Source organism: Mycolicibacterium hippocampi, from assembly GCF_010723735.1.
GTDB classification, from domain to species: Bacteria; Actinomycetota; Actinomycetes; order Mycobacteriales; family Mycobacteriaceae; genus Mycobacterium; species Mycobacterium hippocampi.
Genome location: NZ_BLLB01000002.1, coordinates 5813032 through 5869212 on the forward strand (window position 1 = coordinate 5813032; position 56181 = coordinate 5869212).

Annotated in this window: 56 protein-coding genes and 1 pseudogene (2 of these 57 cut by a window edge); 28 read left to right on the forward strand and 29 right to left on the reverse strand. The window is 67.4% G+C overall.

Features of this window, described 5'->3' with window-relative positions:
- Both G6N53_RS28960 and G6N53_RS30490 read right to left on the reverse strand, forming a co-directional pair.
- On the reverse strand, positions 1–130 hold the start of the coding sequence (locus G6N53_RS28960) for a hypothetical protein (protein ID WP_163895046.1). It extends 338 nt beyond the left edge of the window; only the first 130 of its 468 coding nucleotides appear in the window; it begins with the start codon at positions 128–130; its stop codon lies off the left edge, out of view.
- 137 nt (positions 131–267) lie between these two features.
- Entirely contained in the window at positions 268–1560 is a 1293-nt protein-coding gene (locus G6N53_RS30490) for a hypothetical protein (RefSeq protein WP_264064632.1), read from the reverse strand.
- A 508-nt stretch (positions 1561–2068) separates the two neighbouring features.
- On the opposite strand from G6N53_RS30490, the gene G6N53_RS28970 reads away from it, so the two are divergent.
- Positions 2069–2956 (forward strand): MPT63 family protein, encoded by an 888-nt coding sequence (locus tag G6N53_RS28970; RefSeq protein WP_163895050.1) that lies wholly within the window; start codon positions 2069–2071, stop codon positions 2954–2956.
- Between the two features lie 50 nt (positions 2957–3006).
- Here G6N53_RS28970 and G6N53_RS28975 read toward each other — a convergent pair whose 3' ends face one another.
- The 7 genes from G6N53_RS28975 to G6N53_RS29005 form a co-directional block, all read right to left on the reverse strand.
- Entirely contained in the window at positions 3007–3720 is a 714-nt protein-coding gene (locus tag G6N53_RS28975; protein ID WP_163895053.1) for a hypothetical protein, read from the reverse strand.
- A 42-nt stretch (positions 3721–3762) separates the two neighbouring features.
- Positions 3763–4929 carry a 17-hydroxy-3-oxo-4-pregnene-20-carboxyl-CoA lyase gene (gene ltp2, locus G6N53_RS28980; RefSeq protein ID WP_163895054.1) on the reverse strand — a complete coding sequence of 389 codons (1167 nt, stop codon included), beginning with the start codon at positions 4927–4929 and terminating at the stop codon, positions 3763–3765.
- Positions 4926–5330 carry a MaoC family dehydratase gene (locus G6N53_RS28985; RefSeq protein ID WP_163895057.1) on the reverse strand — a complete coding sequence of 135 codons (405 nt, stop codon included), beginning with the start codon at positions 5328–5330 and terminating at the stop codon, positions 4926–4928. The genes ltp2 and G6N53_RS28985 overlap by 4 nt, the downstream gene beginning before the upstream one ends.
- Entirely contained in the window at positions 5327–6298 is a 972-nt protein-coding gene (locus G6N53_RS28990; RefSeq protein ID WP_163895059.1) for a bifunctional MaoC family dehydratase N-terminal/OB-fold nucleic acid binding domain-containing protein, read from the reverse strand. The genes G6N53_RS28985 and G6N53_RS28990 overlap by 4 nt, the downstream gene beginning before the upstream one ends.
- A 63-nt stretch (positions 6299–6361) precedes the next feature.
- Positions 6362–7525: an acyl-CoA dehydrogenase FadE29 gene (gene fadE29, locus G6N53_RS28995; RefSeq protein WP_163895061.1), complete on the reverse strand. Its 1164-nt coding sequence runs from the start codon at positions 7523–7525 to the stop codon at positions 6362–6364.
- Positions 7526–8539: an acyl-CoA dehydrogenase family protein gene (locus G6N53_RS29000; protein WP_163895062.1), complete on the reverse strand. Its 1014-nt coding sequence runs from the start codon at positions 8537–8539 to the stop codon at positions 7526–7528.
- Between the two features lie 35 nt (positions 8540–8574).
- Positions 8575–9837, reverse strand: a complete 1263-nt coding sequence (locus G6N53_RS29005) for a cytochrome P450 (RefSeq protein ID WP_163895064.1) — start codon at positions 9835–9837, stop codon at positions 8575–8577.
- A gap of 121 nt (positions 9838–9958) precedes the next feature.
- Between G6N53_RS29005 and G6N53_RS29010 the strand changes: the two genes are divergently transcribed.
- From G6N53_RS29010 to G6N53_RS29030, 5 genes are read left to right on the forward strand one after another with little or no spacing between them, the layout of a single operon-like run.
- Positions 9959–11122, forward strand: coding sequence for a steroid 3-ketoacyl-CoA thiolase (locus G6N53_RS29010; protein ID WP_163895065.1), 1164 nt, complete (start codon positions 9959–9961; stop codon positions 11120–11122).
- On the forward strand, positions 11122–11517 hold the full coding sequence (locus tag G6N53_RS29015; RefSeq protein ID WP_163895067.1) for a DUF8021 domain-containing protein: 396 nt from the start codon (positions 11122–11124) through the stop codon (positions 11515–11517). The genes G6N53_RS29010 and G6N53_RS29015 overlap by 1 nt, the downstream gene beginning before the upstream one ends.
- A gap of 9 nt (positions 11518–11526) precedes the next feature.
- Positions 11527–12036, forward strand: a complete 510-nt coding sequence (locus tag G6N53_RS29020; RefSeq protein WP_237166671.1) for a nitroreductase family deazaflavin-dependent oxidoreductase — start codon at positions 11527–11529, stop codon at positions 12034–12036.
- 55 nt (positions 12037–12091) lie between these two features.
- Entirely contained in the window at positions 12092–12550 is a 459-nt protein-coding gene (locus tag G6N53_RS29025) for a nitroreductase family deazaflavin-dependent oxidoreductase (RefSeq protein WP_163895069.1), read from the forward strand.
- Positions 12551–12609: 59 nt separating this feature from the next.
- Positions 12610–13281 (forward strand): mycothiol-dependent nitroreductase Rv2466c family protein, encoded by a 672-nt coding sequence (locus G6N53_RS29030; protein ID WP_205390613.1) that lies wholly within the window; start codon positions 12610–12612, stop codon positions 13279–13281.
- Positions 13282–13299: 18 nt separating this feature from the next.
- On the opposite strand, the gene G6N53_RS29035 is transcribed toward G6N53_RS29030, so the two are convergent.
- Together G6N53_RS29035 and G6N53_RS29040 are read right to left on the reverse strand one after the other, a co-directional pair.
- Positions 13300–14205 carry an SDR family oxidoreductase gene (locus tag G6N53_RS29035; RefSeq protein ID WP_163895073.1) on the reverse strand — a complete coding sequence of 302 codons (906 nt, stop codon included), beginning with the start codon at positions 14203–14205 and terminating at the stop codon, positions 13300–13302.
- Positions 14206–14223: 18 nt separating this feature from the next.
- On the reverse strand, positions 14224–15012 hold the full coding sequence (locus G6N53_RS29040) for an SDR family oxidoreductase (RefSeq protein ID WP_237166672.1): 789 nt from the start codon (positions 15010–15012) through the stop codon (positions 14224–14226).
- A 67-nt stretch (positions 15013–15079) separates the two neighbouring features.
- Between G6N53_RS29040 and echA20 the strand changes: the two genes are divergently transcribed.
- From echA20 to G6N53_RS29075, 7 genes are read left to right on the forward strand one after another with little or no spacing between them, the layout of a single operon-like run.
- The gene (echA20, locus tag G6N53_RS29045; protein WP_163895075.1) at positions 15080–15838 is read left to right on the forward strand and encodes a (7aS)-7a-methyl-1,5-dioxo-2,3,5,6,7,7a-hexahydro-1H-indene-carboxyl-CoA hydrolase; all 759 of its coding nucleotides are present in this window, start codon (positions 15080–15082) and stop codon (positions 15836–15838) included.
- Complete coding sequence (gene ipdA, locus G6N53_RS29050) at positions 15839–16708, forward strand: cholesterol ring-cleaving hydrolase subunit IpdA (protein ID WP_163895077.1); 870 nt, start codon at positions 15839–15841, stop codon at positions 16706–16708. It abuts the gene before it with no gap.
- The gene (gene ipdB, locus G6N53_RS29055) at positions 16705–17469 is read left to right on the forward strand and encodes a cholesterol ring-cleaving hydrolase subunit IpdB (protein ID WP_163895079.1); all 765 of its coding nucleotides are present in this window, start codon (positions 16705–16707) and stop codon (positions 17467–17469) included. Before ipdA ends, ipdB begins: the two co-directional genes overlap by 4 nt.
- Positions 17466–18539 (forward strand): (3aS,4S,5R,7aS)-5-hydroxy-7a-methyl-1-oxo-octahydro-1H-indene-4-carboxyl-CoA dehydrogenase, encoded by a 1074-nt coding sequence (gene ipdC / locus G6N53_RS29060; protein ID WP_163895081.1) that lies wholly within the window; start codon positions 17466–17468, stop codon positions 18537–18539. The genes ipdB and ipdC overlap by 4 nt, the downstream gene beginning before the upstream one ends.
- A 46-nt stretch (positions 18540–18585) precedes the next feature.
- A complete protein-coding gene (locus G6N53_RS29065; protein ID WP_163895083.1) occupies positions 18586–19233 on the forward strand; it encodes a SatD family protein in 648 nt (215 codons plus the stop codon).
- Positions 19230–19979: a hypothetical protein gene (locus G6N53_RS29070; protein ID WP_163895085.1), complete on the forward strand. Its 750-nt coding sequence runs from the start codon at positions 19230–19232 to the stop codon at positions 19977–19979. Before G6N53_RS29065 ends, G6N53_RS29070 begins: the two co-directional genes overlap by 4 nt.
- A 56-nt stretch (positions 19980–20035) precedes the next feature.
- Entirely contained in the window at positions 20036–21148 is a 1113-nt protein-coding gene (locus G6N53_RS29075) for an NDMA-dependent alcohol dehydrogenase (protein WP_163895087.1), read from the forward strand.
- Positions 21149–21227: 79 nt separating this feature from the next.
- Here G6N53_RS29075 and fadA6 read toward each other — a convergent pair whose 3' ends face one another.
- From fadA6 to ipdE1, 4 genes are read right to left on the reverse strand one after another with little or no spacing between them, the layout of a single operon-like run.
- Complete coding sequence (gene fadA6 / locus G6N53_RS29080) at positions 21228–22376, reverse strand: steroid 3-ketoacyl-CoA thiolase FadA6 (protein ID WP_163895089.1); 1149 nt, start codon at positions 22374–22376, stop codon at positions 21228–21230.
- A gap of 1 nt (position 22377) precedes the next feature.
- Positions 22378–22986, reverse strand: a complete 609-nt coding sequence (kstR2, locus tag G6N53_RS29085) for a TetR family transcriptional regulator KstR2 (protein ID WP_163895091.1) — start codon at positions 22984–22986, stop codon at positions 22378–22380.
- The gene (ipdF, locus tag G6N53_RS29090; protein ID WP_163895094.1) at positions 22983–23774 is read right to left on the reverse strand and encodes a (5R,7aS)-5-hydroxy-7a-methyl-1-oxo-2,3,5,6,7,7a-hexahydro-1H-indene-carboxyl-CoA reductase; all 792 of its coding nucleotides are present in this window, start codon (positions 23772–23774) and stop codon (positions 22983–22985) included. The genes kstR2 and ipdF overlap by 4 nt, the downstream gene beginning before the upstream one ends.
- Positions 23771–24919, reverse strand: a complete 1149-nt coding sequence (ipdE1, locus tag G6N53_RS29095) for an acyl-CoA dehydrogenase IpdE1 (protein WP_163895096.1) — start codon at positions 24917–24919, stop codon at positions 23771–23773. Before ipdE1 ends, ipdF begins: the two co-directional genes overlap by 4 nt.
- Positions 24920–24979: 60 nt before the next feature.
- Here ipdE1 and fadD3 point away from each other — a divergent pair.
- From fadD3 to G6N53_RS29120, 5 genes and pseudogenes are all read left to right on the forward strand, one after another.
- Positions 24980–26496, forward strand: a pseudogene (gene fadD3, locus G6N53_RS29100) (3-((3aS,4S,7aS)-7a-methyl-1,5-dioxo-octahydro-1H-inden-4-yl)propanoate--CoA ligase FadD3).
- A 1-nt stretch (position 26497) separates the two neighbouring features.
- Entirely contained in the window at positions 26498–27622 is a 1125-nt protein-coding gene (locus tag G6N53_RS29105; protein WP_163896436.1) for an acyl-CoA dehydrogenase family protein, read from the forward strand.
- Between the two features lie 5 nt (positions 27623–27627).
- Positions 27628–28599: an acyl-CoA dehydrogenase family protein gene (locus tag G6N53_RS29110; protein ID WP_163895098.1), complete on the forward strand. Its 972-nt coding sequence runs from the start codon at positions 27628–27630 to the stop codon at positions 28597–28599.
- A gap of 31 nt (positions 28600–28630) precedes the next feature.
- A complete protein-coding gene (gene ipdE2, locus G6N53_RS29115) occupies positions 28631–29572 on the forward strand; it encodes an acyl-CoA dehydrogenase IpdE2 (RefSeq protein WP_163895100.1) in 942 nt (313 codons plus the stop codon).
- A gap of 51 nt (positions 29573–29623) precedes the next feature.
- Entirely contained in the window at positions 29624–30736 is a 1113-nt protein-coding gene (locus G6N53_RS29120; protein WP_276000608.1) for a pyridoxal phosphate-dependent aminotransferase, read from the forward strand.
- An 8-nt stretch (positions 30737–30744) separates the two neighbouring features.
- Here G6N53_RS29120 and G6N53_RS29125 read toward each other — a convergent pair whose 3' ends face one another.
- The 4 genes from G6N53_RS29125 to xylA all read right to left on the reverse strand — a co-directional run bounded on the left by G6N53_RS29125 (position 30745) and on the right by xylA (position 35227).
- A complete protein-coding gene (locus tag G6N53_RS29125; RefSeq protein ID WP_163895104.1) occupies positions 30745–32040 on the reverse strand; it encodes a sugar ABC transporter permease in 1296 nt (431 codons plus the stop codon).
- A gap of 20 nt (positions 32041–32060) precedes the next feature.
- Positions 32061–32846: an ATP-binding cassette domain-containing protein gene (locus G6N53_RS29130; protein ID WP_163895106.1), complete on the reverse strand. Its 786-nt coding sequence runs from the start codon at positions 32844–32846 to the stop codon at positions 32061–32063.
- Between the two features lie 5 nt (positions 32847–32851).
- On the reverse strand, positions 32852–33928 hold the full coding sequence (locus G6N53_RS29135) for a sugar ABC transporter substrate-binding protein (protein ID WP_237166673.1): 1077 nt from the start codon (positions 33926–33928) through the stop codon (positions 32852–32854).
- Positions 33929–34003: 75 nt separating this feature from the next.
- Complete coding sequence (gene xylA / locus G6N53_RS29140) at positions 34004–35227, reverse strand: xylose isomerase (protein WP_163895109.1); 1224 nt, start codon at positions 35225–35227, stop codon at positions 34004–34006.
- 133 nt (positions 35228–35360) lie between these two features.
- Between xylA and G6N53_RS29145 the strand changes: the two genes are divergently transcribed.
- The 3 genes from G6N53_RS29145 to G6N53_RS29155 are packed head-to-tail and all read left to right on the forward strand — an operon-like array spanning position 35361 to position 39248.
- Positions 35361–36533 (forward strand): ROK family transcriptional regulator, encoded by a 1173-nt coding sequence (locus G6N53_RS29145; protein ID WP_237166674.1) that lies wholly within the window; start codon positions 35361–35363, stop codon positions 36531–36533.
- 1 nt (position 36534) lies between these two features.
- Positions 36535–37929, forward strand: a complete 1395-nt coding sequence (gene xylB, locus G6N53_RS29150) for a xylulokinase (RefSeq protein WP_163895112.1) — start codon at positions 36535–36537, stop codon at positions 37927–37929.
- A 35-nt stretch (positions 37930–37964) separates the two neighbouring features.
- On the forward strand, positions 37965–39248 hold the full coding sequence (locus tag G6N53_RS29155) for a DUF222 domain-containing protein (RefSeq protein WP_163895115.1): 1284 nt from the start codon (positions 37965–37967) through the stop codon (positions 39246–39248).
- Here the strand turns inward: G6N53_RS29155 and G6N53_RS29160 are convergent.
- The 3 genes from G6N53_RS29160 to G6N53_RS29170 are packed head-to-tail and all read right to left on the reverse strand — an operon-like array spanning position 39229 to position 43269.
- The gene (locus G6N53_RS29160; RefSeq protein ID WP_163896438.1) at positions 39229–41121 is read right to left on the reverse strand and encodes an acetoacetate--CoA ligase; all 1893 of its coding nucleotides are present in this window, start codon (positions 41119–41121) and stop codon (positions 39229–39231) included. The two genes, G6N53_RS29155 and G6N53_RS29160, sit on opposite strands and share 20 nt — an antisense overlap.
- 34 nt (positions 41122–41155) lie before the next feature.
- A complete protein-coding gene (locus G6N53_RS29165; protein ID WP_163895117.1) occupies positions 41156–41902 on the reverse strand; it encodes a 3-hydroxybutyrate dehydrogenase in 747 nt (248 codons plus the stop codon).
- Complete coding sequence (locus G6N53_RS29170) at positions 41899–43269, reverse strand: MFS transporter (protein WP_163895119.1); 1371 nt, start codon at positions 43267–43269, stop codon at positions 41899–41901. Before G6N53_RS29170 ends, G6N53_RS29165 begins: the two co-directional genes overlap by 4 nt.
- A 68-nt stretch (positions 43270–43337) precedes the next feature.
- Here G6N53_RS29170 and G6N53_RS29175 point away from each other — a divergent pair, with 68 nt between their 5' ends.
- Positions 43338–44354, forward strand: coding sequence for a LysR family transcriptional regulator (locus tag G6N53_RS29175; RefSeq protein ID WP_237166675.1), 1017 nt, complete (start codon positions 43338–43340; stop codon positions 44352–44354).
- Here the strand turns inward: G6N53_RS29175 and G6N53_RS29180 are convergent.
- Complete coding sequence (locus G6N53_RS29180; protein WP_163896439.1) at positions 44295–45134, reverse strand: SDR family oxidoreductase; 840 nt, start codon at positions 45132–45134, stop codon at positions 44295–44297. The two genes, G6N53_RS29175 and G6N53_RS29180, sit on opposite strands and share 60 nt — an antisense overlap.
- A 72-nt stretch (positions 45135–45206) precedes the next feature.
- Between G6N53_RS29180 and G6N53_RS29185 the strand changes: the two genes are divergently transcribed.
- Entirely contained in the window at positions 45207–45974 is a 768-nt protein-coding gene (locus G6N53_RS29185) for an alpha/beta fold hydrolase (protein WP_163895123.1), read from the forward strand.
- Here the strand turns inward: G6N53_RS29185 and hsaB are convergent.
- Genes hsaB through hsaA form a run of 4 tightly spaced genes read right to left on the reverse strand, consistent with a single transcriptional unit; the run spans position 45969 to position 49588 of the window.
- On the reverse strand, positions 45969–46535 hold the full coding sequence (gene hsaB, locus G6N53_RS29190; protein WP_163895125.1) for a 3-hydroxy-9,10-secoandrosta-1,3,5(10)-triene-9,17-dione monooxygenase reductase subunit: 567 nt from the start codon (positions 46533–46535) through the stop codon (positions 45969–45971). The genes G6N53_RS29185 and hsaB overlap by 6 nt on opposite strands.
- Positions 46536–46569: 34 nt before the next feature.
- Positions 46570–47472 (reverse strand): iron-dependent extradiol dioxygenase HsaC, encoded by a 903-nt coding sequence (hsaC, locus tag G6N53_RS29195; protein WP_163895127.1) that lies wholly within the window; start codon positions 47470–47472, stop codon positions 46570–46572.
- A 31-nt stretch (positions 47473–47503) separates the two neighbouring features.
- The gene (gene hsaD, locus G6N53_RS29200; protein WP_163895129.1) at positions 47504–48391 is read right to left on the reverse strand and encodes a 4,5:9,10-diseco-3-hydroxy-5,9,17-trioxoandrosta-1(10),2-diene-4-oate hydrolase; all 888 of its coding nucleotides are present in this window, start codon (positions 48389–48391) and stop codon (positions 47504–47506) included.
- 12 nt (positions 48392–48403) lie between these two features.
- Positions 48404–49588: a 3-hydroxy-9,10-secoandrosta-1,3,5(10)-triene-9,17-dione monooxygenase oxygenase subunit gene (gene hsaA / locus G6N53_RS29205; RefSeq protein WP_163895132.1), complete on the reverse strand. Its 1185-nt coding sequence runs from the start codon at positions 49586–49588 to the stop codon at positions 48404–48406.
- Between the two features lie 178 nt (positions 49589–49766).
- On the opposite strand from hsaA, the gene G6N53_RS29210 reads away from it, so the two are divergent.
- Entirely contained in the window at positions 49767–50825 is a 1059-nt protein-coding gene (locus tag G6N53_RS29210; RefSeq protein ID WP_163895134.1) for a ferredoxin--NADP reductase, read from the forward strand.
- A gap of 76 nt (positions 50826–50901) precedes the next feature.
- The gene (locus G6N53_RS29215; RefSeq protein ID WP_163896440.1) at positions 50902–51420 is read left to right on the forward strand and encodes a hypothetical protein; all 519 of its coding nucleotides are present in this window, start codon (positions 50902–50904) and stop codon (positions 51418–51420) included.
- Positions 51421–51426: 6 nt separating this feature from the next.
- Here the strand turns inward: G6N53_RS29215 and G6N53_RS29220 are convergent, their stop codons facing one another.
- Complete coding sequence (locus G6N53_RS29220) at positions 51427–53610, reverse strand: acyl-CoA dehydrogenase family protein (protein ID WP_163895136.1); 2184 nt, start codon at positions 53608–53610, stop codon at positions 51427–51429.
- A 196-nt stretch (positions 53611–53806) separates the two neighbouring features.
- On the opposite strand from G6N53_RS29220, the gene kstR reads away from it, so the two are divergent.
- The 3 genes from kstR to G6N53_RS29235 are packed head-to-tail and all read left to right on the forward strand — an operon-like array spanning position 53807 to position 55948.
- Complete coding sequence (gene kstR, locus G6N53_RS29225; RefSeq protein ID WP_163895138.1) at positions 53807–54505, forward strand: cholesterol catabolism transcriptional regulator KstR; 699 nt, start codon at positions 53807–53809, stop codon at positions 54503–54505.
- Positions 54506–54508: 3 nt separating this feature from the next.
- Positions 54509–55288 (forward strand): trehalose-phosphatase, encoded by a 780-nt coding sequence (gene otsB / locus G6N53_RS29230; RefSeq protein ID WP_163895141.1) that lies wholly within the window; start codon positions 54509–54511, stop codon positions 55286–55288.
- 24 nt (positions 55289–55312) lie between these two features.
- Entirely contained in the window at positions 55313–55948 is a 636-nt protein-coding gene (locus G6N53_RS29235; RefSeq protein WP_163895143.1) for a class I SAM-dependent methyltransferase, read from the forward strand.
- On the opposite strand, the gene G6N53_RS29240 is transcribed toward G6N53_RS29235, so the two are convergent.
- Positions 55931–56181 carry the 3' end of an Rv3575c family transcriptional regulator gene (locus G6N53_RS29240; RefSeq protein ID WP_163895145.1) on the reverse strand. The gene runs 850 nt beyond the window's last position, so only the last 251 of its 1101 coding nucleotides appear in the window; the start codon falls outside the window, past its right edge; it ends in the stop codon at positions 55931–55933. The two genes, G6N53_RS29235 and G6N53_RS29240, sit on opposite strands and share 18 nt — an antisense overlap.

Genomic DNA, 56181 nt, shown 5'->3' on the forward strand with positions numbered 1-56181 from the left:
AGGGCTCGGCGCTGACCGACGAACCGCCCGACGAGGGCGACCGCACCAGCCCCCACACCGCGAGCGCTACAGCGATCACGGCGAGGACGAGCGCGGCCGGGGCGATCCAGCTGGGTTTGGTGTCAGACATCACGCGATCATAGCCCCGCCGATGCTCGCGATCGAAACCCGGTCCTCCACAAGGAAATTGGCTACTGAAAACCAATGACCGGGTACGGGCGCCCGGTTCGGCGCCCGTACCCGGTCAGTCAGTTGCTGCGACCGTGACTAGTCGGAGTCGCTGTCGGAGTCGCTGTCGCTTTCGTCCGCACTGTTGTCCGTCGCGGTGCCGTCGGCCCCGTCGTCGCCTCGCTTGCCGAGCACGCCGCCCGTACCGCCTGCGCCGCCGCTGCCCGCTGTGGCGCCGTCGGGCTCGACGGAGAGTCCGTCACCGCCGTCACCGCCGTCGCCGCCGTCACCACCGAAGAAGCCGCCACCGCCGCCGGCACCGCCGTCACCGCCGGTGCCCTCGTCGTAGCCGTCGGCCAGGCCGCCGTCGCCGCCGTCGCCGCCGTCGCCGAGTGAGGCGGACGACCCGCCGTCACCGCCCGCACCGCCGGTCCCATCGCCGTACTCGGTGGTGGAGTCGCCACCGTCACCGCCGTCGCCGCTCTGGCCGACCTGCGAGTCGCCACCGGCACCGCCGTCGCCACCGACGCCGTCGGCGTCCTCCCAGGCGTCGCCGAATCCGCCCTCGCCGCCGTTGCCGCCGACTCCGCCGTAGAACTCAGCGGCACCGCCGTCGCCACCGTCGCCGCCGAACGCGGTCTCACCGTCTGCGTAGGCCTCGCCCTCGCCGCCGGCACCACCGTTACCGCCGACACCGATACCGGCGCCACCGCCGCCACCGCCGTTACCACCGACAGCGGATCCGTTCTCCGAGTAGGCGTAGCCGCCACTGCCTCCGAGGCCACCGTTGCCGAGCCAGCCGCTACCGTGCCCTCCGGTGCCGCCGTCGCCGCCGAATGCGTTGTTCTGGTTCGACTCGTCGACGTCTTCGGTCTCCGGATCGTCGGCCACGTCGAGTTCGTTGATGTCCTCGCCGCCGTTGCCGCCGTTGCCGCCCGAGCCGAACAGTGAGCCGTCGCCCCCGTTGCCGCCGTCGCCCGCAAAGGACACCCGCACGCCGTCCTCGTACACCGCGTCCGCGCCGTCAGCGCCGTTGCCACCCGACCCGAACCAGGCGCCGGCGTCGCCGCCGTCGCCGCCGTTGGCACCGTCGCCACCGTCTCCGCCGAAGATGCCGCCGTTGCCGCCGTTGCAGGCATCACCTGTGCAATCCGCGGCGGCGTCGAGGCCGTTGCCGATCAGCCAGCCACCATCGCCGATCATCGGCCGGAACGTCGACGCCTCGGTGGTGGCGGCGGCCCGGTCACCGATCGTCATGCCCCAGAGAACGAACTCCTCTTCGTCGTTGACCAACTGCACCTGGGTGGTACGCGGTTGTTCGGGGGATTCGGTCGCGGTGAGCATCAGCGTCCCGAGTCCCGCCATTGCCGCGCTGGTGACACCAGCGGTCACCCCAGCACTCAGGTAGGTGCGGATCTTGGCCGAACGCGATGTCTTCCGGGAATGTCGAGCCACTGGTGAACCCCCAAATATGTCGTTGCCGAGTAGCGCGCAACTACCCGGGCTGATGGCAATCAGCAGTGAAAAATTTAGGGCCTCTACCGACGCGATGTCATCCATTTGGAAAAACGTGTACGAAACGTCGGCGAAAATCTCTGCAAACACCGCGGTGCCAGTGCCGCGTCACCGAAACGTCGGTAACCGCATCGTGAGTGGCCCCGAGCGCATATCCAGCGAATAGTCGCGCGCAGTGACCGAGTTGGCAATGTGAGATCCGATCGAATCGCAGACTCCGCTGTTTTCGACGAATCTGCACTTCAATGCGCCCTCGTCGATTCCACCGCTATCCGTGCCGTCAGCGCCGCTCCGGCCGGACGACCCACCGCCCGCCTGCACCGATTTGATAATTTGCTCGCCGGGGGAACACCTCGCTGCGCTCTACGACACCAGGAGGCATCACGTGAAGATCAAGCCGGCGTTCGTCGCCACGGCCGCTGCCGCTGCAGCCGCCATCGGCGTCGCGGCCGCACCGTCGGCTTCGGCCGAGAACATCGAGATCCAGAGTCTGGGTGAGCCGGGCGAACTCGTCGACGGCGACGTCATCCAGCACTGGACCGTCACCGGCCTCAAGCCCAGCACAGATGCGATCCCGTATCAGCCGGCAGGCACGTTGTGGGAGGCCACGGCCACCGACGAGGCGGTTTCCGGGTCGGCGATCCCGATCGTGTCCAACTTCAACGCCCGGGCCGAGAACGGCGACACCTACCGCGTGCTGTTCGGTGTCGCCACCCCACAGGGCGTCAACCCGGCGACGCTCGCACCGAGCGAGAAGACAACGGGGAAGGTCTACTTCGACGTCACCGGGGAGAGGCCCGACAGCGTCGTGTACAACGCAGGCGGCCGGGATCTGTTGGTGTGGGTGGAACCCCCACCGGCCCCGGCGTCCGGATCCACTGGAACTACCGGATCCTCGATGCCGGCCCAGACCTACACCGCCCCCTCGGAGTCCTCGGACACCGCCGAGACGACGACTCCGGCCACACCGGCCCCGGAGGCCGGCGCCGCGGAGCAGACACCGGCGCCCACGGCCACGCCGGTGCCGACTGGAAGCGCGGGAACGCCACTGCCCGAAGGGAGTTCTGGCACACCGCTGCCCGAGGGCAGCTCAGGAACGCCGCTCCCCGAGGGCGCCGCACCGGCCCCGGAAGCGGATCCGGCTCCGGCGCCCGCGGCGGTCGCGCCGGAAGGCAGCTCGGGCACACCGCTGCCGGAAGGCAGCGGGGGCACCCCGGCACCCGCGGGCGCGGCACCCACCACGACCGTCGTGGTCCCGGCGCCGCCGGCCTGACGATCCGACACACTGGCCTCCGCCCCTGCCTCGGCCGGCAGGCGCGGAGGTCAGGAGTGGGACGCCCACCAGGTGTACAGCTGCACCATGTTCGGACCCTGCGGACCGGACTGCACCTCGCTCACCATCAGGTTCGCATCGGTGCTCCACGCAACGGTGGGCTTGCTCTGCTCGAACCCGCAGACCAAGATGCCTGCCACCTTGTCCGGTGTCGCATTGCGCCGCCACGGACCCGGCGACTGGATGTTGCCCGGACAGTTCACCACCGACAGCCCACCGACCACGCCATCGAACATCGCCTGCAGTGATTCCTCGTCCCCGGCCAGGGTGTAGGTGGCGCTGAGAGGCCCACCGGGGTTGGTGTTCTGACTGCAACGGACCTGGGCGAGAGCACCTTTCGGCGGGACAACGCCTTCACACGCGGCCGCGGGATAACCGCGCGGCAGCATGCCCATCAGCCGGGCCTCGGCCTCCTCCAGCGATTCGGACTCCGGCTCGGCGGTGGTCGTGATGTCGGATCCCGACGCGCCCGACTCGTCCGCCGACGGCCAGAACAGCCATGCGATGGCGCCGAGACCAACGACTGCGGCCGTCGCCGCGGCGATCAGTACGACGGGTCTGCGATCCCGATGCACCGGCCGCGGATTCACCGACAGCGGCTGGTCGAAACGACGGTCCCGCGGGGCCGCAGTCTGTTCCCGTGCGCTCTCGAGGTGCAGCGGCCCGGTGTCGTCATCGTCGGGTCCTGGCTCGTGGGAGCTCATCTGGCCAAGGGTAGTGCGCGCCGCAGCGCGGACGTGGCAGGCTCACCCCAAAATGAGCCCGGACGTCGGAACGCCCGTTCCCGCGGTGACCAGCACGTGCTCCACATCGGGCACCGGGTTCACCGACGTCCCACGCAGTTGGCGCACCCCTTCGGCGATGCCGTTCATGCCGTGGATGTAGGCCTCACCCAACTGGCCGCCGTGAGTGTTGATCGGCAGCCTGCCGCCGATCTCGATGGCTCCGTCGGCGATGAAGTCCTTGGCCTCCCCCGGCCCACAGAAACCGAGTTCCTCGAGCTGGATCAGCGTGAACGGGGTGAAGTGGTCGTAGAGGATCGCGGTCTGAATGTCTGCCGGTGTCAGCCCGGACTGCGCCCAGAGCTGTCTACCCACCAGACCCATCTCGGGCAGCCCCAACTCCGGCCGGTAATAGCTGACCATCGAGTACTGGTCCGGGCTGGCTCCCTGGGACGCGGCCTCGATAACGGCGGGCCGATGTTTGAGGTCCTTGGCCCGCTCGGGCGTCGTGACGACCAGGGCGACACCGCCGTCGGTCTCCTGGCAGCAGTCCAGCAGCCGGAGCGGCTCGGCGATCCACCGTGAGTTCTGGTGATCCTCGATCGTGATCGGCTTGCCGTAGAAGTAGGCCTTCGGGTTGTTGGCCGCGTGCTTGCGGTCGGCCACCGATACCGCACCGAAGTCCTTGCTCGTCGCCCCGGACAGGTGCATATAGCGCTGCGCGATCATCGCGACCTGCGCTGCGGGCGTGGACAACCCGTGCGGATAGGAGAACGAATTGTCGACACCGGTGGAGTCCGCGTTCTCCACCAGCCGCATCTGCACCTGGCCGAAGCGCATCCCCGAACGCTCGTTGAAGGCGCGGTATGCCACAACACATTCCGCCACCCCGGTCGCCACCGCGATCGCGGCCTGCTGGATGGTCGCGCAGGCTGCGCCGCCGCCGTGGTGGATCTTGGAGAAGAACTTCAACTCCCCGATCCCGGTGGCCCGCGCAACGGCGACCTCGGTGTTGGAATCCATGGTGAAGGTGACCATGCCGTCGACGTCGGCTGGGCTCAGGCCCGCATCGTCGAGTGCGTCGAGCACCGCCTCGGCGGCAAGCCGCAGTTCGCTTCGGCCGGAGTTCTTCGAGAAGTCGGTGGCGCCGATACCGACGATCGCCGCCTTGCCGGACAAACTGTCGGTCATGCGGCACCCCCGAGGACGAGTGTGGCGGTGGCGATCACGTGGTCGCCGAGGCTGTTGCTGCCGGTCACCTTCAGCGTGACGAGGTCACCGTCGACGGCGGTCACCTCACCGGTGAACGTCACGGTGTCGTAGGCGTACCACGGCACCCCGAGTCGCAGACCGATCGACTTGACGATGGCTGTCGGGCCTGCCCAGTCGGTGATGAAGCGCTGCACCAGACCGGTGTCGGTCAGGATGTTGACGAAGATGTCCTTGGACCCCTTGGCCTGCGCCTTGTCCCGGTCGTGATGCACGTCCTGGTAGTCGCGCGTCGCGATCGCCGTCGACACGATGAACGTCGGGTCACCGTAGAGCTTGAGCTCGGGAAGCTTGGTCCCGACCTCGGCCACCGGGGCGCTCATTTCGCAGGCTCCCAGGCATAGAGCGTCCACGCGGGACCCGAATCACCTTCGGGGAAGTCGATGTATGTTGCGCGAACCGGCATTCCGATCTCCACTTCTGCCGGGTCGGCGTTGCGTAGCTCGCCGAGCATCCGAACTCCCTCTTCGAGTTCGACGAGCGCGATGACAAACGGCAACGTGCGGCCCGGGACCTTCGGGGCGTGATGCACGACGAAGCTGAACACCGTGCCGTTCCCACTGGCCACGACGTAGTCGGTCGGCGCTTCTTTATCGGCCCACAGAGCCGGCACCGGCGGGTGTTGCAGGGTGCCGTCGCCGCGCTTCTGGATCCGCAGTTCGTGTGCGCCCACACCGTCCCAGAAGAACTTGGTGTCCTTCGACGACGCGGGCCGCATCATCGAGGCCGCGTCGAGATCCTCGGGCACTGCCGAGGCGGGCGCATCTTGATCTGCCGGCCGGAACTTCATGATCCGCCACATCATCTCGGCCACTGGATTGTCTTCGTCATCGCCACAGTGCCAGGTGATCTTCTGCGTGATGAAGAAGCCCTCGCCCAGCGCGGTGCGCTTGGGACCGATGACGTCGGTCAGCTCGGCGGCGACGCTGACCTCCTCACCCGGACGCAGGTACCTGTGGTAGGTCTGCTCACAGTTGGTGGCGACCACACCGACATAGCCTGCGTCGTCGAACAATTCGAGGATCCTGCCCAGCGGGTCGTCGTCGGGGCGGACACCGCCGAGCCCCATCATCGTCCACACCTGGATCATCGCCGGCGGCGCGACGACACCGGGATGACCGGCTGCCTTGGCCGCCTCGTCGTCGACGTAGATCGGGTTCTTGTCGCCCATCGCGTCGAGCCAGTGCTCGACCATCGGCTGGTTGACCGGGTGCCGACCGGTGCGCGGCTTGCTCTTACCTTCGGCCTTCACCCGCTCGGCGGCGGCCTTGATGTCCTCGACTGCGCCCATTACCGCTGCCGTCTCCTCTTCGCGCAAGCGCTCATCGGTGCCGTCTCCTCTTCGCGCAAGCGCTCATCGGGGAACCCTCGGGACCTTCAGCCCTGCCGCAGCGATCATCTCGCGCATCACCTCGTTGACACCGCCGCCGAATGTGATCACCAGGTTGCGCTTGGTGATCGTGTCCAGCCAGGCGAGCAGCTCACCGGTATCCGGGTCCGCCGGGTTGCCGTACTTGCCGACGATCTCCTCCGCCAGCCGGCCGACATCCTGGATGCGTTCGGTCGAGAAGACTTTGGTGGCTGCGGCATCGGCGACCGCGATGGTCTCACCGGAGGCCGCCACCTGCCAGTTGAGCAGCTCGTTGACCCTCCAGATGGCCTTGATCTGCCCCAGCAGCCGCGCCACGTCGGCGTGCTCGATCGGGGTCACACCGTCCGAGCCCGGCTTGGAGGCCCACTCACGCACCCGGTCGTAGATGCCCGCGACACGCCCTGCCGGGCCGAGCCCGACCCGCTCGTGGTTGAGCTGGGTGGTGATGAGCTTCCAGCCGCCGTTCTCCTCACCGACGAGCATGTCGGCGGGAACCCGGACATCCTGGTAGTACGACGCGTTGGTGTGATGGGCACCGTCGGACAGGATGATGGGGGTCCACGAGAACCCGGGGTCCTTGGTGTCGACGATCAGGATCGAGATGCCCTTGTGCTTTGCGGCTTCGGGGTCGGTGCGGCAGGCGAGCCAGATGTAGTCGGCGTCGTGGGCGCCAGTGGTCCACATCTTCTGACCGTTGACGATGTATTCGTCGCCATGACGCACGGCAGTGGTGCGCAGCGACGCGAGGTCTGTTCCCGCGTCGGGTTCGGAATAACCGATGGCGAAATGGATGTCACCGGACAAGATCCCGGGCAGGAACTTCTTCTTCTGCACGTCGGTGCCGTACACCTGCAGCGTCGGGCCCACCGTCTGCAACGTGACCAGCGGCAACGGGACGTCTGCCCGGTTGGCCTCGTTGACGAAGATCTGCTGCTCGATCGGGCCGAAGCCCAGTCCCCCGAACTCCTTGGGCCAGCCGACACCGAGTTTCCCGTCGGAGCCCATCCGCTTGATCACCGCACGGTAGGCCTCGTTGTGTCGGTTGGACTCCATCGCCTCGGCCTCCTCGGCCGTGATGAGGGTCGAGAAGTACTGCCGCAGTTCAGCTTGCAGCTGCCGTTGCTCGGGCGTCAGTTCGATGTACATTTACGCTCCCACCAGGTCGAGGCGGTGTGAGGGCCCACCCAGGAATCGGGTGAGATCCTTGATCGAGGAGTAGAAGCGGTCCATCGGGTAGGTGATGTCCATACCCATTCCGCCGTGCAGGTGATGACAGATCCGCATCGCGGGCGCCGCTTCCGAGGCCAGCCAGTACCCGAGAACGGCCAGGTCGTCCTCGGCAGCCGGATCGTCTGCCCGCCCTTCGGAGAGCAGCCACACCACCGAGGTGGCCAGCAACGAGATGGTCCGCGAGGCGATGTAGACCTCGGAGAGCTGGGCGGCCACGGTCTGGAACGTCGACAACGGCCGGCCGAACTGCTCGCGGGTGGCGACGTAGTCGGCGGTCAGCCGCAACGCTCCGGCCACCAACCCGGCGGCGAAGGCGCCGACCGCGGCCAACACCAGGTGGTTCACCCGGCGCGGTGTGGCGCCGTCGAGCACGTCGTCCCCGGAGACCGCGACATCGGCGAAGGACACCACGAATTCGTCGGAGCCGTTGGAGGTCGGGGTCTTGGTGACCGTCAGCCCGTCGGCCTTGCCCGGCACCAGCACGACACCGCCATCGGTGCTGACGATGATCCAATCCGCTTGTCCGGCATAGCCGACGGCGACCTTGGTGCCGTTGAGCTTGTTTCCGGCCAGCGACACCGCGGGCCGATCAGGCAACGACGCGCCGGGTTCGTTGAGCGCGAACGCGAGCACCGAACCCTTCGCCACCCCCGCAAGATAACGGTCCTGCTGGGCATCGGACGCCAGATCGAGCAGCACGGCCGTCGCGCCGAGGGTGGCCAGTGCCGGGCTGACGGTGCCGTGCCGACCGATCTCTGTCAGGGCCGTCCCGATCTCCGCGAGGCCGAGACCGTCGCCACCGAGACGTTCGGGTGCCGCGAGAGCAGTTACGCCGCCGGCGACGAGAGCATCCCAGCTGTTGTCGCGGGACAGCACCGACGTCACCACATCAGCGACAGCCTGTTGTCCTTCATCGGGACTGAAATCCACCCGAATCCTCCTTGATCCTGGATGAGTCGACTGCGTCAGTGCGAGACGGGGCAGCCGGTGCCGGTGTAGTCCACCTGCCAGTGCTTGATGCCGTTGAGCCACCCCGACTTCAGCCGTTCGGGCTCGCCGATCGGCTTGAGATCCGGCATGTTGTCGGCGACGGCGTTGAAGATCAGATTGATGGTCATCTTCGCGAGATTGGCGCCGATGCAGTAGTGCGCACCGGTGCCGCCGAAGCCGACATGAGGATTCGGGTTGCGCAGGATGTCGAACGACTCCGGGTCTTCGAACACCTCGTCGTCGAAGTTGGCCGAACGGTAGGACATCACGACCCGCTCGCCCTTCTTGATCTTCACCCCGTTCAGCTCGGTGTCCTCGAGTGCGGTGCGCTGGAAGGCCGAGACCGGAGTGGCCCAGCGCACGATCTCGTCGGCAGCGGTCTCCGGCCGTTCCTTCTTGTACAGCTCCCACTGGTCGGGATGCTGGGAGAAGGCGATCATGCCGTGGGTGATCGAGTTGCGGGTGGTCTCGTTGCCGGCAACCGCGAGCATCACGACGAAGAAGCCGAACTCGTCGTCGGAGAGCTTCTCGCCCTCGATGTCGGCCTCGATCAGCGTGGTGACGATGTCGTCGGTGGGGTTCTTGGCCCGCTCCTCGGCCATCTTCATCGCGTAGGTGATGAGCTCGAACGACGACATAGCCGGATCCACGTCGGCGTACTCCGGATCCTCGCCGGCGGTCATCTCGTTGGACCAGCGGAACAGCTTGTCCCGATCCTCCTGCGGCACCCCGAGCAGCCCGGCGATGGCCTGCAGCGGCAGCTCGCAGGACACCTGCTCGACGAAGTCGCCGGAGCCCTCGGCCGCGGCGGTCTCGGCGATCTTCTGGGCGCGGTTCCTCAGCTCCTCCTCGAGCCGCCCGACTGCCCGCGGGGTGAAACCACGGGAGATGATCTTGCGCAGCCGGGTGTGCTGCGGGGCGTCCATGTTCAGCAGGACGGCCTTCTGCAGATCGATGGCGTCGCGGGTCATGCCCTGCGGCCACGTCGGGATGGCGCCGTCCGGCGAGCTGCCGAAGATGTCGTTGCGCTTGGACACCTCTTTGACGTCGGCGTGCTTGGTCACCAGCCAGTAGCCTTTGTCCCCGAAGCCACCGGTGCCCTGTGGCACGTCGACCCAGTGGATCGGCTCGGACTCGCGCAGCGCGGCGAGTTCAGAGACGGGGAGACGCTCGAGATTCAGGGTCGCGTCGAGGAAATCGAAGTCTGGCGAGATCGGACATGAGTTCGGGCCGGGCATAGGAAAGCTCTCCTCAATTGCAACGTGTTCTAGTGCCAGTAAAACATGCCTCCACCGCAGATCAAAGGTGTGGCTGCATCGCAGCTTGTCAGGCTTATGAAACGTGTTCTAGCCTGACGGAATGGGTAACCCTGTCATCGTCGAAGCCACCCGCAGCCCCATCGGCAAGCGAAAGGGTTGGCTCTCGGGCCTACATGCCACCGAGTTGCTCGGGGCCACACAACGGGCGCTCGTCGAGAAGTCGGGCATCGATCCCGGCCTCGTCGAACAGGTCATCGGTGGTTGCGTCACACAGTACGGCGAGCAGTCCAACAACATCACCCGAGTGAGCTGGCTGGTCGGCGGGCTCCCGGACCACGTCGGCGCGATGACGGTCGACTGCCAGTGCGGCAGCGGTCAGCAGGCCAACGGGTTGATCGCCGGCCTGATCGCCGCCGGTGCCATCGACGTCGGCATCGCCTGCGGCATCGAGGCGATGAGCCGGGTGGGCCTGGGCGCCAACGCGGGGCCGGATCGAAGCATCATCCGCCCGGAATCGTGGGACATCGACCTGCCGGACCAGTTCACCGCCGCCGAGCGGATCGCCAAGCGTCGGGGCATCACCCGCGAGGACATCGACCAGTTCGGCTTCGACTCCCAGCGCAAGGCCAAGCAGGCGTGGGCCGAAGGCCGGTTCGACCGGGAGATCAGCCCCATCGAAGCGCCGGTTCTCGACGAGAACAAGCAGCCAACCTCGGAGCGCGCCTTCGTCACACGCGACCAGGGGCTGCGCGACACCACCCTGGAAGGGCTGGCGTCCCTGAACCCCGTGATGGAAGGCGCCATTCACACAGCGGGCACCTCGTCGCAGATCTCTGACGGTGCGGCCGCGGTGCTGTGGATGGACGAGTCCGTGGCACGCGCGCAAGGCTTCGTTCCCCGGGCGCGCATCGTCAGCCAAGCGCTCGTCGGCGCCGAGCCCTACTACCACCTCGACGGGCCCGTCCAGTCGACCGCGAAGGTGCTGGAGAAGGCCGGGATGAAGATCGGCGACATCGACATCACCGAGATCAACGAGGCCTTCGCATCGGTTGTGCTGTCGTGGGCCAGGGTGCACGAGCCCGACATGGACACCGTCAACGTCAACGGCGGCGCCATCGCGCTGGGACACCCCGTCGGCAGCACCGGCAGCCGGCTCATCACCACCGCGCTGCACGAATTGGAGCGCACCGACAAGACCACGGCGCTGATCACGATGTGCGCCGGCGGTGCGTTGTCCACCGGCACCATCATCGAGCGGATCTAGTGGAGGCCCCACCGGTTCCGGCAGCCGACCGCATCGCCGCGGCCCAGGCCTACATCAGCGCGCTGGCCAGCCATGACGCCGACGCGGTGCCGTTCGCGCCCGGTTGCACCCGCGTCGAGGTCGGCCTCAAGACCGGATTCTCGGGGAATCACCTGCGCCGCAGCCTCAACCGGGGCCTTCAGTACCGCGTGATCCAGTCGGTCACCGACCCGGAGTTCACCGTCGATGGCGACACGGTCCGGGCCCGGTTCGACCTGTCGACCAAGCCGACACTGGCCGGGCGTCGCGTCGGGGCTCACATCGACGAGACGTTCCTGATCCCGGCCGACGACCCCGCCGGTGAGGCGCGGATCCACCACATCCGGGCCAACATCCGCCCGTTTCTGACCCGATAGGATCCCGTCATGGCCACACCCCCGCGGCCCCCACGCCCGCTGACTCCCAAGCAGGTCGAAGGACTCAACTCGAAAGCGGTCGGCGTCGGCATCAAATGGATGTCGAAGCTCAACACGTGGGCGTTCAAGGCCACCGGCGGCCGGCTCGGGTCCAAGTGGCGCGGCGGCTCCAACCGCTTCAGCGCCCCTCCTCCGGTCGGCATCCTGACCACCATCGGCCGCAAGACCGGTGAACCACGTGAGAGCCCCCTGTTGTTCCTGCGCGAGGGCAGCCGTGTGGTGCTGGTCGCCTCACAGGGCGGCCGCGCCACCAACCCGATGTGGTACCTGAACATCCAGGCCAATCCCCGGGTCTCGTTCCAGATCAAGAACGAGGTCCTGGAGCTGACCGCCCGCGACGCCACCGACGCCGAACGGGCCGAGTACTGGCCCAAGCTCGATGCGATCTATCCCGATTTCGCCAACTACCGGACCTACACCGACCGCAAGATCCCGATCATCATCTGCGATCCCGTCTGAGGTTCGGGCACTCGGCACAGGTGGGGTGGCCGGGTCGTCGGATTAGGATTCGGCCATGGCCAACTCCCGCCCCAAGTACATGGACACCGCCGTCGGCGACTTCCTCGTGAAGTGGGTATCGCGGCTGAACACGTTCTTCTACCGGCGAGGCAACGGAAAAGGACTTGGAACCACCATCGGTGGCATCCCGGTCGCGTTGCTGATCACCACCGGCCGCAAGACCGGCCAGCCGCGGACCAGCCCGCTGTACTTCCTCAGAGACGGGGACACGGTGGTCTTCGCGGCCTCCAAGGGCGGCAGCGACAAGCACCCCATGTGGTACCTCAACCTCAAAGCCGAGCCGAAGGTGAAGGTCCAGATCAAGGACGAGACGCTCGACCTCGTCGCGCGTGAGGCCACCGATGACGAACGGAACCACTACTGGCCCGAACTCGTTGCGATGTATCCGAGCTATGACGAATACCAATCCTGGACCGAGCGCAAGATCCCACTCGTGATCTGCGAGCCGGCGTGACCGCCACGGCGCCGTCGGATCTGCACTTCTACTTCGACCCCGTCTGCCCCTTCGCCTGGATGACCAGCAAGTGGGTACGCATGGTCGCCGGACAACGCGACTATCAGGTGGACTGGCGGTTCATCTCGTTGCGAATCCTCAACGCCCACATCGACTATGCCTCACATTTCCCGCCCGAGTACGAGGCCGGCCACTCCGCTGGACTCCGACTGCTGCGAGTGGCCGCCCGGGTACGCGCCGAACACGGCCGCGACGCCGTCGGCCCACTGTACGAGGCGATCGGCACGCGCCTCTTCGACACCACCCGCGCGGTGGACCCGCTCTCGGCATCCGACCAGGGCGCCCGCAAGGTTCTGGAACCGCTGCTCACCTCGGTCGGCCTCGCGCCCGACTTGGCCGATGCACTGGACAACGAGTCGTTCGACGAACTCATCCGGGCCGAGACCGAGGAGGCGCTCGCCTTGACCGGACGCGACGTCGGCACCCCGATCCTGCACTTTCGGCCGCCGGACGGCACCGCGTTCTTCGGCCCCGTGATCAGCAGGCTGCCCGGTGAAGCCGACGCCGTCGCCTTGTGGGACCACGTCGTCGGGCTCGCCTCGTTCCCGGGGTTCGCCGAGCTCAAGCGGTCGCTGCGGGAACGCCCGCAGCTGCCTGGGTTCGGCGTCGATCCCGCCGAGGTGGGCAAGGAGGAGGACTGGCACGGCGGCAGCCGTCGCACCAAGAAGTAGGCCCGCTGCAGCGGGAGCTCAGGCCCCGTACACCGGGACCGGCGGGCGCGCCTTGGCCAGCAGGTCGGTCACAACCGGTCCCAGTTCGGCGGGATCCCATTTGGCTCCCTTGTCGATCTCCGGACCGTGCGCCCAGCCCTCGGCGACGCGGATCTTGCCGCCCTCGACCTCGAACACCTTGCCGGTGACATCGCGGGACTCCACGCTGCCGAGCCACACCACCAGCGGCGAGATGTTCTCCGGGGCCATCGCGTCGAATTCGGCGTCCTGGGTGGCCATCATGTCCGCGAAGACGGTCTCGGTCATCCGGGTGCGTGCCGACGGCGCGATCGCGTTGACGGCCACGCCGTAGCGGGCCATCTCGGCGGAGGCGACGAGCGTCAGCGCGGCGATGCCGGCCTTCGACGCGCTGTAGTTCGCCTGCCCCACACTGCCTTGCAGCCCGGCTCCGGAACTGGTGTTGATGATCCGGGCATCAACGCTCTCGCCGGCCTTGGACTTGGCGCGCCAGTACGCGGCGGCGTGCTTCATGGTGGCGAAGTGCCCCTTGAGATGCACGGCGGTGACCGCGTCGAACTCTTCCTCGCTGGTGTTGGCGAACATCCGGTCCCGCACGATGCCTGCGTTGTTCACCAGGACGTCGAGCCCGCCGAACGAGTCCACCGCGGTCTGGATGAGGCCCTCGGCCTGGGCCCAGTCGGCGACGTTGGCGCCGCTGGTGACGGCTTCGCCACCGGCAGCGACGATCTCGTCGACGACACCCTGTGCGGCGCTGCCGCCACCGGCGGGTGAACCGTCCAGACCCACCCCGATGTCGTTCACCACCACGCGGGCACCTTCGGCGGCGAACGCCAGGGCGTGCGCCCGGCCGATTCCGCCGCCCGCACCTGTCACGATGACCACGCGGCCGTCGAGCAATCCCATACGAGTTGTCTCCTTCAACTATTTGATGTCGGCGGTAGTGGTCGACAAGTAGTGCGGCGGCTCTCCACCGCCATGCACCTCGAGCGACGCCCCGCTGATGTAGGACGCGGCTTCTGAGGCCAGAAATGCTGTTGCCCAACCGATGTCAGTTGGCTTTGCCAGTCTGCCGAGCGGCACGTTCTTCGAGATCGCGGCAATCGAGTCGGCGTCGCCGTAGAACAGTTCGGACTGTTCGGTCTCGACCATTCCGACCACCACGGAGTTCACCCGCACCTTCGGCGCCCACTCCACCGCCAACGTGGCCGTCATGTTCTCCATGCCCGCCTTCGCCGCACCGTAGGCCACGGTCCCGGGCGTGGCCCGCCTGCCGCTGACACTGGTGATGTTCACGATGGACCCGCCGGAAGCCTGGTTCTGCATCACCGTGTTCGCGTGGGTCGAAACCGACAGCGCGCCAAGCAGGTTGAGCTCGATGATCTTACGGCTGAACTTCGCCGAGGCATCGGCGGCCAACACATAGGGCGAACCGCCCGCGTTGTTGACCACGACATCGAGACGGCCGTGATCGGCGATGACCGCTCCGATCAGCGATGCGACCGAATCGTCGTCGCGGATGTCGCAGGAATGGAAGTCGTACGGCAGACCTTCCACCGGGCGGCGGGCACAGGTCACGACGGTGGCGCCCTGGTCGGCGAACACCTTGCTGATGCCGGCGCCGACACCGCGCACCCCGCCCGTGACGAGGACGACGCGGCCGGCCAGGCCCAGACGAACGGCTTGTAGGTCACTGTCGGCGGTCTCAGTCACTGTGCTAGCGTACCAAGCAAGTGCTTGCTTAGGTAACCACCCCACTTGAGAGTCACCGGAGCCCTTCATGACCATCAGCACAAAAACCGTGGAGCCGGGCATCGTCTCGGTCACCGTCGACTACCCGCCCGTCAATGCGATCCCGTCGCGCGGCTGGTTCGAACTCGGCGATGCCATCACCGCCGCGGGCCGCGACACGAGCACCCACGTGGTGATCCTCCGCGCCGAGGGACGTGGATTCAATGCCGGTGTCGACATCAAGGAGATGCAGAACACCGACGGCTTCACCGCGCTCATCGACGCCAACCGTGGCTGCTTCCACGCGTTCCGGGCGGTCTACGAATGTGAGGTGCCCGTCGTGGCCGCCGTCAACGGTTTCTGCGTCGGCGGCGGCATCGGCCTGGTGGGCAACTCCGACGTGATCGTCGCCTCCGACGACGCCAAGTTCGGTCTCCCCGAGGTGGAGCGGGGCGCGTTGGGCGCAGCCACCCACCTGTCCCGTCTTGTCCCCCAGCACATGATGCGTCGGCTTTTCTTCACCGCGGCCACCGTCGACGCGCAAACCCTGCACCACTTCGGCTCGGTCCACGAGGTGGTGCCGCGCGCAGACCTGGACGAGGCCGCACTGCGCGTCGCCCGTGACATCGCCTCGAAGGACACCCGGGTGATCCGCGCCGCGAAGGAGGCGTTGAACTTCATCGACGTCCAACCGGTCAACGCCCGATACCGCATGGAGCAGGGCTTCACCTTCGAACTCAACCTCGCCGGGGTGTCCGATGAGCACCGCGACGCGTTCGCGGGGACCTCGAAGAAGGAGGGGAAGTAGATGTCGGACAAGAGGACAACTCTCGACGAGGCTGTCGCGTCGATCGAGAGCGGCATGACCATCGGCATCGGCGGCTGGGGTTCCCGGCGCAAGCCGATGGCGTTCGTGCGTGCGCTGCTCCGCACCGACGTCACCGACCTCACGGTCGTCACCTACGGCGGACCCGACCTGGGACTGCTCTGCTCGGCGGGCAAGGTCAAGCGGGTCTACTACGGCTTCGTGTCGCTGGACTCGCCGCCGTTCTACGACCCGTGGTTCGCCAAGGCCCGCACCAGCGGCACCATCGAGGCACGCGAGATGGACGAAGGCATGCTGCGTTGCGGTCTGCAGGCGGCGGCACAGCGGCTTCCGTTCCTGCCGATCCGCGCCGGGCTGGGCAGTGACGTCCGGGCGTTCTGGGGTGACGAGCTCAAGACAGTCAAATCCCCTTACGACGAACAGGAACTCATCGCGATGCCCGCGCTGACCCTGGATGCGGCGTTTGTGCACATGAACCTCGGCGACGAACGGGGCAACGCGGCCTACACCGGGATCGACCCCTACTTCGACGACCTGTTCCTGATGGCCGCCGAGAAGCGCCACCTGTCGGTGGAAAAGGTGATACCCACCGATGAGCTGGTGAAATCTGTTCCGCCGCAGGCACTGCTGATCAACCGGATGATGGTCGACTCCGTGGTCGAGGCACCCAACGGCGCGCACTTCACCACCGCCGAGCCCGACTACCGGCGCGACGAGAAGTTCCAGCGCCACTACGCCGAAGCGGCTGCGTCCGAAGACAGCTGGGCCGAGTTCGTCGGCACCTACCTGTCCGGAAGCGAGGCCGACTACCAGGCAGCGGTGCGTAGATTCCAGGCAGAGGAGGCCAAGTGATGTCGGTGACCCGTGCCGAGGTGTGCGCCGTCGCGTGCGCCGAGTTGTTCCGCGACGCCGGCGAGATCATGGTCTCCCCGATGACCACCATCGTCCAGGTGGGCGCCCGGCTGGCTCGGCTGACCTTCTCCCCCGACATCGTGCTCAGCGACGGTGAAGCCCGGCTGATAGCCGACACCCCGGCCATCGGGGCGGCTGCCGCGATGGAGGGATGGATGCCGTTCGGCCGGGTCTTCGAGACGCTGGCGTGGGGCCGCCGCCACGTCGTGATGGGTGCCAACCAGATCGACCGGTACGGCAACCAGAACCTGTCGGCGTTCGGACCGCTACAGCACCCGACCCGCCAGATGTTCGGGGTGCGGGGCGCACCCGGGAACACCATCAACCACGCCACCAGCTACTGGGTGGGCAGCCATTCCAAACGGGTGTTCGGCGATTCCGTGGACATCGTGTCCGGAATCGGGTGGGACAAAGTCCTTCTCAACAGCGACGGCAATCCCGTCAATCCTGCCTACCGCTTCGTCAACGTCTACCGGGTGGTGACCAACCTCGGCGTCTTCGACTTCAACGGACCCGACCACCAGATGCGGGCGGTGTCGCTGCATCCCGGCGTCGAGGCCGGGCAAGTGGCCGAGAACACCTCGTTCGAGGTTCACGGTCTCGACACCGCGGAGACCACCCGGCTTCCCACCGAAGAGGAGCAGCGGCTGCTCCGCGAGACCATCGACCCGAAGTCCCTGCGCGACAAGGAAGTCAAGTGACTTCTCTCAAGACCCCGCTGACCGAACTGGTCGGCATCGAACACCCCGTCGTCCAGACGGGCATGGGCTGGGTCGCGGGTGCGCGGCTGGTGGCCGCGACCTCGAATGCCGGCGGGCTGGGCATCCTGGCGTCGGCGACCATGACACTTGGCGAGCTCAGAACGGCGGTGGGCAAGGTAAAAGCCGCCACCGACAAGCCCTTCGGAATCAACATGCGTGCCGACGCCGGCGACGCCGATCAGCGCGTCGATCTCCTGATCAGCGAAGGAGTCAAAGTCGCCTCCTTCGCCCTGGCCCCCAAGCCGGAACTCATCGCCAAGCTCAAAGAAGCCGGCGTCGTGGTCATCCCGTCGGTGGGACTGGCCAAGCACGCCAAGAAGGTTGCTGGTTGGGGTGCGGACGCCGTGATCGTCCAGGGCGGCGAGGGAGGCGGGCACACCGGACCGATCGCCACCACGCTGCTGCTGCCGTCGGTGCTTGACGCCGTCGCCGACACCGGCATGCCGGTGATCGCCGCGGGCGGCTTCTTCGACGGGCGGGGCCTGGCAGCCGCGCTGTCCTACGGTGCCGCCGGGGTCGCGATGGGAACACGGTTCCTGCTGACGTCGGACTCCACCGTCCCCGACGCGGTCAAGGAGCGCTACCTGCAGGCGGCTCTGGACGGAACCGTTGTCTCCACCCGGGTCGACGGTATGCCGCACCGGGTGCTGCGCACCGGTCTGGTGGAGAAGCTCGAAGGCGGCTCCCCGGTGCGGGGTCTCGCGGCTGCGGTGGGCAACGCCCAGAAGTTCAAGAAGATGTCCGGGATGACCTGGCGGTCACTGGTCCGCGACGGTCTGGCGATGCGCCGCGGCAAGGAGCTGACCTGGTCGCAGGTGGTGATGGCGGCCAACACGCCGATGCTGCTGAAGGCGGGGTTGGTCGAGGGCAACACCGAGGCCGGGGTGCTGGCGTCGGGTCAGGTGGCCGGCATCATCGACGACCTGCCGAGCTGCGCCGAGTTGATCGACTCGATCGTCGCCGAGGCCGTGACGCACCTACGGGAAGCATCCTCCTTCATCGCATCGTAATGAAGAAGGGGGCTTCATTATGGCGTAGTGAAGCTACTATCTTCATATGGCGAGAGTTCAGCCTCCAGCTTCATCGCGCGCCACCTTGATCGGCGACGTGGTCGATTCCCGGCGGGTCACTGACCGGCGGGCACTGCATCGCGACCTGACCGCCGCACTCGACGACGTCGCCGCCGGCGCCCTGGACGCTCCCGCCCTCACCGTCGGCGACGAATTCCAGGGCAGCTACCCGCACGTCGGTGTGGCGCTCGCAGCGGCATGGGAGGTGCGGCTGGCGGTCGCCCCCGCCGTGGATATCCGGTTCGGCGTCGGATGGGGGCCGGTGAGCGTTCTCGACGAGGCAACCGGAATTCAGGACGGACCCGGATGGTGGGCGGCTCGGGAGGCCATCGAGTGGACCGCCGATGCGCAACGCCAACCCGGACTTGCCCTGGTGCGCATCACCTACCGCAGCAGTACCGACGCCGGTCCCTCCGCAAACGCCGTCAACGCCGCCCTGATGTGTCGGGACCACATGTTTGGATCACTCGATGACAGATCCGTCCGCATCCTGAAAGGTCTCGTGTCCCGCCGTCCCAAGAAAGAACTCGCCGCCGAGGAGAAGATCAGTCCGTCGGCGGTCTCCCAACGTGCCGGCCGGGACGGACTGGACCTCATCATCGCTGCCTCCCAGTATCTTTCCGAGATCACATGAGCATCCTCGCGGTCTTTCTGATCGCCGTCGGCATCGGAGACATCAGCCGAAGACTCGTCGGAGTCCGCTGGCTGACGCCGGTGATCGGCGCCGTCGCCCTCGTCGGGTGGGCAATGCTGGCAGGGTTGTGGCATGTCGGCGACCTTGCGCTGTTGGCTTTCGCATCGATCGGAGCCGTCGGCTGGCAGGTCTCGTGTGAGCGTGCCGAACGGACGGGCAGCCACCAGAGCGCCGCACTGGTGGTGTTGGGCGGCACCATCACGGTGCTGATCGTGTTGTCCGGATGGGGGTCCGAGGTCGACGGCCCGATCAGGCATTGGGCTTCGTGGGTTGATCTGAACGTGTCGGGCGACCGCGTGCTGACGGTGCTGGGGGTGCTGCTGGCACAGGTGGCCACTGCCAACCAGGTGGTACGGCTGATCCTCGGTTCGGTGGGCTCGGTCAAACCGGTCGGACAACCGCAGGCCTCCGATCAACTCAAGGGCGGCCGCCTGCTGGGACCTATGGAACGGCTGCTGATCGTCGGCCTCGGGGTGGCCGGCCAGCTCACCCTGGCGTCGGCGGTGGTGGCAGCCAAGAGCATCATCCGGTTTCCGGAGATCAGCGCGAAACGTGACCGCAACGGCAAGCCCGAGGGCGGGGTTGCCGTCGGGATCGACGACGTGACCGAGTACTTCCTCGTCGGCAGCCTCGCCAGCTGGATACTGGCCTTCGCCGGCTTGGCGTTGATCGCGGTCACCGGCTGACGGTCATTCCGAGCGAAACTGTCTCTGCGCCACGGACGGATTCCTACACTCCTGACATGAAGACCAACGCGGCGATTCTGTGGGAGTACGGCGGCGACTGGACCGTGGAGGAGATCGACCTCGACCCACCGCAGGACGGTGAGGTGCTGGTCTCCTGGGAGGCCACCGGCCTCTGCCACTCCGACGAGCACATCCGCACCGGCGATCTGCCCGCGCCGCTGCCGCTGATCGGTGGCCACGAAGGCGCCGGGATCGTCCGGGAAGTCGGCCCCGGCGTCGTCGGCCTGGCTCCGGGTGACCACGTCGTCGCGTCGTTCCTTCCCGCCTGCGGACGCTGCCGGTTCTGCTCGACAGGTCACCAGAACCTGTGCGATCTCGGCGCGATGATCATGGCCGGCACCCAGCTCGACGGCACCTACCGGCGGCACGTCCGCGGGCAGGACATCGGGGTGATGGCGCTGGTCGGGACGTTCTCGCAGTACGGCACCGTGCCCGAGGCGTCCATCGTCAAGATCGACGACGACCTTCCGTTGACGCGTGCCTGCCTGCTCGGGTGCGGCGTCACGACGGGGTGGGGGTCGGCGGTGAACACCGCCGATGTGTCGCCCGGCGACACCGTCGTCGTCATCGGGCTGGGCGGGATCGGCAGCGGCGCCGTTCAAGGCGCCAGGTTGGCCGGCGCCGAGAAGATCGTCGTCGTCGAACCGGTGGAAGCCAAGCGCGAGTTGGCCTTCCGATTCGGGGCCACGCACTTCGCCACCTCGCTGCCCGAAGCCACCGCCCTGGTCGCGGAGCTGACCCGCGGGGTGATGGCCGATTCGGCGATCCTGACCGTCGGCCTGCTGGAGGGCTCGATGCTCGAGGACGCCGCCAACATCATCCGCAAGGGTGGCGCGGTCGTGATGACCGCGCTCTCGACGATGGCGGACAACCAGCCGACGCTGGGCATGATGATGTTCACGCTGTTCCAGAAGCGACTGCTCGGCAGCCTCTACGGCGAGGCCAACCCGCGCGCCGACATCCCGCGGCTGCTGTCGCTCTACCGCGAAGGCAAGCTGCTGCTCGACGAGACCGTCAGCCATGAGTACAAGCTCGCCGAGGTCAACGAGGGCTACGAGGACATGCGCGCGGGCCGCAACATCCGCGGCGTCATCCTGCACCACCACTGAGCGCTCATCCCGCCGGAACGGTATTCCAGGCGCTGGTTTTGGCGATTTCGCCGCCTGGAATACAGTTCCGGCGCGGGAGTCAGAGGCGCTCGATGATGGTGACGTTCGCCGTGCCGCCGCCCTCGCACATGGTCTGCAGACCGTAGCGGCCTCCGGTGCGCTCCAGCGTGTTGAGCATCGTGGCGAACAGCTTCGCGCCGGTGGCGCCGAGCGGATGGCCGAGCGCGATCGCGCCACCGTTCGGATTGACCCTCTCCGGATCGGCCTTGGTCTCCTTGAGCCACGCCTGCACCACGGGGGCGAACGCCTCGTTGATCTCGACGGTGTCGATGTCCTCGATCGACAGACCGGTCTTGTCCAGCGCGTAGCGGGTAGCGGGGATCGGGCCGGTGAGCATGAACACCGGGTCGGCGCCGCGCGCGCTGATGTGGTGGATGCGGGCCCGCGGCTTCAGGTTGTGAGTCTTCACCGCTTCCTCCGAGGCGAGCAGCACCGCGCTGGCTCCGTCGGAGATCTGACTGGCCATCGCCGCGGTCAGCCTGCCGCCCTCGACCAATGTCTTGAGTCCGGCCATCTTCTCCAGCGACGTGTCGCGGGGACCTTCGTCCACGGCGAAGCCGTCCACCGGGATGATCTCGTTCTCGAAGTGCCCGGCCCGGATCGCGGCCTGGGCGCGCTGGTGGCTGGTGAGCGCGTACTGCTCCATCTCCTCGCGGGACAGCTCCCACTTCTCGGCGATCAGCTCAGACCCACGGAACTGTGAGATCTCCTGGTCGCCGTAGCGATGCAGCCAGCTCTTCGATTCGTTTGTCGGAGAGGTGAACCCGAACTGCTCTCCGACGATCATCGCGGAGCTGATCGGGATCTGGCTCATGTTCTGCATGCCGCCGGCGACGATCAGGTCGGCGGTGCCGGACATGATGGCCTGTGCACCGAACGAGATGGCCTGCTGGCTTGAGCCGCACTGCCGGTCGACGGTGACGCCGGGGACTTCTTCGGGGAATCCCGCTGCAAGCCAGGACAACCGGGCGATGTTCCCCGCCTGCGGGCCGATGGCGTCGACACAGCCGGCGATGACGTCGTCGACCGCACCCGGGTCGACGTCGACGCGCTCGAACAGACCGCGCCAGACCGCTGCCCCGAGGTCGACGGGATGCACGCCTGCCAGCGAACCGTTGCGCTTTCCGATCGCAGTGCGGACCACGTCGATCACATACGCTTCGGCCATTTCAGACTCCTTCTCTTGTTATGCCACCGAGCACGATGGCCAGGTATTGCTCACCCACCTGCTGCGCGGTGAGCGGTCCGCCGGGCTGGTACCAGCGGACCGAAACCCAGGTGGTGTCACGGATGAACCGGTACACCAGGTCGACATCGACATCGGGGCGGAAGTAGCCCTCCTCGATGCCCTGGTTCAGCACGTCGACCCACATCTTTCGTTGTTCTCTGTTGCGCTCGTCCACGTAGGCGAACCGCTCCTGGGTGGACAGCCGCTTCGCCTCGTCCTGGTAGATCACCACCTCGGCGTGCCGGGTCTCGATCGCCTCGAACGAGGACATGAACAGTCCCTTGAGCCGCTCGAGCGGATTCGACTCGGTCTCCACGATCTGTTGGTAGCGCTCGAACAGCCAGTCCAGGAAGCCGCGCAGCACCTCGTCGACCATTTCTTCTTTCGACGAGAAGTGGTGATAGAGGCTGCCGCTGAGGATTCCCGCCGAGTCGGCGATGTCCCGCACGGTGGTGGCGCGCAGGCCGCGCTCGGCGAACATCGTCGCGGCGAGCCCGAGAAGCTCGTCGCGTCTGGTGTTGGGCGCAGCGGCCGGACGCTCACCGCTCATGGGTGCTGGCTCGACACCGAGATCACTTCGCCGGTCAGGTAGCTGGAGTAATCGCTGGCCAGGAACGCGATGGTGGCTGCGACCTCCCACGGCTCGGCGGCACGTCCGAACGCCTCCCCCTGCGAGAGCTGGTCCAGTAGCTCGGAGCTGCTCGTCTTCTCGAGGAACTTGTGCCGGGCAATGCTGGGCGACACAGCGTTGATCCGAACCCCGTGTTCGACGGCTTCGATTGCGCTACAGCGTGTCAGCGCCATCACGCCGGCCTTGGCTGCCGCGTAGTGCGACTGCGAATGCTGCGCCCGCCACCCCAGCACGCTGGCGTTGTTGACGATGACGCCGCCGTGCGGTGCATCGCGGAAGTACCGCAGGGCCGCACGCGTCGCCCGCATCGTCGATGTCAGGGTGACGTCGAGAACGCGGTCCCATTCGTCATCGGTCATGTCGACGACGGGTGTCTGGCCCCCGAGCCCGGCGTTGTTGACCAGCACATCGAGTCGCCCCATCGCGGCCACCGTGTCGGTGACCAGCGCATCCACCGCGGCGGTGGAGGTCACATCGCATACGACGGCTTCGACACGGCCGAGACCGAGTTCGGCCAGTTGATCGCGGCTCTCCCCCAGCCTGCGCTCGTGATAGTCGGAGACCACCACGTCGGCTCCTTCGACAAGCGCCCGCCGGGCCACCGACGAACCGATGCCGGTCCCCGCGGCGGCGGTCACCAGGACCACCTTGCCGGTCAACAGCCCGTGTCCGTCGATCTCCTTGGGCGCGACTGAAAGATCGCTCATCCCTTGACCTCCCGCGGCAAGCCGAGCACCCGCTCGGCGATGATGTTGCGCTGGATCTCGTTGGAGCCACCGTAGATCGTGTCGGCGCGGGAGAACAGGTACAGCCGCTGCCACTCGTCGAACTCACCGTCCTGCAGCGTCAGACCCGCCATGCCCTGCACCTCCATCGCGATCTCGCCGAGTTCGCGATGCCAGTTGGCCCACAACAACTTCGAAACCGAGTCTTGCCCCGGCTGCTCGGCGTCCATCGTCGCCAGCGCGTACGACCGCATCGCCTTCAAGCCGGCCCAGGAGCGGCTCAGCCGTTCCCGGATCAACGGATCGTCGGCTGCGCCGGTGCGTTTGGCCAACCCGACCAGGTTGGAATGCTCACGCGCATAACGGATCTGCTGCCCCAGCGTGGAAACACCCCGCTCGAACGTCAGCGTCCCCATCGCCACCCGCCAGCCGTCACCGGGCTCGCCGACAACGAAACCGGCGTCGGTGTGGGCGTCGTCGAAGAACACCTCGTTGAACTCCGAGTCACCGGTCAGCTGGATGATCGGCCGGATGTCGACGCCGGGTTGGTCCAGCGGCACCAGCAGGTAGGACAACCCCGCATGCCGCTTGGAGCCCTTCTCGGTGCGGGCGATGACAAAACACCACTGCGCCCAGTGCGCCAGCGAGGTCCAGACCTTCTGCCCGTTGATGACCCATCGATCGCCGTCGAGTGTCGCCGTCGTCGCGACGTTGGCGAGGTCGCTGCCGGCGCCCGGTTCGGAGTAGCCCTGTGACCACAACTCGGTGACGTCGAGGATCGTGGGCAAGAAACGCTTCTGCTGCTCGGGGGTGCCGTAGGCGATGAGCGTCGGCCCCACCAACTCCTCGCCGAGGTGGTTCACCTTGTCGGGAGCGTCGGCCTTGGCGTATTCCTCGTAAAACGCCACACGGTGTGCGACGGACAGGCCGCGACCGCCGTGCTCGGTGGGCCACCCCAGGCACGTCAGCCCTGCGGCCGCCAGATGCTGGTTCCACGCCCGGCGTTCCTCGAACGCCTCGTGCTCGCGGCCAGGTCCTCCCAGACCCTTCAACGCGGCGTACTCACCGACGAGGTTGTCAGCCAACCAGTCGCGTACCTCAGCCCTGAACTCCTGGACCTCTATCACCCCTGTAGGCTAACCTACCAAGCACTTGCTTTGTTAGAGAGGGACAGGGACGCCCCCGGAATGTCACAGCTGAGAACCACTCCGGCCGTTCTCGACCGGATCGCGCGCGAACTCCCCGACCACCCCGCCGTGGTGACGGCGGACCGGATGCTGACCTACGCCGAACTGCGTTCCGAGGTCCGCCACGCCGCCGCGGCGATGATCGGCCTCGGGGTCGGGCCCGGCGACCGCGTCGCGATCTGGTCACCGAACACCTGGCACTGGGTGGTCGCATGCCTGGCCACGCACTACGCCGGTGCTGTGCTGGTCCCGCTGAACACCCGGTACACCGCCAGCGAAGCCACCGACATCCTGGCCCGCACCGCCGCGCCGCTGCTGTTCGCCTCCGGCGAGTTCCTCGGTGCCGACAAGGCTGCCGCCGTCGATCGTCCCGCGCTGCCCGCACTGCGCCACATCGTGCGTGTCCCGATCGACAAGGCCGACGGCACCTGGGACGAGTTCGTCGCGTCGGGCACCGACCTTGCAGCGGTCGACGCCCGCGCCGCGGCCGTCGCCCCCGACGACGTCTCCGACATCCTGTTCACGTCCGGAACCACCGGCCGCAGCAAGGGCGTGCGGTGCGCGCACCGCCAGTCCCTCGACGCATCCGCAGCGTGGGCGGCGTGCGGCCAGGTCACCAGCGACGACCGCTACCTGTGCATCAACCCGTTCTTCCACAACTTCGGCTACAAGGCGGGCATCCTGGCCTGCCTGCAGGCCGGCGCCACACTGTTTCCGCAGCTGACGTTCGACCCGGTGCAGGCCATGGGCGCGGTGGCCGAGCACCGGATCACCGTGCTGCCCGGCCCGCCGACGATCTATCAGGCGCTCCTCGACCACCCCGAACGCAGTCGGTACGACATGGGCTCCCTGCGATTCGCGGTCACCGGTGCAGCCACGATCCCGGTCGTGCTGATCGAGCGGATGCAGACAGAACTCGACATCGACATCGTGCTCACCGCCTACGGGCTGACCGAAGCCAGCGGCTTCGGCACCATGTGCCGCGCCGACGACGACGCCGTCACCGTGGCCACCACGTCCGGTCGGCCGATCGCCGACTTCGAGTTGCGCATCGGTGAGCAGGGCGAGGTGTTGCTGCGCGGGCCCAACGTGATGCTGGGCTACCTCGACGATCCCGAGGCCACCGCTGCCGCGATCGACGACGAGGGATGGCTGCACACCGGGGACGTCGGCGAGCTGGACGCGGCGGGCAACCTGAAGATCACCGACCGTCTCAAGGACATGTACATCTGTGGCGGGTTCAACGTCTACCCGCCGAGATCGAGCAGGTGCTCGCCCGCCTCGACGGCGTCGCCGAGGCCGCCGTCATCGGGGTGCCCGATGAGCGATTGGGCGAGGTGGGCAAGGCGTTCGTCGTCGCGTTGCCGGGCGCCGAGCTGGACGCCGACACCGTGATCGCCTTCACCCGGGAACATCTCGCGAATTTCAAGACCCCGCGGACGGTCGAGTTCCTCGACGCGCTGCCGCGCAACCCGGGCGGCAAAGTCGTCAAGCCGCAACTTCGTGAAAGGGCCTGAGTTGGACCTCAACTTCGACGACGCCACCCTCCAGTTCCAGTCGGAGGTGCGCGAGTTCCTCGCCGCGAACAAGGATTCGTTCCCGACGAAGTCCTACGACACCGCCGAGGGTTTCGAGCAGCACCGCCGCTGGGACAAGGTGCTCTTCGACGCCGGCCTGTCGGTGATCACCTGGCCCGAAGAGTACGGCGGACGGGACGCGACGCTGCTGCAGTGGATCGTGTACGAGGAGGAGTACTTCCGTGCCGGCGCGCCGGGGCGTGCCAGCGCCAACGGCACGTCGATGCTCGCGCCCACCCTGTTCAGCCACGGTACGCCCGAGCAGCTGAAACGGATCCTGCCGAAAATGGCAAGTGGTGAAGAGATCTGGGCTCAGGCCTGGTCGGAGCCGGAGTCCGGCAGCGACCTGGCGTCACTGCGCTCGACTGCCACTCGGACCGACGGGGGCTGGCTCCTCAACGGCCAGAAGATCTGGAGCTCGCGGGCGGTGTTCGGGGAACGCGCCTTCGGCCTCTTCCGGTCCGATCCCGAGGCGCAGCGCCACAAGGGACTGACATACTTCATGTTCGACCTGAAGGCCGAGGGCGTCACCGTTCGGCCTATCGCCCAACTCGGTGGTGACACCGGATTCGGCGAGATCTTCCTCGACGACGTGTTCGTTCCCGACGAGGACGTGATCGGTGGTGTGCACGACGGCTGGAAGTCGGCCATGAGCACATCCAGCAACGAACGCGGCATGTCGTTGCGCAGCCCGGCACGCTTTCTCGCGCCGGCGGAACGCCTTGTGGCGCAGTGGCGGGACAATCCCGACCCGGCGTTCACCGACCGTGTCGCCGATGCCTGGATCAAGGCCCAGGCCTACCGACTGCACACCTTCGGAACCGTCACCCGGCTGACAGCGGGCGGAGAACTGGGTGCGGAATCGTCGGTGACCAAGGTGTTCTGGTCCGACCTGGACGTCGCACTGCACCAGACCGCGCTGGATCTGCGCGGGGCCGACGGCGAAGTCGCCGATTCTGTGACCGACGGCCTGCTGTTCGCGCTGGGAGGCCCGATCTATGCGGGTACCAACGAGATCCAGCGCAACATCATCGCCGAGCGCCTGCTGGGCCTGCCCCGAAAGTAGCGATCGTGAACTTTGAGATAGACGACCAGCAGCGCGACTTCGCGGCCAGCATCGACGCCGCGCTGGGTGCCGCCGATCTTCCCGCAGCCGTGCGCGCCTGGGGTGAGGGCGACACCGCGCCCGGACGCAAGGTGTGGGCGCAACTGGCCGACCTCGGCGTGACTGCGTTGATAGTGCCCGAGAAATACGACGGCATCGAGGCCCACCCGGTCGATCTGGTGGTGGCACTGGAGCGGGTCGGGCGCTGGGGCGTCCCCGGCCCGGTGGCCGAGTCCATCGCGGTGGCGCCGATCCTGCTCGCCGGCCGGGATGAGTGGGCCGAGCGCAGCGCCGCTCTCGCCTCCGGTGAACTGATCGCGACGGTGGCGCTGCCGCCCACGGTGCCCCGTGCAGTCGACGCTGATGCCGCCGGCCTGATCCTGCTCGCCGAGGACGGGCAGGTACGTGACGCAGCGATCGGCGTCCGGCACGAATCGATCGATATGAGCCGAAAGCTCTTCGACGTCAACGCCTCCGGTGATGCACAGTCCGCCGATGTGGCCCGCGCCTTCGAGTTCGGCGCCCTGGCGACCGCGGCACAACTGGTGGGTGCAGCACAGGCGATGCTGGACGCCGCGGTCGAATACGCCAAGCAGCGCAGCCAGTTCGGCACCGTCATCGGCACCTACCAGGCCATCAAGCACAAGCTCGCCGACGTGCTCATTGCGGTCGAGATGGCGCGGCCACTGGTCTATGGGGCGGCGATCGCGCTCGCCGAAGGCTCAGCAGACACCGCACGCGACGTCAGCGCCGCCAAGGCCGCCGCGGCGGACGCGGCACTGCTGGCCGCGCGGTCGGCGTTGCAGACCCACGGCGCCATCGGCTTCACCCAGGAACACGATCTCTCGCTGCTGTTGGTGCGGGTCCAGGCATTGCGGCCGGCTTGGGGCGATCCGACGTGGCACCGACGCCGAGTATTGGAGGCCCTGACAGCATGACGGTTCAGCGAGTAGCGAAGGCGGATCGCGCATGACAGAAGAACGGGAACTGCTGCGCGACACCGTCGCCGCGCTCGTCGAGAAACACGCGTCACCGGAGTCGGTGCGCGCGGCGATGGATTCGCCGCGGGGATACGACGAGTCGCTCTGGCAGATGCTGTGTGAGCAGGTCGGGGTAGCGGCCCTGGTGGTGCCCGAGGAATCGGGCGGCGCGGGAGGCGAACTCGCCGACGCCGCGGTAGCGCTCGAGGAGCTGGGCAGGGCGCTGGTGCCGACGCCGCTGTGGGGCACCACGCTGGCCGAACTGGCGCTGTTGTCGGCCGACGAGCCCGACGCCGACGCACTCGAGAAGCTGGCGGAGGGATCGTCGATCGGGGCGGTCGTCTTCGACCCGGGATACGTCGTCAACGGTGACGTCGCCGACGTCGTGGTCGCTGCCGATGGTGAGAACCTCACCCGCTGGACCGCGTTCACCGCCGAGCCCGCGGTCTCGATGGATCCGACCCGCCGGCTTGCCAGGGTGCGCGCCACCGAAACCTCCGTGATCGGGCCGGACCCCGGGCTGATGGACGTCGCGGCGATCCTGCTGGCGGCCGAACAGATCGGGGCGGCATCGCGGTGTCTCGACCTGACCGTGCAGTACACCAAGGACCGCGTCCAGTTCGGCCGGCCGATCGGCAGCTTCCAGGCGCTCAAGCACCGGATGGCCGACCTCTATGTCGCCGTGCAGTCCGCGCGGGCGGTGGTCGGCGAGGCCGTGGCGGATCCGAACCCGACGTCGGCCGCGCTCGCCCGCGTTGCCGCCAGCGAGGCGTTCTCGACGGTGGCCGGTGAGGCGATCCAGCTCCATGGTGGCATCGCGATCACCTGGGAAAGCGACATCCAGTTGTACTTCAAACGCGCCCACGGCAGCGCACAGCTTCTGGGGCCTGCTCGTGAGCACCTGCGTCGCCTCGAAGCGCAGGTGTTCTAGCCTGAAGGCGTGACGCTTTCGCTGCGGGCAGGTATTCCACCGTTCTATGTGATGGATGTGTGGCTGGCCGCGGCTGAACGGCAGCGCACTCATGGCGACCTGGTCAACCTGTCCGCGGGCCAGCCCAGCGCGGGGGCCCCGTCGCCGGTACGCGACGCGGCGGTGTCGGCGCTGCAGGACAACCAGCTCGGCTACACGGTGGCGATGGGGAAGCCGAAACTGCGTGCAGCGATCGCGGATTCGTACTGGAGCCGGTACGGGCTGGAGATCGAGGCACGCGACGTCGTGGTGACCACGGGCTCGTCCGGCGGGTTCCTGTTGGCGTTTCTGGCCTGTTTCGACGTCGGCGACCGGGTGGCGATCGCCAGCCCCGGCTACCCGTGCTACCGCAACATACTCTCTGCGCTCGGCTGCGAGGTCGTCGAGTTGCCGTGCGGCCCGGAGACCCGATTCCAACCGACAGCACAGATGTTGGCCGAGCTCGATCCCCCCGTCGCTGGGGTGGTCGTGGCGAGTCCGGCGAACCCGACCGGCACGGTGATCCCACCAGAGGAGCTCGCTGCGATCGCGTCGTGGTGTGAGACGACGGGGGTGCGCCTGATCAGCGACGAGGTCTACCACGGTCTGGTGTACGAGGGTTCGCCTGCGACCAGTTGCGCGTGGGAGACATCGCGGGAAGCCGTGGTGGTGAACAGCTTCTCGAAGTACTTCGCGATGACCGGGTGGCGGCTGGGTTGGCTGCTGGTGCCCGACGAGTTGAAGCGGGCCGTCGACTGCCTGACCGGCAACTTCACCATCTGCCCGCCGACGCTCGCCCAGGAGGCTGCGGTCGCGGCGTTCACTGCGGAGTCCGTCGCCGAGGCCGATTCACTGCTGGAGGGATACGCGACGAACCGGACGCTGCTGCTCGACGGTCTGCGCTCGATCGGTATCGACCGGCTCGCCCCGACCGACGGTGCGTTCTACGTCTACGCCGACGTCTCGCACCTGACCACCGACTCGCTGGCGTTCTGCTCGAAGCTGTTGGCCGAGACGGGCGTTGCCATCGCACCGGGGGTCGACTTCGACACCGTCCGCGGCGGTGCATTCGTGCGGCTGTCGTTCGCCGGTTCGTCCGCGGACATCGAGGAGGCACTGCGGCGGATAGGTTCGTGGCTGCCTTAGTGGCCGGCTCATCCCAGTCCGGTGGACGAGCGTCGCCGCCGCGAGATAGCATCCACGCTCGCCGCGAGTAGCAGCACACCGCCGGTGACCAGGAAGTTGATGTACGACGACTGATTGAGCAGGCCGAGTCCGTTGGCGATGGTGGCCACCACGACTCCGCCGATCACCGCATCCACGGCCCGGCCCTTGCCGCCGAACAGACTGGTCCCGCCGATGACGGCCGCGCCGACCGCGTAGAGCAGGGTGTTGCCGGCACCGGAGGACGCAGACACCTTGCCTGCGTAGGACGCCGCGATGATCCCACTCAGCGCCGCCAGCGACGAGCACGCGATGAACACCGACACCCGGATGCGGTCGACGGCGATTCCCGCACGCCGGGCCGCTTCGGCGTTTCCGCCGACGGCGTAGATGTGGCGGCCGTAGGAGGTGCGGTTGAGGATCAGGGTCAGGGCGATCAGCAACACCAGAATCATCGGCAGCACATAGGGGATGCCACGGATCTCGACGTTCGGGTTGACGCTGCGATTGATGCTCAGCACATAGGTGACTCCCAGGGTCACCACCGAGATGCCGGCGACTCTGGCCATCACCACGCCGAACGGGGAGTGCGCCAGGCCGAGTGCTTTCTTGCTGCGGTAACGGTAGACCTCGAGCGCGCCGTACCCGATGACGACCGCCAGCGCGATGACCCAGCCCGCGGTCACCGAGAGGTTGTTGATGGTGATGCCCCGGATGACCGGGTCATCGACACGGACCGAGCCGCCTTCGCCGATCAACTTGAGGGTGACACCCTGCAGGCCGAGAAAGAAGGCCAGTGTCACGACAAAGGACGGGATGCCGAGTTTGGCCCGCAGTACACCGATCAGCAAGCCGATCAGCGCACCTGCGGCGATGCCCACAACCATGGCGGACCACCACGGCCAACCTCCATTGACGATGCTCAAGGCGGCCGCACACGCCGCCACGCCACCTGCCACGCCCGCCGACAGGTCGATGTCACCGAGCAGCAGCACGAAGACCAATCCCATCGCCAGCACGCAGATCGACCCGGCCTGCGTGACGAGGTTGGCGAGGTTCAGCGCCGACAGGAACCGGTCGTTGGCCAGACCGAACACCACGAACAACACGATGAGCCCGAGAACGGCTGGTAGCGAGCCCATGTCGCCACCGCGGACCCGACGCAGGTAAGACCTCACCGCCTCGCCGAAGCCCTCGTCGGTGCGGGAATCGCCGGCGAAGTCGGACTCGGCCAGTTCGCCCTTGGGTTGAGAACTGCCTCTCGGTTGAGAACTGACTGTCGTCATGCGGGCGTCCTTCACTTCCGTCACATCGTTTCGGCGGCGTCGGCCGGTGCCAGCCCGAGCCTCCCGGACCGCCCGGCGGTGATGAGTTCGACCACCTCGCTGTGGGTGACATCCGCGGCCTTGACGTCGGCAGCGACTCGCCCCAGGTACAGCGCGCAGATCCGGTCGGCGACCTCGAAGACGTCGATCATGTTGTGGGAGATGAACACGACGCCCACCCCGTTGTCGGCCAGCCGACGCACCAGGTCGATGACCTGCCGGGTCTGGGCGACGCCGAGCGCTGCCGTCGGCTCGTCGAGCAGAACGACCTTGGAGTTCCACAGCACAGATTTGGCGATTGCCACGGTCTGCCGCTGACCGCCGGACAGACTCGACACCGTCTGCCGCACCGACTGCACGGTGCGCACCGACAGCGACTTCAACGCGTCCCGCGCCATCGTCTCCATGCGGGCCTCGTCGAGCATGCCCCGGTGTTTGAGTTCGCGGCCCAGGAACATGTTCTCGACGATGTCGAGGTTGTCGCACAACGCGAGGTCCTGGTACACGACCTCGACGCCCAGCGCCGCGACGTCGTTGGGTCCGTGCACGGTCACCGGGGCACCCTCGAACAGGTAGGTGCCGGTATCGATGGGGTGGATCCCGGCGATGGCTTTCACCAGCGTGGACTTGCCCGCACCGTTGTCGCCGACAAGAGCGGTGACCTCGCCGGGATAGACCTGAAAGTTGATGTCATGCAGCACGTGCACGACCCCGAAACTCTTGTTCACCCCCCGCAATTCGAGGATAGGTTCGGCGCTGGACGTCATGTCGCTCAGACTCCGGCCGCGGTGCACATCGCCTCGAACTGACCCGCACACACCTCGTCCTTGGACTGGCCGCCGTCGGTGAACACGATGTCGACGGTGTCCTTGGTGATCGACTGCGGGGTCAGCAGCACCGAGGGCACGTCCCGGTTCCCCTGGTCATCACGCGAGGTGCTGTTGGTCTCGGGTTGGTTCCCGGCCGCCAGCGCGATCGCCGCGTCGGCGAGGGCACCGGCCTCTTCGGTCGCGGACTTGTACACCGTCATGCACTGCGTCCCGGCGAGGATGTTCTGCAACCCCTCGACCGTGGCGTCCTGTCCGGTGACCGGCACCTGCCCGGCGCGCTGGTTCTTCTCCAGGATCGAGATGACCGATCCGGCAAGGCCGTCGTTGGCGGCATAGACGCCGTCGACCTGTCCGCTGCCGGCGGTGTAGAGCTGCTCGAAGATCGTCACCGCCTTGTCGTTGTCCCAGTCCGGAACGGCTTGTTCGCCGACGATCGTGATGGCGGGGTCGGCGTCGACCACCGAGTGCGCGCCCTGGGAGAACAGAGTCGCGTTGTTGTCCGTCGGCGAGCCGTTGAGGAAGACGACGTTGGCGGGTCTGCCGCCCAGGCAGTCGACGAGGCCCTGACCTTGCAACTCACCGACTTTCGTGTTGTCGAACGACACGTAGACGTCGGCGGACCCGCCGAGGGTGAGCCGGTCGTAGTCGATGGTCTTGACGCCCTGGGCGGCGGCTTTCTGCTGTATGGACGCTCCGCTGTCGGAATCCAGGTTCACGATGGCCAGCACGGTGACGCCGTCGGCGATCATGCCGTCCGCGATGGTCGCCATCTGGTCGGCCGAACCCTCGGCATTCTGAATGGTGTACTCGACGCCGGCTTCCTCGAATGCCGCCTCCAGGGCGGGGCGGTCCTTGGACTCCCACCGGACCGAGGACTTGGTGTCGGGCAGGATGACGCCGATCTTGCCGCTGTCGCCGGCGGCGCCTCCGCCGCCCGAGTCGCTGCTGCACCCTGCGAGGGACAGACCGACGACAGTTGTCGTGAGCACGGCGGTGAACAGGGTCTTCGTAGGTGTCACGGAACTGGCCTCCGAGTGATTGTTTTGTTAGTCGACGAAACATATAACGTGACTCACGTCACGTCCATCAGTGGTTCAACGGGCTCCCATCAGGTGTTCGAGGGCCAGCTGGTTCAACTGCACGAAACCGAAACCCTTGGCCCCGAAGTAGGAATCGGCGGCGAACTCCTCGTACGCCGACCGGTCGGCCAGCAGCTCGGCGTAGGTCTCGCCCGGGTTCAGCGTGGGCACCCCCAGCTCGGCCACCTTCGCCCGCGCCATGGCCTCGCGGACCTCCGGGTCGGACCGGAACGCCGCCGCCCGGGCTCGCAGCAACAGATACATCCGCATGTTGGCAGCCGCCGACGCCCACACCCCGTCGGCGTCTTCGGTGCGGCTGGGCTTGTAGTCGAAGTGCCGCGGCCCGTCGTAGGCCGGGCCGCCACCGGGGCCACCGTGCTCGAGCAGGTCGACCAATGCGAAGGCGTTCGCGAGGTCACCGTGGCCGAACACCAGGTCCTGGTCGAATTTGATACCACGCTGACCGTTGAGGTCGATGTGGAACAGCTTGCCGCTGTAGAGCGCCTGACTGATGCCGTGCACGAAGTTCAGTCCGGCCATCTGCTCGTGCCCGGTCTCGGGGTTGACGCCGACCATGTCGGGGTCGGCCAGGGTGTCGATGAACGCCAGCGCGTGGCCCACCGTTGGCAGCAGGATGTCGCCGCGCGGCTCGTTGGGCTTCGGCTCGATCGCGAACCGGATTCCGGTGCCCTGGTCGATCACATATTCGCACAACAGGTTCAGCGCTTCGCGGTAACGCTCCAGTGCCGCCTGGACATCCTTGGCCGAGTCATATTCGCCGCCTTCCCGGCCTCCCCACATCACGAAGGTCTGGGCACCCAACTCGGCCGCGAGATCGAGGTTGCGCAGCACCTTGCGCAGCGCGAAGCGGCGAACCGCCCGGTCGTTGCTGGTGAATCCGCCGTCCTTGAACACCGGTTGGGTGAACAGGTTGGTGGTCACCATCGGCACGGCCAGACCCGAGGCACCGAGAGCCGATTTCAAGCGGTCGATCATCTTCCGTCGTTCGGCGTCGGAACTACCGAACACGAACAGGTCGTCATCGTGAAAACTCAGACCGTACGCGCCGAGTTCGGCCAGCCGTTCCACGGCTTCGACGACGTCCAGCGCCGGCCGGGTGGCGACGCCGAACGGATCGTTTCCCGGCCAACCCACCGTCCAGAGCCCGAAGGAGAACTTGTCGGACGAACGGGGAGTGAGGCTCTCCGGTGCGGGGACGCGGGAATCCAGGACGGTCATCGAGGGGTGCTCCTAGGACGAAAACGGCGCCTGGCACGTGGCCAAGTGGCGATACGGCGGTATTTTGTTCTCTGTGCGAACATAAGATGTGGCCTGCGACACTGTCAAGGCCAAGAACGAGGGGACACGACACTTGAACGGGACGGAAGACCGTCGGGCGGCACGAGTCGGCACCAGCACTGATGACGTTCGGCGTCGAAATCTGTCCAGCGTTCTGACGCTCGTGCATCGCCACCGGGCTCTCAGCAGGGCCGAGCTGACCCGGCACACCGGGCTGTCGCGTTCCACCACGAAGGATCTGGTGGAGGATCTGGCCGCCCGGGGCCTCGTCGAGGAGTCTCCCGCACCGTCGATATCGCAGGTCGGCCGGCCCAGTCCGATAGTGCGTCCGGGCAGACGCGTGCTCGCGGTGACCGTCACCCCCGAGGTGGACGCCGTGACGGTGGGAGTGGTCGCAATGGGCGGTGCCGTGCTCGACGTGGTGCGCTGCCCGACGGAGCGGGTGCCGACGCCTGCCGACACCGTCGCCATCGCGGCCGCTGAAGTGCAGCGGATCCGCGCCACCCTCGAACACGCACAGGCGATCACCGCTGTGGGCGTCGCGGTACCAGGGTTGGTACACGGCCCCGAATCGACAGTGCAGCTGGCGCCGAACCTGGACTGGCACGACGTCGAGATCGGCCAGGCACTCAGTGCGGCAACAGAACTGCCGGTGTATGCGGCCAACGATGCCAACGCCGGAGCCATCGCCGAGCATCTCTTCGGCAATCACCGCGACGCCGATCATCTGATCTACGTCAACGGTGGGCCCAGCGGGATAGGAGCCGGCTTCGTGGTCGCCGGTGAGTTGCTCGAGGGAGTGGCGGGCTACGCGGGCGAACTGGGGCACACCTATGTCGGCGGCGGCGAACCGTGCCACTGCGGCAGCGTCGGATGTCTGGAGACCGAGGTCACCCATGCGCCGCTGGCCCGGCTGCTCGCCGAACTCGACGGCGGCCAGTCCCGGGCGGGCCACCCCGACGGAGCGGAACGTGATGTCCTCAACCGTCAGGCGCGCTCGTTGGCCATCGCCTTGGGCAACGCGGTCAACATGTTGAACCCACGGCTGATCGTGCTCGGCGGATTCCTGCGAGTCTTCCCCGCTTTCGCCTCGGCAGTGTTGCGGGAAGAACTGGCACGGCACAGTATGGGTGCGCCGCGGGACCTGGTGCGGGTGGTGCCTGCCACCCTCGGTGCCGACACGTTGGCGATCGGTGCCGCCGAGTCCGCGTTCGCACCGGTGCTCGCCGATCCCGGGAGGTATTGAGATGGCCCTGGTCGCCGGGATCGACTCGTCGACGCAGTCATGCAAGGTGGTGGTCTGCGATGCCGACATCGGACGGGTGGTGCGGACGGCGTCGTCCCCACATCCCGGCGGCACCGAGGTCGACCCTGCTCTGTGGTGGGATGCGCTACAGCGTGCGATCTCCGAGGCAGGCGGGCTGGACGACGTGTCGGCCGTCTCGGTGGGGGCCCAGCAGCACGGCATGGTGTGCCTGGACTCCCGCGGACGAGTGGTCCGAGACGCGTTGCTGTGGAACGACACTCGTTCGGCCGAGGCTGCCGAACAGTTGATCGGCGAACTCGGCGGTCCCGCGGCCTGGGCGCAGCGCATCGGCGTGGTGCCGGTCGCGTCGATAACCGCGGCGAAGCTGCGGTGGCTGGCCGACCACGAGCCGGACCATGCCGACGAGACCGCGGCGGTGTGCCTCCCGCACGACTGGCTGACCTGGCGCCTGACCGGATCCTCCGACATCGCCGATCTGCGCACCGACCGCAGTGACGCCAGCGGCACCGGCTACTACTCGGCCGAAACCGACTGCTACCAGACCGATCTGATCGAACTGGCGTTCAGGGGACGCGTTCCCGCGGTGCCGCGGGTTCTGGGACCGCGCGACTCAGCGGGCGCCACGCCACGGGGAACCGTGCTCGGCCCCGGTGCCGGCGACAACGCCGCAGCCGCACTGGGATTGGGCGCAGCAGCCGGCGACTGCGTGGTCTCGTTGGGGACGTCGGGGGTGGTGAGCGCCGTCGGCCAGGCGGCGCCGCACGACGCGGAGGGCCTCGTTGCCGGCTTCGCCGACGCCACCGGGCATCAGCTTCCGCTGGTGTGCACCCTCAACGGGGCGCCGGTGCTGGCTGCGGTGGCCGAGATGCTGAGCCTGGACTTCGAGGAATTCGACCGGCTCGCGCTGTCGGCACCCGCCGGGGCCGATGGCCTGGTCCTCATCCCCTACTTCGACGGGGAACGCTCGCCGAACCTGCCCCGGGCCGCCGGCGCCCTGCACGGCATGACCACACAAAACCTGAACTCCGCGAACATTGCTCGTGCCGCCGTGGAAGGACTACTGGCCTCGATGGCGTATTGCACCGGCAAGATCGCCGAGCAGGGCGTCGCTGCCGAACGCATCATCCTGATCGGTGGTGGAGCGCGGTCCGAGGCCATCCGGCGCATCGCGCCTGCGGTGTTCGGCACGGCGGTGCACGTGCCGACGCCGGCCGAGTATGTCGCCCTCGGTGCGGCCCGGCAGGCGGCGTGGGTCCTCTCCGGCGAGCAGTCGCCACCCCCATGGACCGTCGGCGTGACCACCACGTACGACGCCACCACGACGCCCCGGGTGCTCGAGCAGTACCACGCCGCTCGAGAGCTCACGATGAGGTGACCGGACCTGTCGGTGGGGTGGTTTAGCCTGGGTTCATGTTCGAACGGGTGTTCGATGTGGATGCGGAGGCCGGTGAGGCTGAGCTGCGGGCGCAGGTCGAGCAGCTCGAGAAGCTGAAAAGCGTGGCCGCTGCGGCGCAGGCGCGGGTGACGGCGTTGTGGGCGGCCAAACGCCGCGCCGCTGAGCAGGCCGCTGGAGTGCCGGCACGCAAACGTGGGAAGGGGTTGGCGTCGGAGGTGGCGTTGGCCCGCCGCGAGGCTCCGGCGTGCGGGAACCGCCATCTGGGGTTCGCCCAGGCGTTGGTGCACGAGATGCCTCACACCCTGGCCGCGCTGGAATCCGGGATGCTTTCGGAGTGGCGGGCCACCCTGATCGTCAAACAATCCGCCTGCCTGTCGATCGAGCATCGCCGCGCGTTGGATGCCGAGCTGTGCGCTGACGCGTCGCGTCTGGTCGGCTGGGGCAACGGTCGGGTGGAGGCCGAGGCGAAGAAGATCGCCGCGCGCCTCGACGCTGCCGCGGTGGTGGCGCGGGCGGCGAAAGCCGCCGCCGACCGCAGTGTGTGGATCCGCCCGGCCCCGGACACCATGACCTACGTGACGTTCCTGCTGCCCGTCGCGCAAGGGGTGGCGGTGTACGCCGCGCTGAAACGCGACGCCGACACCACTTGTGATGGGCGGTCGCGGGGGCAGGTGATGGCCGACACCGCCTACGAACGGATCACCGGCAGGTCTGCCACCCGGCCGGTGCCGGTGGCGTTGAACATGGTGATGGCCGACACCACCCTGGCCGGCGACGATGACGAGCCGGCGTGGCTGCAAGGGTTCGGACCGATCCCGGCCGGGTTGGCCTGCGCGCTGACCGGCGACGCTGCCACCGACAAAAACGTGAAGGCCACGTTGCGGCGGCTCTACCGCCACCCGAAGTCGGGGCAGTTGGTGGCGATGGAGTCGCGGGCGCGGATCTTCCCCAAAGCGTTGGCGCGGTTTCTGCAGTTGCGGGATCAGACATGCCGGACCCCGTACTGCGATGCCCCGATCCGGCACTGCGACCACGCCACCCCAGCCCGCGACGGCGGCCCGACCAACGCGCGCAACGGGCTCGGTGACTGTGCGGCCTGCAACTACGCCAAAGAAGCCCCCGGCTGGCAGGTCAGCACCACCGACACCGACGGAAACCACACCGCCGAATACCGCACCCCCACCGCAGCGGTCTACCACTCCACCGCCCCACCACTACCCGGACCACCGCGCCGGCGACGACTCAGCCTCGTCGAAGGCCGACTCAGCATCGACCTCGTCACCTTCGACGCTGCGTGACGTACCAATCGAGCAGGTCCGGATCGTCGACGGCGCTGCGCTCGACGACCTTGGCCGGGTCGCCGCCCTGGAACAGCTTCTTGATCGGCACCTCGAGCTTCTTGCCGGTGCGGGTGTGCGGAACGCCTGGGGCGACGATGATCTCGTCGGGGACGTGGCGCGGGGACACCTCGGACCGGATGGTGCCGTTGATGCGGTCACGCAATGCATCGCCGAGTTCGACCCCTTCGGCGAGGACCACGAACAAGGGCATCCAGTAGTCGCCGTCGGGCTGTTCGGCGCCGATCACCAGTGCTTCGACCACCTCCGGCAGGCTTTCGACGGCCTGATAGATGTCGGCGCTGCCCATCCGGATGCCGTGCCGGTTGAGCGTGGAATCCGAGCGTCCGTGCACGATGACGCTGTCGTGCTCGGTGATGGTGATCCAGTCACCGTGACGCCAGACCCCCGGGAACGTCTCGAAATACGCGGCGCGGTAACGCTGTCCGTCGGGGTCGTTCCAGAAGCAGACCGGCATCGAGGGCATCGGCTTGGTGACGACGAGTTCGCCGACCTCTCCTCGCACCGGCTCACCGCCTTCGTCCCACGCGTCCAACGCGACGCCGAGGAACGGCGCGGACAACTCACCGGGCCAGACCGGCACCGTGCGGACACCGCCGATGAACGCCGACACCACATCGGTGCCGCCGCTGATCGACGCCACCTGGACGTGGTCACCGACGTTGTCTCGCAACCACAGAGACGATGCCGGCGGCAGCGACGACCCGGTGATCCCCACCGTCCGAAGTGCCGACAGGTCGTGGGTGCTCTTCGGCTGCGCCTCACCCTTCATGCAGCCCAGGACGTAGCCGGGGCTGGTGCCGAGCACCGTCGCGCCGACCCGGGACGCGATCTCCCACAGCGCGTCCGGCCGGCCCGCCGACGGACTCCCGTCATAACAGACGATCGTGGCGCCGACGAGCAGTCCTGCGATCTGGAAGTTCCACATCATCCAGCTGGGGCTGGTGAACCAGAAGAAGGTGTCTTCGCCGCCGATGTCGGACTGCAGCGCAACTGCTTTGAGGTGCTCGAGCACCACCCCGCCGTGACCGTGCACGATCCCCTTGGGCAGTCCGGTGGTTCCCGACGAGAACAGGATCCACAGCGGGTGCTCGAACGGAACCGCGACGGTGTCGATCGGGCGGTCACTGCGCGCGGCGAGGTCGTCCACGGTGAACGTCGCGGCCAGAGTGGGCAACCCATCTCGCAGCGCGGCGACCTCGTCGGTCTTGTCCCGGTACTTGCCGCCGAACGTGTATCCGTCCGCGGTCACCAACGCCTTGGGCTCGAGCTGGCCGAGCCGGTCGAGGGCGGCCTTCGCCGAGTAGTCCTGTCCGCAGGCGCTCCAGACCGCGCCGACGGCGGCGGTGGCCAGGAATGCGATCACCGCTTCGGGGACGTTGGGCAGGTACCCGGCGACGCGATCGCCGGGTCCGACACCGGCCGCACGCAGCGCATCGGCGAATGCGGCGGTGCGCCCGAGCATTTCGTCCCACGACACCTCGCGGTCCGGTCCCGCCTCGTTCACGTAGATGATCGCGGGCCGGTCCGTGCGCGTGTGGCGCACGATCTGGTCGACGTAGTTCAGCTGGGTGTCGGGGAACCACCGGGCACCCGGCATGTCATCGCTGCCGAGAACCGTCGCCCCACGATCACCGACCTCGAAGTAGTCCCACAACGTCGCCCAGAAGGCTTCGATGTCCGCGACCGACCAGCGCCACAGCGCGTGGTAGTCCGGGAACGCGGAACCCGTGCGCTGCTCGGCGAACCGGGCGAAGTCGGTGACCCGGGCGTCGGCGACATCTTGATCGGTGGGAACCCACTGGGGCGTCATGGGCGACCCGCCGCCCGCGGCACTGCCGTCGCTGTCAACGCGCACTCCATCCGCCGTCCATCGTGTACGAAGCTCCCGTAACCATGCCAGCAGCCGGTGATGCCAGCCAACCCGCCAGGGCGCCGACCTCCTCGGGCTCGACGAGACGTTTGACCGCGCTCTCCTTGAGCAGGATCTCGCCGATCACCTGGTCCTCCGGGATGCCGTGCGTCTTGGCCTGGTCGGCGATCTGCTTGGTCACCAGCGGGGTGCGGACATAGCCGGGGTTGATGCAGTTGCTCGTAACGCCGTGCGGACCACCCTCCAGGGCGGTCACCTTCGACAGCCCCTCGAGGCCGTGCTTGGCGGTGACGTAGGCGACCTTGAACGGCGACGCGCGAAGACCGTGCACTGATGAGATGTTGATGACGCGGCCGAAACCGCTGCGGTACATGTGCGGCAATGCCGCCCGGATCAGCAGGAACGGCGCCTCGACCATCAACGTCATCATCATCCGGAACCGCTCCGGTGGGAACTCGGCGATCTCACTGATGCTCTGCACACCGGCGTTGTTGACCAGGATGTCGACGCTCAGCTGCAGGCCCTCCAGCGCCTCGATATCAAGAAGATCCACCGCCCAGGCGGTTCCGCCGATCTTCTGCGCCAGGGACTTGGCTCGGACGTCGTCGATGTCGGCGACCGTGACCGACGCCCCACGGTCCGCCAACTCGCGCGCGCACGCCGCACCGATGCCGCTCGCACCGCCGGTCACCAAGGCGGTGCGCCCGCTGAGTTCGCTCACAGCACGCCGGCCTTCGCCAGTTGCTCGCGGTCGGCCTCGTCGAGAGTCTTCAGGTCCAGACCATTGGTCTCCCGGTTGAACAGGGCAGCCACCAGGGTGATCGCCGCGGCACCGGCGAGGTAGAAGGCGATCGGCAGCCATGAGTCGAACCTGTCGAGCAGCCACGTCGCGATGGCGGGCGCGAGCGAGCCGGCGACGATGGACGTCACCTGATAGCCAAGGGAGACACCGGAGTAGCGCATCCGGGTGGGGAACATCTCCGCCATGATGGCCGGCTGCGGAGCGTACATCAGCGCATGGATCATCAGACCGACGATGACGGCCGCCATGATCAGCAGGTAGTTCGCGGTGTTCATCATCGGGAACGCGAAGAACCCCCAGGTGCCCGCGAGAATGGCGCCCACGATGTACACCGGCCGGCGTCCGTACCGATCCGACAGTCTGCCGACCTGCGGGATCACCAGGAAGTGCACCGCGTGCGCAGCCAACAGGTACCACAGGATGTCGCCGGTGTCCGCGCCGACGTGGGTCGACAGGTAGACGATCGAGAACGTGACGACCAGGTAGTACATGATGTTCTCCGCGAAGCGCAGCCCCATAGCGGTGAAAACCCCACGCGGGTAACGCTTGAGCACCTCGAACACACCGTAGGACACGGCTTTTGTGCGTTCGACCTCCTCCTGCGCTTCCAGGAAGATCGGCGCATCGGTGACCTTTGTGCGGATGTAGTAGCCGATCACCACCACCACGGCAGACAGCCAGAACGCGACCCGCCAACCCCAGGACAGGAACGCCTCGTCCGACAGCACACCGGTGAGCACCAGCAGCACCACGGTGGCGAGCAGGTTGCCCACGGGCACCGCGGCCTGCGGCCAACTGGCCCAGAAGGCGCGTTGCTTGTCCGGGCTGTGCTCGGCGACCAGCAGGACCGCTCCACCCCATTCGCCGCCCACCGCGAAACCCTGGAGGAACCGCAACAGGACGAGCAGTATCGGTGCCCAGATGCCGATCTGCCCGTAGGTCGGCAGGCAGCCCATCAGGAAGGTCACGGCGCCGACGAGCAGAATCGCGAACTGCAGCAGCTTCTTGCGGCCGTACTTGTCGCCGAAGTGCCCGAACACGATGCCGCCCAGCGGTCGCGCGACGAACCCGACGGCATAGGTCAGCAGCGCCGCGATCAGCGCGTTGGCCTCACTGGTGCCCTGAGCGAAGAAAATCTTGTTGAACACCAGCGTGGCAGCGGTGGCGTAGAGAAAGAACTCGTACCACTCGACGACGGTCCCCGCCATCGAGGCCACCACGACGCGTTTGAGGCCGGCGGTCACCGACCGTGGTTCTTCGGTCCCCGGCTCATGTTGTGTGCTCATGGGAATCCCTTCTTTGTGACGCCGACCACAGATCTGTGTGAGTATTCATGCAGCTACCCCCCACTGCAATGACCAAAACTGCACCAGCCATCTGCAAAAATGCACATATGCCGTCACTGGATCGCCGCCCAAGCCCCGACGATCTGTTGGTCCTGCTGGCGGTGGGGCGGACCGGCCGGTACACGACGGCGGCCGATGAACTCGGCCTCAACCACACCACGATCAGTCGCCGCATCGCCGCCCTCGAACAGGCGATGGGCGGGCGGGTGCTGGCCCGTGTGGGTGGCGGCTGGGAGCTCACCGATCTCGGACGCGAGGCGCTGGCAGCAGCAGAGGTGGTCGAGTCGGCTGTCCGTTCGCTGGCCGTCGATGCCGGAGGGCGCCGCGCGCTGGAAGGGGTGGTTCGGATTTCGGCGACCGACGGCTTCTCCGCCTACATCGCCGCTCCCGCGGCCGCCGCGGTGCAGCGCAATCACCCCAAGGTGGCGGTGGAGATCGTCGCCGCCACCCGGCGCGCCACCCAACAGCGCTCGGGACTGGACGTCGAGGTCGTGGTCGGCGAACCGACCGTGCACCGTGCCAAGGCACTACGACTCGGCGACTACTGCCTGGGCCTGTACGGCTCCCGGGACTATCTCGACGAACACGGCGCGCCGTCGAGCATCGCCGATCTGCAGCGCTACCCGCTGGTCTACTTCATCGATTCGATGCTTCAGGTCGACGACCTCGATCTGGCGACGAGTTTTGCACCGGCGATGCGGGAGTCGGTGACGTCGACCAATGTGTTCGTCCACGTCGAAGCCACCAGGGCCGCCGCCGGCCTCGGCCTGCTGCCGTGCTTCATGGCCGACCGCCACGATGACCTGGTCCGCGTGCTGACCGATTCGGTGTCGATCCGTCTGACCTACTGGCTCGTCACCCGTGCCGAGACGCTGCGGCGGCCCGAGGTCGCCGCGGTGATCGACGCGATCACCGCGCGCATGGACGACCAGCGTGGCATGCTTCTCGGCCGGTGTAGGGCCGGGTCACCGTCGACGGCCGAAAGTGGCGAAGCGCCACAGATAACGGGGCAGGGCGAAGGCTGAGAGCGCCTTCGGCCAGGCGTCCGCCCGGAAGTAGGCGTCGGAGCCGCCGTCGACGAATATCACACTCCCGCAGAGGAAGTCGGCGGCGTCGGACAGCATGAACAGCATCCAGTCGGCCAGGCTGCCCGGGTCGCCGAACCCACCCACCGGCACCGGGAACGCGTTGACGGTCTTTGCCTCCCTCGGAGTTGCCAGTTGCTTCTCCAACAGCGGGGTGAGGATCGCACCGGGCGCCAGCGCGTTCAGTCGGATACCTTCGCCCGCCCAGTCGGAGGTGACGGCCTGTCGCCGTACCCACCGCGCTACGGCGATCTTGGACGCGGCGTAGGCCATCGCCGGTGCGGCCGGGCCGAGAAGACGGACGGCACGCTGGGCTTTGCGCGGGTCGCCCGCCAACAGGGCGCGCACGGCCCGTCGAGGCACCGCCGGCGTGGTCGTGGTCGAGTTGCTGGCCACCACAACGACCTTGGCTCTGCGCGCAACAGCCAGCCGGGGCCGCCAGGCGTTGAGCAGATCGACCACCCCGAAGAAGTTGACCTGATAGATCAGGCCGGCGCGGTCCACTCCCGGCGTCGGACCGATACCCGCCGCCAGCACCGCGCCGTCGAGGCGCTCGGCGAGCTTCAGCACGCGTGTTGCGGCAGTGGTCCGCCCCCGGTCGGCCACCACCTCGGCGTCCCTCAGATCCACGCCGATCACCACGTGCCCGTCGGCGCGGAGCCGCTGAGCCGCCTGAAGACCCATTCCGGATGCTGATCCGGTGACCACATAGGTACCCAGTGCTCTCACCTTTCGATGTTGTCTCGACCGCAGGGCTTGCACCAGGCATACCTGACCTGGTGCAGTCAGGGCATGCCCTTCATCGAACACGACCGTGGCCGCGCGTACTACCGGCACTGGGCCGCCGCCGAGCCGCGAGCCGCCGTCCTCTTCCTGCACGGGTTCGGCGAGCACACGGGCTTGTACCACCGGTACGGATTCGCCCTGAACGCCGCCGGCATCGACCTGTGGGCCGTCGACCAGTTCGGCCACGGACTGAGCCCAGGACAGCGGGGCGACTTCGCGTCCATCGAGGACAGCTCGGCGCTGGCCGACACCCTGACCGAACTTGCCGAGCAGCAGCGCCCGGGAATTCCGCTTCTCGCGCAGGGGCATTCGTTCGGCGCGATCGTGACGCTGTTCCGGCTACTGGACCGCAAGGACCGGTATCGGGGCGCCGTCATCTCCGGCGCACCGTTGGTCCCGATCCCCGAACTGCTCGACGCCGACACCTCGTTCGAACTCGATCCGGGCCTGCTGTCCTCGGATCCGTTCTATGTGGACTCGCTGGTCAATGATCCCCTGGCGTTCGTCGACGCCGACGGCGCGACCCTGGCCAGGGAATTGGACCGGGGGTGGGACCGCTTCGGCCTGGACCTGCCGTCGCTGTCGGTGCCCACCCTCGCGGTGCACGGGGTCAACGACCCGATCGCGCCGATCGGTGCGGTACGCGCCTACGCTGAGCAGATCGAGGCGCTGGAACTGGTCGAGTTCGCCGGTGGGCGGCACGACATCCTCAACGAGACCGTCCATCGTGACGTCGCCTCGGCGATCGTCGAGTTCGTCCACTCGACGTCATAGCCAGGTGTCTTCGGTCGTCGCGGTCAGGAACGCCTCGAGGTCGTTGCGCCAATCCGCCGGGGTGTTCTTCTCGGGTTCGATGCCGGTGTACCCGCCCTGGTAGAAGAGCAGCGGCCGCGGCTTCTTCTTCGGGACGTCGGACAGCGAGTGCACCGCACCGAAGACCACAAAATGGTCCCCGCCGTCGTGCACCGAGTTCACCGCGCAGTCGATGTGGGCCAGTGAGCCCTCGATGATCGGCGAGCCCAGTTTCGACGGTGCCCAGTCGATTCCGGCGAACTTGTCCGGTTCCCGCGAGCCGAAGCGAGCCGAGACGTCCTTCTGGTTCTCGTGCAGGATGTTGACGCAGAAATTGCCACTGGCCTCGATCGCCTGCCAGGACCGCGACACCTTTGTCGGGCAGAACAGCACCAGCGGCGGATCCAGGGACAGCGCCGCGAACGACTGGCAGGCGAAGCCGACGGGGACACCTTCGTGCACCGTGGTGATCACCGTGATGCCCGTGCAGAACTGGCCGAGCACACTGCGGAAGGTGCGCGGGTCGATGGGAGGATTACTCATCGACGATGATTCCTCGCGCAAGCGCTCGTCATTGCTACTTGAAGCCCACGCTGAAGTCATGGCCCCACAGTGACACTGCGGTGCTCTCCCGGGCAACCCACTTGTCGTCGTCCTCGACTTCGAGTCCCTCACAACCGAACTCGATGTCGAAGCCGCCGGGCGTCTTCATGTAGAAGGACAACATCTTGTCATTGACGTGCCGGCCCAGCGTCGCCGACATCTTGACCTTGCGGCGTAGCGCCCGGTCCAGACACAGCCCGACGTCGTCGGCGTTCCCCACCTCCACCATGAGATGCACGATCCCGCTGGGCGTCTCGCCCGGCATAAAGGCCAGACTGTGGTGCCGGGGGTTGACGCCCAGGAACCGCAACCAGGCGGGAGCGCCGTCGGCGGGCCGGCCGACCAGCTGGGGCGGCAGCCGCATCGAGTCACGCAGATGGAACCCGAGCACATCCCTGTAGAAGTGCAGTGTGTCCGCGTCATCGCGGGTGGTCAGCACCACGTGTCCGAGGCCCTGCTCCTCGGTGACGAACTTGTGGCCGTACGGGCTCACCACGCGGCGATGTTCCAGCGCGACACCGTGGAACACCTCCAGCGTGTTGCCCGACGGATCGTCGAAGACGATCATCTCGTCGACACGGCGGTCGGCCAACTGGGTGGCGGTGGCCTCCTTGTAGGGCGTGCCCTCCACCTCGAGGCGGTTGCGAATCTCCTGCAGGGAGGCCGCGTTCGCGGTCTCCCAGCCGGACTCGAGCAGCCGGTCGTGCTCGCCCGGCACGATGACCAGCCGGGCGGGGAACTCGTCCATGCGCAGATAAAGGGCACCCTCGGTGCTGCCGGAACCTTCGACCATGCCGAGCACTTTGAGCCCGTACTCGCGCCAGGCGCCGATGTCGGTGGTCTCGATGCGTAGATATCCCAGCGATCGGATGCTCATCTGGTGCCTCCGTTCTTCGCGCAAGCGCTCATCACAAGCCCCCGAGGAAATCGATGGTCAGCTTGTTGAACTCGTCGAACTTCTCCAGCTGCGCCCAGTGCCCGCACTGCCCGAACACATGCAGCGAAACGCGGGGAATCTGCTTGAGCGCCACCAGCGCCCCGTCGAGCGGGTTGACCCGGTCCTCGCGTCCCCAGATCAGCAGTACCCGCTGTCGGAGCTTGTACACGTCCCGCCACATCATGCCGAGCTCGAAATCCGCGCCTGCGAAGGACTTACCCATCGCCTTGGTGGCGGCGAGCGACTCCGGGGTGCTGGCGATCTGGAACCGCTCCTCGACCAGCTCGGGAGTGATCAGGCTCTGGTCGAAAACCATGATGCGCAGGAACTTCTCGATGTTCTCGCGCGTCGGGTCCGCCGCGAACCGGCCCAACAGCTTCACGCCTTCGGTCGGGTCGGGTGAGAAGAGGTTGACGCTCAACCCGCCCGGGCCCATCAGCACGAGCCGACCGGCCCGCTTGGGGTTGTCCAGTGCGAATCGCACCGCGGTGCCCCCGCCGAGTGAGTTGCCCACCAGTGCAGCGCGTTCGATGCCCAGATGGTCGAACAGGTTCAGCAGCGCCGTCGAGCTGTAGCGGTTGTACTGCTCGTGTTCGGCGTGCTTGTCCGAATGACCGTAGCCGGGTTGGTCGACGGCCAACACGTGGAAGTGCTGGGCCAGCACCGCGATGTTGCGGCCGAAGTTCGACCAACTGGAAGCACCGGGACCGCCGCCGTGCAGCAACACCACCTTCTCGGGGTGGCCGACACCGGCCTCGTGGTAGTGCAGCCGCATGTCATCGCGGACCTGCGCGTACCGGGAGGTCGACTCGAAGGTGATCTCTTGCTGTTGAGCGGCTTCTGCTGCGAAGGATGTCATCAGGCCGACCGACTAAACCATCGTGTCCTGCGGTGGCAGGCCGAACTCGTTGTTGCCGAAGATCAGGTAGGCACGCTCCGGCTCGTTCGCCGCATGCACACGTCCGGCGTGCGCATCCCGCCAGAACCGCTGCACGGGAGCGTCGGTCTGCAGCGCGGTCGCGCCGGCGCTCTCGAACAGCAGGTCGATCGACGCGATCGCGCGGGCGGTGGCGCGCACCTGGTCGCGCCGGGCTCGGGCACGCAGCTCGAACGGAATCTCTTCATCGGCCTTGAGAAGTTCGTACTCCTCGCGGACGTTGCCGATCAGCTGTCGCCAGCCGGCATCGATGTCGCTGGCAGCCTCGGCGATGCGCACCTTGGCGAACGGGTCGTCCTTGGATTTCTCACCGGCGAAGGCGGCACGCACCCGCTTGCCCTGGTGTTCGACGTGGGCGTCGTACGCGCCGTATGCCATTCCCATGATGGGGGCCGAGATGGTGGTGGGATGCATCGTCCCCCAAGGCATCTTGTACACCGGTGCGGTGTTGTTCTCCAGGCCGCCGGCGGTCCGGTCGTTCATCGCCTTGTAGGACAGGAACCGGTGCCGCGGCACGAACACGTCCTTGACGACGACGGTGTTGCTGCCGGTCCCCTTCAACCCGACGACGTGCCAGACGTCGTCGATGCGGTACTCACTGCGGGGGATCAGGAAGCTGCCGAAGTCGACCGGCTTGCCGTCCTTGATGACCGGGCCGCCGAGGAACGCCCATGTCGCGTGGTCACAGCCCGAGGACCACTGCCACGCGCCGCTGACCAGGTAGCCGCCGTCGACGACGGTGCCGGCGCCCATCGGCGCGTACGAGGACGACACACGCACCGTGGGGTCACTGCCCCACACCTCGTCCTGTGCCTGCTGGTCGAACAGGGCCAGGTGCCAGTTGTGCACACCGATGATGGACGACACCCACCCGGTGGAACCGCACGCGCTGGCGATGCGCCGCACGGCCTCGTAGAAGACGGTGGGGTCACACTGCAGACCGCCCCACTGCTCGGGCTGGAGCAGCTTGAAGAAGCCGACCTCGTCGAGTTCGTTGACCGTCTCATCGGGGAGGCGGCGCAGCTCTTCGGCGGACTGGGCACGCTTGGCGATCAGCGGCAGTAGATCGTCGATGCCGGCTAGAACCGCCTGCACGTCACGCTGTTGAATGGACGTCACGGATTGCCTCCCGGGAGCTAGGGCTTGGCGATGAGCGCTTGCACGAAGAGCAGATCGCTTACGGAAAGATTAGAACACGTTACGATTTGTGTCGAGCAGCGCATTGCTGTGGCGGCTGGACCTGCGGACATGCATTTCTGTAACCTGTTCTAGTTATCGAAGCGAGGAGGGCACAGCAGTGACGGATGAGCCGCTCGGCAGCCACGTGCTCGAGCTGGAGGTGGCCGACGTCGTCGACGAGACCGCCGACGCCCGGTCGCTGGTGTTCAAGGTCCCCGACGACCCGGGGATTCCGGCCGACAAACTCCATTACGCCCCTGGCCAGTTCCTGACGCTGCGGGTGCCCAGCGACCGAACGGGTTCGGTGGCCCGGTGCTATTCGCTGTGCAGCTCACCCTTCAGCGGCGACCCGTTGACCGTGACGGTCAAGCGCACCGCCGACGGCTATGCGTCAAACTGGTTGTGCGACCACGCTGCACCGGGCATGAAGATGCACGTGCTGGCACCGTCGGGCACCTTCGTTCCCGACGACCTCGACACCGATTTCCTGCTGCTCGCCGCCGGCAGCGGCATCACCCCGATGATGGCGATCCTGAAGTCCGCGCTCACCGAGGGCAGCGGCAAGGTGACGCTGGTCTACGCCAATCGCGACGAGAATTCCGTCATCTTCGCCACCGCACTGCGCGAACTGGCCGCCAAATACCCGGATCGGCTCAACGCAGTCCACTGGCTGGAGTCGGTGCAGGGGCTGCCCAGCGCCACCGACCTGTCCGGCCTGGTCGCCCCGTACACCGCACGTGAGGCGTTCATCTGTGGCCCCGGACCCTTCATGGCCGCAGCCGAGGAGGCGCTGAAGTCGGCGGGTGTCCAGGCCGAGCGCATCCACATCGAGGTGTTCAAGTCCTTGGAGTCCGACCCGTTCGCTGCGGTGGTGGTCGAGGAGGACGACAGCGACGAAGGTCCCGCGACGGCAACCGTGACGCTCGACGGAGACACCCACGAGGTGTCCTGGCCGCGGAGCGCGAAGCTGCTGGACGTGCTGCTCGCCAAGGGACTGGACGCGCCGTTCTCCTGCCGCGAAGGTCACTGTGGCGCATGCGCGGTGCTGACCAAGTCCGGCGACGTCGAGATGGAGGTCAACGATGTCCTCGAACAGCAGGATCTCGACGAGGGCCTGATCCTGGCCTGCCAGGCGCACCCGCGCTCCGATTCGGTTGAAGTCACCTACGACGAATGAGCCGCGGACTACCATTCCGCCACGGGAGGCACACGTGAAACGATTTGCCCAGAAGTCCGCGTTCGCCAGGATTTCGATGGCCGCGGCGACCTCGGTCGTGCTGGCGTTGTTCGCGCCCGCGGCCGGGGCACACGCCGCGGTGGACACCGCCGACGCGTCGATCCCCGTCGATCCCGCGACCTCGATCGAAGTGCACACCACAGCGGACTGCGTGCGGGCCGTGAACCAGTGCTTCTTCACCGCGAGCGCCAATCTCCGCACTCCTGCGGGCGCGATCGGATTCCCCAGCGACCTGTGGGCCCGTCAGACCACCACGCTGCGATCGATGGACCGCAGCGTCTATCTCGACACCGCCTTCCAGGCAGAGAACACCCGGATGTTCAAGTCGATCGGCCCGGTCGAGTTCACCACGATCTACTTCGGTAGCGGACCGGTGGAGAAGTACCGACTCCAGGGCAACACCTGGCCCACCGACTGGTCGACCGGCCAGCCGAAGCTCGACGCGGACTACATCGTGTGCTCACACATCCAGGTGGTGTACGCCGGCGTGAACCTCACCACCCCGGACGCCTGCTCGCAGACCACTTTCGACTAGACACCGTCAGCGCGGCAGGCCCAGCAACCGCTCCCCCGCCATCGTCAGCAGGATCTGCTCGGTGCCGCCTGCGATGGTCAGGCAGCGGGTGTTGAGGAAGTCGTGCACCTGGCTGTTCTCCACCGCACCGGCCCCGTCGGCCAGGTCCATCCGGAACTCGGCGAGCGCCTGGCGGTACCGCACACCGATGAGCTTGCGTGCGCTCGCCTGCGGCCCAGGATCTCCACCACCTACGGCGAGCTGCGCGATGCGCTGGTCGAGCAACGACCCCATCTGCGCGGTGACGAGCAACGCACCGAGCCGATCCTGTTGCGCACCATCGGCTTCGAGCGCTGGATCTTCCCGGACGACCCGCAGCAGCTCTTCCATCGGGTTCCCCAACGCGGTGCCCTGGGCCATCGCAACGCGCTCGTTGGCCAGCGTGGTGCGCGCCAACCGCCAGCCGTTGTCGACCTCGCCGACCACCATCTCGTCGGGCACGAAAACGTCGTCGAAGAACACCTCGTTGAACAGCTCGTCGCCGGTGATCTCACGCAGTGGCCGGATCACGATGCCCGGCGACTTCATGTCGACCAGGAAATAGGTGATGCCCTTGTGCTTGGGAGCATCGGGGTTGGTGCGGGCCAGGCAGACGCCCCAGTGCGCGGTCTGCGCAGCAGAGGTCCACACCTTCTGGCCGGTGAGCTTCCAGCCGGAATCAGCGCGGACGGCTTTGGTCCGCAGCGCCGCCAAATCCGATCCCGCACCTGGCTCACTGAACAGCTGGCACCACTGCAGGTCTCCGCGCAACGTCGCGGGAACGAACTGCTCGACCTGCTCGGGGCTGCCGTGTTCGAGAATCGTCGGCACCGCCCACCAGCCGATCACCAGGTCGGGCCGGACGATCCCGGCTGCCGCCAGCTCCTGGTCGATCAGCAACTGCTCGGCCGGACCCGCCGCCCGCCCGTAGGGTCGCGGCCAGTGGGGTGCGAGCAGACCGGTCTCGGCCAACACGACCTGTCGCTTCTCCTCGGTGACTGCCACGACTTCGGCTACCGCCGACGCGATCTCGGGCCGCAGGTCGGACACCGACGCCAGGTCGATGTGCAGTTCCCGGCGCACCCCCTGCTGGGTCAACGCCGCGACCCGCCGGAGCCAGCGCGACCGTCCACCCAGGAACTGGGCGATGCCGTAGGCGCGCCGTAGATACAGGTGCGCATCGTGCTCCCAGGTGATCCCGATGCCGCCCAGTACCTGGATGCAGTCCTTGGCGTTGGCCTTGGCGGCCTCGATGCCGACCGAGGCCGCCAGCGCCGCCGCGATGGAGAGTTGCTCGTCGTTTTCGCCGGCAGCGTCGTTTTCACCGGCACCGTCGTCTTCACCGGCAGCGCGCGCCGCGTCGGCGGCGGCTACCGAGGCCTGTTCGGAGCGCAGCAGCATCTCCGCGCACATGTGCTTGATCGCCTGAAAGCTTCCGATCGGCTTGCCGAACTGCTCCCGCACCTTGGCGTAGTCGGTCGCGGTCTCCAGCAGCCACCGTGCCAGACCCGCCGCCTCGGCTGCCAGCACCGTCGCCGCCAGATCGACGACTCGCTGCCCGGACACCTCGAGCTCCTCGGCAACCGCGTCGTCGAGCACCACCCGCGCCAGCGGCCGAGAGAAGTCAGTGGCTTTCAGCGGCTCCACCGTCACCCCGTCGGCCCCGGCGTCGACGAGCAGCCAGCGCTCACCCGCAGGCAGCAGCAGCACCCCGCCGGCAGCGTCCTCGCCGGCACCGAGCACATGCGGCGCCGTTCCCGAGACCCGCCCGCCGGCGTAGGACAACTCGGCCGTCAACGCCACCCCGGCGGTGCGCTCACCACAGGCCAGGGCCTCGAGCAGACCGGCGTGCGCGCCGTCCAGGACCAACGTGGCCAGCGCAGTGGTGGCCACCGGGCCGGGCACCATGGCCGCGGCCGCCTCGTCGACCATCGCGCAGAGGTCCGCGACGGTGCCGTCGGCGCCGCCGTGCTCCTCCGGCAGCGCCACCCCGAAGATCCCCAGCTGCGCGAGGGCACTGTAAGGCGCCCGCCACGCACCCGGATCGCCTTGTTCGACGTCCCGCGCTGCGTCCACGACGGCCGATCCTGCCGCCCAGCTCCGCACCAGCTCGCGGGCGTCCGACTGCTCATCGGAGATGGCCGCCGAGTTCTTCAAAGATCCAGCCGACACCGGGACTCCTAAGCGTTTGGGGGAGAAGACGGTGCTTCCCACTAGAACGTGTTCTAATAGTGCCAGCGTTCGACCGTCAAGTCGACCGCCATCGCAGCAGGCAGGACGGTGTCTACATGGCACTGAGGTGAGAAGTTGGGGGCCGGTATGCGTATCGTTTTCCGCGAGACCGCATCACGAAGGAGACGCTCGTCGCATGTCTGGGACGTCTGAGTTGTCAGCCGGCGCCTCGCCGCCGCCTGCCCGTGCCGCCGGATCCGACTCCCGACCGCGCCAGGTGCTGAACGTGGCGGTGCTGGCGGAGTCCGAGCTGGGATCCGAAGCACAGCGCGAGCGCCGAAAGCGCATCCTGGACGCCACCTTGGCGATCGCGTCCAAGGGTGGCTACGAAGCCGTCCAGATGCGGGCCGTGGCCGAACGCGCTGACGTCGCCGTCGGCACCCTGTACCGGTACTTCCCGTCGAAGGTCCATCTGCTGGTGTCCGCGCTGGGCCGGGAGTTCGAGCGTATCGACGCCAAGACCGACCGGGCGGCGCTGTCCGCGGGCGTCACCGCCTACCAGCGGCTGAACATCATGGTCGGCAAGCTCAACCGGGCGATGCAGCGCAACCCGCTGCTCACCGAGGCCATGACGCGGGCATTCGTCTTCGCCGACGCCTCCGCAGCCGGCGAGGTCGACCACGTCGGCAAGCTGATGGACTCGATGTTCGCGCGTGCCATGAGCGACGGTGAGCCCACCGAGGACCAGTACCACATCGCCCGGGTGATCTCGGACGTGTGGCTGTCCAACCTGCTGGCCTGGCTGACACGGCGAGCGTCGGCCACCGACGTCAGCAAGCGACTGGACCTCGCCGTGCGGCTACTCATCGGAGACGGCGACCAGCCTAAGATCTAGCGGGTGAGCGACCTCCCGCCCGACGTGGCGACCGCCCTCGACGAAGCGGCGTCGGCTGCGCGGCTGCTGGTCACCTCCGACTTCGACGGGACCCTGTCGCCGATCGTCAACAACCCGTCTGACGCCCGGCCGCTCCCGCACGCCGGCCAGGCCCTCATCGAACTCGCCGAACTGCCCGCGACCGCCGCCGCGCTGATCTCCGGACGGGCGCTGCGCGACCTACGGACGTTGTCGTCGATGCCGCCGACGGTGCAACTGGTCGGCAGCCACGGCGCGGAGTTCGACTCGGGGTTCTCCCACGACATCGACCAGGACCTGTTGCAGCAGATCACCGACGCGTTGACCTCGATCGCGTCGGGCAGACCCGGCGTGACGGTCGAGACGAAGCCGGCCAGCGTCGCGCTGCACGTCCGCAACGCCTCCGAATCCGACGGCGACGCTGCACTGCGTGAGGCGCGCGCGGCGTCCGAGGGCTGGGAGGCGCACGCGACCGCGGGCAAAGCGGTGCTGGAGTTCGCCGTGATCTCCACCGACAAAGGCGAGGCGATCGACATCCTGCGCGACCAGTATGACGCGACGGCTGTGGTGTTCTTCGGCGACGACGTCACCGATGAGAAGGCGTTCCGGCGGCTCCGCGACGCCGACGTCGGGGTGAAGGTCGGGCCGGGAGAGACGTTGGCCCGGTTCCGTATCGGCTCACCCGAGGACGTCGCGACGGCGCTGCGGCACCTGGTCGACACCCGGCGTCGTTTGTCAGATCAGCAATCTCCCTTGGCGTTCTGACGAGTTCGGTCCAAGCTTGTCTGCATGACAGACTCTCCGGACGCCGTGAACGCGCTTGCGACCGAATGGGATGAGCGGTACACCGCACTCGCGACAGAGATTCCCGACGGCGTTCCCAGTGCCGTGTTGATGGGCGTGGCGCGCGAGCTCGCAACAGGACGGGCGCTCGAAATCGGCTGCGGCGTAGGCGCCGACGCCGTCTGGCTCGCCGGCCAGGGCTGGGAGGTGACCGCGCTGGACGTGTCCCGAGTGGCGCTGGAACGCGCTCGAGCCAGGGGTCAGCGAGCCGGTGTCAATGTGGAGTGGGTGTGCGCCCGCCTCGAGGACGCCGAACTCCCCGGTGCCGGTTTCGACCTGGTGACAGCGCACTATCCGGCCCTGCGGCATTCACCGGGACGCGACGCCCAGAGGGCGCTGCTGGCGGCCGTGGCGCCCGGCGGCACGCTGCTGGTCGTGCACCACGCCGATGTCGATGTGGAAAAGGCCAAATCCTACGGCTTCGACCCAGCCGACTATCTCAGCCACGACGACGTCGTCGAGTTGCTCGGCGACGACTGGGACGTCGATGTCGAAAGACGGCGGCCGCGCGACCAACCCGCCGGGCTGGACGGTCAACACACCCACGACGACGTGGTGCGGGCGCTACGCAGGCGGACCTGACGTCCGACCGCGGATCAGCTCGGTCTCGAGCACCTCGATCACGGGCAGCCCCGATCTCGGCGGGTTGTGCAGCAGCTCGCCTGCACGGCGCCCCTTTTCGACGCCGGGCTGCACGACCGTCGTCAGGCCGCGCTGAAGTGCGTCGGGCACGCCGTCGAAACCGGTCACCGTCATCTGGCCGGGCACGTAGATCCCGCGGGCGCGCAGATGGTCCATCGCGGACAGCGCAAGCA

Bases quoted from the DNA above. Each gene is read 5' to 3' on its own strand.
- G6N53_RS28975 (WP_163895053.1), bottom strand. From the start codon at position 3,720: ATGAGCTCCCACGAGCCAGGACCCGACGATGACGACACCGGGCCGCTG.
- ltp2 (WP_163895054.1), bottom strand. From the start codon at position 4,929: ATGACCGACAGTTTGTCCGGCAAGGCGGCGATCGTCGGTATCGGCGCC.
- G6N53_RS28985 (WP_163895057.1), bottom strand. From the start codon at position 5,330: ATGAGCGCCCCGGTGGCCGAGGTCGGGACCAAGCTTCCCGAGCTCAAG.
- G6N53_RS28990 (WP_163895059.1), bottom strand. From the start codon at position 6,298: ATGGGCGCAGTCGAGGACATCAAGGCCGCCGCCGAGCGGGTGAAGGCC.
- fadE29 (WP_163895061.1), bottom strand. From the start codon at position 7,525: ATGTACATCGAACTGACGCCCGAGCAACGGCAGCTGCAAGCTGAACTG.
- G6N53_RS29005 (WP_163895064.1), bottom strand. From the start codon at position 9,837: ATGCCCGGCCCGAACTCATGTCCGATCTCGCCAGACTTCGATTTCCTC.
- G6N53_RS29010 (WP_163895065.1), top strand. From the start codon at position 9,959: ATGGGTAACCCTGTCATCGTCGAAGCCACCCGCAGCCCCATCGGCAAG.
- G6N53_RS29020 (WP_237166671.1), top strand. From the start codon at position 11,527: ATGGCCACACCCCCGCGGCCCCCACGCCCGCTGACTCCCAAGCAGGTC.
- G6N53_RS29025 (WP_163895069.1), top strand. From the start codon at position 12,092: ATGGCCAACTCCCGCCCCAAGTACATGGACACCGCCGTCGGCGACTTC.
- G6N53_RS29030 (WP_205390613.1), top strand. From the start codon at position 12,610: ATGACCAGCAAGTGGGTACGCATGGTCGCCGGACAACGCGACTATCAG.
- G6N53_RS29035 (WP_163895073.1), bottom strand. From the start codon at position 14,205: ATGGGATTGCTCGACGGCCGCGTGGTCATCGTGACAGGTGCGGGCGGC.
- echA20 (WP_163895075.1), top strand. From the start codon at position 15,080: ATGACCATCAGCACAAAAACCGTGGAGCCGGGCATCGTCTCGGTCACC.
- ipdA (WP_163895077.1), top strand. From the start codon at position 15,839: ATGTCGGACAAGAGGACAACTCTCGACGAGGCTGTCGCGTCGATCGAG.
- G6N53_RS29065 (WP_163895083.1), top strand. From the start codon at position 18,586: ATGGCGAGAGTTCAGCCTCCAGCTTCATCGCGCGCCACCTTGATCGGC.
- G6N53_RS29070 (WP_163895085.1), top strand. From the start codon at position 19,230: ATGAGCATCCTCGCGGTCTTTCTGATCGCCGTCGGCATCGGAGACATC.
- G6N53_RS29075 (WP_163895087.1), top strand. From the start codon at position 20,036: ATGAAGACCAACGCGGCGATTCTGTGGGAGTACGGCGGCGACTGGACC.
- fadA6 (WP_163895089.1), bottom strand. From the start codon at position 22,376: ATGGCCGAAGCGTATGTGATCGACGTGGTCCGCACTGCGATCGGAAAG.
- kstR2 (WP_163895091.1), bottom strand. From the start codon at position 22,986: ATGAGCGGTGAGCGTCCGGCCGCTGCGCCCAACACCAGACGCGACGAG.
- ipdF (WP_163895094.1), bottom strand. From the start codon at position 23,774: ATGAGCGATCTTTCAGTCGCGCCCAAGGAGATCGACGGACACGGGCTG.
- ipdE2 (WP_163895100.1), top strand. From the start codon at position 28,631: ATGACAGAAGAACGGGAACTGCTGCGCGACACCGTCGCCGCGCTCGTC.
- G6N53_RS29120 (WP_276000608.1), top strand. From the start codon at position 29,624: ATGGATGTGTGGCTGGCCGCGGCTGAACGGCAGCGCACTCATGGCGAC.
- G6N53_RS29125 (WP_163895104.1), bottom strand. From the start codon at position 32,040: ATGACGACAGTCAGTTCTCAACCGAGAGGCAGTTCTCAACCCAAGGGC.
- G6N53_RS29130 (WP_163895106.1), bottom strand. From the start codon at position 32,846: ATGACGTCCAGCGCCGAACCTATCCTCGAATTGCGGGGGGTGAACAAG.
- xylA (WP_163895109.1), bottom strand. From the start codon at position 35,227: ATGACCGTCCTGGATTCCCGCGTCCCCGCACCGGAGAGCCTCACTCCC.
- xylB (WP_163895112.1), top strand. From the start codon at position 36,535: ATGGCCCTGGTCGCCGGGATCGACTCGTCGACGCAGTCATGCAAGGTG.
- G6N53_RS29155 (WP_163895115.1), top strand. From the start codon at position 37,965: ATGTTCGAACGGGTGTTCGATGTGGATGCGGAGGCCGGTGAGGCTGAG.
- G6N53_RS29160 (WP_163896438.1), bottom strand. From the start codon at position 41,121: ATGACGCCCCAGTGGGTTCCCACCGATCAAGATGTCGCCGACGCCCGG.
- G6N53_RS29170 (WP_163895119.1), bottom strand. From the start codon at position 43,269: ATGAGCACACAACATGAGCCGGGGACCGAAGAACCACGGTCGGTGACC.
- G6N53_RS29175 (WP_237166675.1), top strand. From the start codon at position 43,338: ATGACCAAAACTGCACCAGCCATCTGCAAAAATGCACATATGCCGTCA.
- G6N53_RS29185 (WP_163895123.1), top strand. From the start codon at position 45,207: ATGCCCTTCATCGAACACGACCGTGGCCGCGCGTACTACCGGCACTGG.
- hsaB (WP_163895125.1), bottom strand. From the start codon at position 46,535: ATGAGTAATCCTCCCATCGACCCGCGCACCTTCCGCAGTGTGCTCGGC.
- hsaC (WP_163895127.1), bottom strand. From the start codon at position 47,472: ATGAGCATCCGATCGCTGGGATATCTACGCATCGAGACCACCGACATC.
- hsaD (WP_163895129.1), bottom strand. From the start codon at position 48,391: ATGACATCCTTCGCAGCAGAAGCCGCTCAACAGCAAGAGATCACCTTC.
- G6N53_RS29215 (WP_163896440.1), top strand. From the start codon at position 50,902: ATGGCCGCGGCGACCTCGGTCGTGCTGGCGTTGTTCGCGCCCGCGGCC.
- kstR (WP_163895138.1), top strand. From the start codon at position 53,807: ATGTCTGGGACGTCTGAGTTGTCAGCCGGCGCCTCGCCGCCGCCTGCC.
- G6N53_RS29235 (WP_163895143.1), top strand. From the start codon at position 55,313: ATGACAGACTCTCCGGACGCCGTGAACGCGCTTGCGACCGAATGGGAT.